Annotated in this window: 57 protein-coding genes, 1 tRNA gene and 2 pseudogenes (1 of these 60 only partly in view); 26 read left to right on the forward strand and 34 right to left on the reverse strand. The window is 63.8% G+C overall.

What is annotated here, in order from left to right:
• Positions 1-331: 331 nt before the first annotated feature.
• Both CK489_RS39665 and CK489_RS39670 read left to right on the forward strand, forming a co-directional pair.
• Positions 332-721, forward strand: a complete 390-nt coding sequence (locus tag CK489_RS39665) for a hypothetical protein (protein WP_095736119.1) — start codon at positions 332-334, stop codon at positions 719-721.
• Between the two features lie 122 nt (positions 722-843).
• Positions 844-1074 (forward strand): hypothetical protein, encoded by a 231-nt coding sequence (locus tag CK489_RS39670; RefSeq protein WP_095736120.1) that lies wholly within the window; start codon positions 844-846, stop codon positions 1072-1074.
• 1127 nt (positions 1075-2201) lie between these two features.
• On the opposite strand, the gene CK489_RS39675 is transcribed toward CK489_RS39670, so the two are convergent.
• A complete protein-coding gene (locus tag CK489_RS39675) occupies positions 2202-2987 on the reverse strand; it encodes a class I SAM-dependent methyltransferase (protein ID WP_083992241.1) in 786 nt (261 codons plus the stop codon).
• Between the two features lie 232 nt (positions 2988-3219).
• Here CK489_RS39675 and CK489_RS41635 point away from each other — a divergent pair, with 232 nt between their 5' ends.
• Positions 3220-3372 (forward strand): hypothetical protein, encoded by a 153-nt coding sequence (locus CK489_RS41635; RefSeq protein WP_157113573.1) that lies wholly within the window; start codon positions 3220-3222, stop codon positions 3370-3372.
• A 296-nt stretch (positions 3373-3668) separates the two neighbouring features.
• Here CK489_RS41635 and CK489_RS41640 read toward each other — a convergent pair whose 3' ends face one another.
• The 8 genes from CK489_RS41640 to sfnG all read right to left on the reverse strand — a co-directional run bounded on the left by CK489_RS41640 (position 3669) and on the right by sfnG (position 12861).
• Complete coding sequence (locus CK489_RS41640) at positions 3669-3905, reverse strand: hypothetical protein (RefSeq protein WP_050402912.1); 237 nt, start codon at positions 3903-3905, stop codon at positions 3669-3671.
• Between the two features lie 1558 nt (positions 3906-5463).
• Positions 5464-6660: an acyl-CoA dehydrogenase family protein gene (locus CK489_RS39690; RefSeq protein ID WP_050402911.1), complete on the reverse strand. Its 1197-nt coding sequence runs from the start codon at positions 6658-6660 to the stop codon at positions 5464-5466.
• A 22-nt stretch (positions 6661-6682) separates the two neighbouring features.
• A complete protein-coding gene (locus tag CK489_RS39695; protein ID WP_095736213.1) occupies positions 6683-7471 on the reverse strand; it encodes an ABC transporter ATP-binding protein in 789 nt (262 codons plus the stop codon).
• Positions 7472-7530: 59 nt separating this feature from the next.
• Positions 7531-8862 carry an ABC transporter substrate-binding protein gene (locus CK489_RS39700; RefSeq protein ID WP_095736122.1) on the reverse strand — a complete coding sequence of 444 codons (1332 nt, stop codon included), beginning with the start codon at positions 8860-8862 and terminating at the stop codon, positions 7531-7533.
• A gap of 27 nt (positions 8863-8889) precedes the next feature.
• Positions 8890-9933: a branched-chain amino acid ABC transporter permease gene (locus tag CK489_RS39705; protein ID WP_095736123.1), complete on the reverse strand. Its 1044-nt coding sequence runs from the start codon at positions 9931-9933 to the stop codon at positions 8890-8892.
• 3 nt (positions 9934-9936) lie between these two features.
• Positions 9937-10827 carry a branched-chain amino acid ABC transporter permease gene (locus CK489_RS39710; protein ID WP_095736124.1) on the reverse strand — a complete coding sequence of 297 codons (891 nt, stop codon included), beginning with the start codon at positions 10825-10827 and terminating at the stop codon, positions 9937-9939.
• Entirely contained in the window at positions 10827-11735 is a 909-nt protein-coding gene (locus CK489_RS39715; RefSeq protein WP_095736214.1) for an ABC transporter ATP-binding protein, read from the reverse strand. The genes CK489_RS39710 and CK489_RS39715 overlap by 1 nt, the downstream gene beginning before the upstream one ends.
• A gap of 25 nt (positions 11736-11760) precedes the next feature.
• A complete protein-coding gene (gene sfnG / locus CK489_RS39720; protein ID WP_095736125.1) occupies positions 11761-12861 on the reverse strand; it encodes a dimethylsulfone monooxygenase SfnG in 1101 nt (366 codons plus the stop codon).
• Between the two features lie 821 nt (positions 12862-13682).
• Between sfnG and hisN the strand changes: the two genes are divergently transcribed.
• Complete coding sequence (gene hisN / locus CK489_RS39725; protein ID WP_095736126.1) at positions 13683-14474, forward strand: histidinol-phosphatase; 792 nt, start codon at positions 13683-13685, stop codon at positions 14472-14474.
• Positions 14475-14646: 172 nt separating this feature from the next.
• Positions 14647-14988: a DeoR family transcriptional regulator gene (locus CK489_RS43000; RefSeq protein WP_430648787.1), complete on the forward strand. Its 342-nt coding sequence runs from the start codon at positions 14647-14649 to the stop codon at positions 14986-14988.
• Between the two features lie 553 nt (positions 14989-15541).
• Here the strand turns inward: CK489_RS43000 and CK489_RS42535 are convergent.
• From CK489_RS42535 to CK489_RS39775, 9 genes and pseudogenes are all read right to left on the reverse strand, one after another.
• A pseudogene (locus CK489_RS42535) lies at positions 15542-15793 on the reverse strand (IS5/IS1182 family transposase); the annotation flags it as partial.
• A gap of 185 nt (positions 15794-15978) precedes the next feature.
• A complete protein-coding gene (locus tag CK489_RS39740) occupies positions 15979-16866 on the reverse strand; it encodes a terpene synthase family protein (RefSeq protein WP_095736127.1) in 888 nt (295 codons plus the stop codon).
• Complete coding sequence (locus CK489_RS39745; protein ID WP_095736128.1) at positions 16863-18413, reverse strand: hypothetical protein; 1551 nt, start codon at positions 18411-18413, stop codon at positions 16863-16865. The genes CK489_RS39740 and CK489_RS39745 overlap by 4 nt, the downstream gene beginning before the upstream one ends.
• A 266-nt stretch (positions 18414-18679) precedes the next feature.
• The gene (locus CK489_RS39750; protein WP_095736129.1) at positions 18680-19687 is read right to left on the reverse strand and encodes a polyprenyl synthetase family protein; all 1008 of its coding nucleotides are present in this window, start codon (positions 19685-19687) and stop codon (positions 18680-18682) included.
• 142 nt (positions 19688-19829) lie between these two features.
• Positions 19830-21173 carry a cytochrome P450 gene (locus tag CK489_RS39755; RefSeq protein WP_050627304.1) on the reverse strand — a complete coding sequence of 448 codons (1344 nt, stop codon included), beginning with the start codon at positions 21171-21173 and terminating at the stop codon, positions 19830-19832.
• On the reverse strand, positions 21173-22018 hold the full coding sequence (locus CK489_RS39760; protein ID WP_050402901.1) for an SDR family oxidoreductase: 846 nt from the start codon (positions 22016-22018) through the stop codon (positions 21173-21175). The genes CK489_RS39755 and CK489_RS39760 overlap by 1 nt, the downstream gene beginning before the upstream one ends.
• Positions 22005-22313, reverse strand: a complete 309-nt coding sequence (locus CK489_RS39765; protein WP_095736130.1) for a ferredoxin — start codon at positions 22311-22313, stop codon at positions 22005-22007. The genes CK489_RS39760 and CK489_RS39765 overlap by 14 nt, the downstream gene beginning before the upstream one ends.
• A 1-nt stretch (position 22314) precedes the next feature.
• Positions 22315-23604, reverse strand: a complete 1290-nt coding sequence (locus tag CK489_RS39770; protein ID WP_095736131.1) for a cytochrome P450 — start codon at positions 23602-23604, stop codon at positions 22315-22317.
• Between the two features lie 88 nt (positions 23605-23692).
• Positions 23693-24895, reverse strand: coding sequence for a cytochrome P450 (locus CK489_RS39775; RefSeq protein ID WP_050627307.1), 1203 nt, complete (start codon positions 24893-24895; stop codon positions 23693-23695).
• Between the two features lie 735 nt (positions 24896-25630).
• Here CK489_RS39775 and CK489_RS43005 point away from each other — a divergent pair.
• The 3 genes and pseudogenes from CK489_RS43005 to CK489_RS42820 form a co-directional block, all read left to right on the forward strand.
• Complete coding sequence (locus tag CK489_RS43005) at positions 25631-25930, forward strand: phospholipase effector Tle1 domain-containing protein (RefSeq protein ID WP_095736132.1); 300 nt, start codon at positions 25631-25633, stop codon at positions 25928-25930.
• 305 nt (positions 25931-26235) lie between these two features.
• Positions 26236-26517 (forward strand): hypothetical protein, encoded by a 282-nt coding sequence (locus CK489_RS41170; RefSeq protein ID WP_143278327.1) that lies wholly within the window; start codon positions 26236-26238, stop codon positions 26515-26517.
• A pseudogene (locus CK489_RS42820) lies at positions 26456-27454 on the forward strand (recombinase family protein); the annotation flags it as partial. The gene CK489_RS41170 and the pseudogene CK489_RS42820, both read left to right, overlap by 62 nt.
• Positions 27455-27622: 168 nt before the next feature.
• On the opposite strand, the gene CK489_RS42825 reads toward CK489_RS42820, so the two are convergent.
• The 5 genes from CK489_RS42825 to mnmA form a co-directional block, all read right to left on the reverse strand.
• Complete coding sequence (locus CK489_RS42825) at positions 27623-27802, reverse strand: hypothetical protein (protein ID WP_050627309.1); 180 nt, start codon at positions 27800-27802, stop codon at positions 27623-27625.
• Between the two features lie 241 nt (positions 27803-28043).
• A tRNA-Met gene (locus CK489_RS39795) sits at positions 28044-28120 on the reverse strand.
• A gap of 116 nt (positions 28121-28236) precedes the next feature.
• Positions 28237-28602 carry a hypothetical protein gene (locus CK489_RS39800; protein WP_198961136.1) on the reverse strand — a complete coding sequence of 122 codons (366 nt, stop codon included), beginning with the start codon at positions 28600-28602 and terminating at the stop codon, positions 28237-28239.
• A 53-nt stretch (positions 28603-28655) separates the two neighbouring features.
• Positions 28656-29294 carry a class I SAM-dependent methyltransferase gene (locus CK489_RS39805; protein WP_095736133.1) on the reverse strand — a complete coding sequence of 213 codons (639 nt, stop codon included), beginning with the start codon at positions 29292-29294 and terminating at the stop codon, positions 28656-28658.
• 24 nt (positions 29295-29318) lie between these two features.
• Positions 29319-30515 carry a tRNA 2-thiouridine(34) synthase MnmA gene (gene mnmA / locus CK489_RS39810; RefSeq protein WP_095736134.1) on the reverse strand — a complete coding sequence of 399 codons (1197 nt, stop codon included), beginning with the start codon at positions 30513-30515 and terminating at the stop codon, positions 29319-29321.
• 371 nt (positions 30516-30886) lie between these two features.
• Between mnmA and CK489_RS39815 the strand changes: the two genes are divergently transcribed.
• From CK489_RS39815 to CK489_RS41180, 4 genes are all read left to right on the forward strand, one after another.
• Complete coding sequence (locus CK489_RS39815; RefSeq protein ID WP_095736135.1) at positions 30887-32467, forward strand: flagellar hook-length control protein FliK; 1581 nt, start codon at positions 30887-30889, stop codon at positions 32465-32467.
• A 10-nt stretch (positions 32468-32477) separates the two neighbouring features.
• Positions 32478-33200 (forward strand): flagellar hook assembly protein FlgD, encoded by a 723-nt coding sequence (locus CK489_RS39820; RefSeq protein WP_095736136.1) that lies wholly within the window; start codon positions 32478-32480, stop codon positions 33198-33200.
• A 338-nt stretch (positions 33201-33538) separates the two neighbouring features.
• The gene (locus tag CK489_RS41175) at positions 33539-33721 is read left to right on the forward strand and encodes a hypothetical protein (RefSeq protein ID WP_128089498.1); all 183 of its coding nucleotides are present in this window, start codon (positions 33539-33541) and stop codon (positions 33719-33721) included.
• Between the two features lie 181 nt (positions 33722-33902).
• Positions 33903-34313 carry a hypothetical protein gene (locus CK489_RS41180; protein WP_143278328.1) on the forward strand — a complete coding sequence of 137 codons (411 nt, stop codon included), beginning with the start codon at positions 33903-33905 and terminating at the stop codon, positions 34311-34313.
• Here CK489_RS41180 and CK489_RS39825 read toward each other — a convergent pair.
• A complete protein-coding gene (locus CK489_RS39825; RefSeq protein WP_050627315.1) occupies positions 34279-34566 on the reverse strand; it encodes a hypothetical protein in 288 nt (95 codons plus the stop codon). The genes CK489_RS41180 and CK489_RS39825 overlap by 35 nt on opposite strands.
• A 585-nt stretch (positions 34567-35151) precedes the next feature.
• On the opposite strand from CK489_RS39825, the gene CK489_RS39835 reads away from it, so the two are divergent.
• Positions 35152-36819, forward strand: coding sequence for a hypothetical protein (locus CK489_RS39835; RefSeq protein WP_143278329.1), 1668 nt, complete (start codon positions 35152-35154; stop codon positions 36817-36819).
• 79 nt (positions 36820-36898) lie between these two features.
• Here CK489_RS39835 and CK489_RS39840 read toward each other — a convergent pair whose 3' ends face one another.
• Positions 36899-37678 (reverse strand): alpha/beta fold hydrolase, encoded by a 780-nt coding sequence (locus CK489_RS39840; RefSeq protein WP_095736139.1) that lies wholly within the window; start codon positions 37676-37678, stop codon positions 36899-36901.
• A gap of 558 nt (positions 37679-38236) precedes the next feature.
• On the opposite strand from CK489_RS39840, the gene sciP reads away from it, so the two are divergent.
• From sciP to flbD, 6 genes are all read left to right on the forward strand, one after another.
• Positions 38237-38512, forward strand: coding sequence for a CtrA inhibitor SciP (gene sciP, locus CK489_RS39845; protein WP_002714638.1), 276 nt, complete (start codon positions 38237-38239; stop codon positions 38510-38512).
• Between the two features lie 173 nt (positions 38513-38685).
• Positions 38686-40314 (forward strand): flagellar basal-body MS-ring/collar protein FliF, encoded by a 1629-nt coding sequence (fliF, locus tag CK489_RS39850; RefSeq protein WP_095736217.1) that lies wholly within the window; start codon positions 38686-38688, stop codon positions 40312-40314.
• A 1-nt stretch (position 40315) separates the two neighbouring features.
• Positions 40316-41401, forward strand: coding sequence for a flagellar motor switch protein FliG (gene fliG / locus CK489_RS39855; RefSeq protein WP_021077001.1), 1086 nt, complete (start codon positions 40316-40318; stop codon positions 41399-41401).
• Complete coding sequence (locus CK489_RS39860; protein ID WP_050631816.1) at positions 41401-42024, forward strand: FliH/SctL family protein; 624 nt, start codon at positions 41401-41403, stop codon at positions 42022-42024. The genes fliG and CK489_RS39860 overlap by 1 nt, the downstream gene beginning before the upstream one ends.
• Positions 42025-42044: 20 nt before the next feature.
• Positions 42045-42395, forward strand: a complete 351-nt coding sequence (gene fliN, locus CK489_RS39865) for a flagellar motor switch protein FliN (protein ID WP_050631817.1) — start codon at positions 42045-42047, stop codon at positions 42393-42395.
• A 55-nt stretch (positions 42396-42450) separates the two neighbouring features.
• Positions 42451-43836 (forward strand): sigma-54-dependent transcriptional regulator FlbD, encoded by a 1386-nt coding sequence (gene flbD, locus CK489_RS39870; protein WP_095736140.1) that lies wholly within the window; start codon positions 42451-42453, stop codon positions 43834-43836.
• A 39-nt stretch (positions 43837-43875) separates the two neighbouring features.
• On the opposite strand, the gene CK489_RS42010 is transcribed toward flbD, so the two are convergent.
• The gene (locus tag CK489_RS42010; protein ID WP_167350195.1) at positions 43876-44031 is read right to left on the reverse strand and encodes a hypothetical protein; all 156 of its coding nucleotides are present in this window, start codon (positions 44029-44031) and stop codon (positions 43876-43878) included.
• Positions 44032-44200: 169 nt separating this feature from the next.
• Here CK489_RS42010 and CK489_RS39875 point away from each other — a divergent pair, with 169 nt between their 5' ends.
• On the forward strand, positions 44201-44581 hold the full coding sequence (locus CK489_RS39875; protein ID WP_050631818.1) for a hypothetical protein: 381 nt from the start codon (positions 44201-44203) through the stop codon (positions 44579-44581).
• A gap of 109 nt (positions 44582-44690) precedes the next feature.
• On the opposite strand, the gene CK489_RS39880 is transcribed toward CK489_RS39875, so the two are convergent.
• The 7 genes from CK489_RS39880 to CK489_RS39910 all read right to left on the reverse strand — a co-directional run bounded on the left by CK489_RS39880 (position 44691) and on the right by CK489_RS39910 (position 51481).
• Positions 44691-45290: a flavin reductase family protein gene (locus tag CK489_RS39880; protein WP_095736141.1), complete on the reverse strand. Its 600-nt coding sequence runs from the start codon at positions 45288-45290 to the stop codon at positions 44691-44693.
• A 7-nt stretch (positions 45291-45297) separates the two neighbouring features.
• Positions 45298-46137 (reverse strand): ATP-binding cassette domain-containing protein, encoded by an 840-nt coding sequence (locus CK489_RS39885; protein ID WP_050631833.1) that lies wholly within the window; start codon positions 46135-46137, stop codon positions 45298-45300.
• Between the two features lie 8 nt (positions 46138-46145).
• A complete protein-coding gene (locus CK489_RS39890; protein ID WP_095736142.1) occupies positions 46146-46952 on the reverse strand; it encodes an ABC transporter permease subunit in 807 nt (268 codons plus the stop codon).
• A complete protein-coding gene (gene ssuD, locus CK489_RS39895) occupies positions 46949-48130 on the reverse strand; it encodes an FMNH2-dependent alkanesulfonate monooxygenase (protein WP_095736143.1) in 1182 nt (393 codons plus the stop codon). Before ssuD ends, CK489_RS39890 begins: the two co-directional genes overlap by 4 nt.
• Positions 48112-49065, reverse strand: a complete 954-nt coding sequence (locus CK489_RS39900; protein ID WP_095736144.1) for a sulfonate ABC transporter substrate-binding protein — start codon at positions 49063-49065, stop codon at positions 48112-48114. The genes ssuD and CK489_RS39900 overlap by 19 nt, the downstream gene beginning before the upstream one ends.
• A gap of 40 nt (positions 49066-49105) precedes the next feature.
• Positions 49106-50059: a sulfonate ABC transporter substrate-binding protein gene (locus CK489_RS39905; protein WP_095736145.1), complete on the reverse strand. Its 954-nt coding sequence runs from the start codon at positions 50057-50059 to the stop codon at positions 49106-49108.
• Positions 50060-50275: 216 nt separating this feature from the next.
• Entirely contained in the window at positions 50276-51481 is a 1206-nt protein-coding gene (locus tag CK489_RS39910) for an LLM class flavin-dependent oxidoreductase (RefSeq protein WP_095736146.1), read from the reverse strand.
• A gap of 222 nt (positions 51482-51703) precedes the next feature.
• Here CK489_RS39910 and CK489_RS39915 point away from each other — a divergent pair, with 222 nt between their 5' ends.
• The 6 genes from CK489_RS39915 (at position 51704) to CK489_RS39940 (ending at position 55730) form a co-directional block, all read left to right on the forward strand.
• The gene (locus CK489_RS39915) at positions 51704-52813 is read left to right on the forward strand and encodes an ATP-dependent DNA helicase (RefSeq protein ID WP_050631825.1); all 1110 of its coding nucleotides are present in this window, start codon (positions 51704-51706) and stop codon (positions 52811-52813) included.
• A 373-nt stretch (positions 52814-53186) separates the two neighbouring features.
• On the forward strand, positions 53187-53903 hold the full coding sequence (gene msrA, locus CK489_RS39920; protein ID WP_050631826.1) for a peptide-methionine (S)-S-oxide reductase MsrA: 717 nt from the start codon (positions 53187-53189) through the stop codon (positions 53901-53903).
• 21 nt (positions 53904-53924) lie between these two features.
• The gene (gene msrB, locus CK489_RS39925) at positions 53925-54338 is read left to right on the forward strand and encodes a peptide-methionine (R)-S-oxide reductase MsrB (protein ID WP_050631827.1); all 414 of its coding nucleotides are present in this window, start codon (positions 53925-53927) and stop codon (positions 54336-54338) included.
• 206 nt (positions 54339-54544) lie between these two features.
• Positions 54545-54850: a hypothetical protein gene (locus CK489_RS39930; protein WP_095736218.1), complete on the forward strand. Its 306-nt coding sequence runs from the start codon at positions 54545-54547 to the stop codon at positions 54848-54850.
• 200 nt (positions 54851-55050) lie between these two features.
• On the forward strand, positions 55051-55215 hold the full coding sequence (locus CK489_RS39935) for a DUF3309 family protein (RefSeq protein WP_074131060.1): 165 nt from the start codon (positions 55051-55053) through the stop codon (positions 55213-55215).
• A gap of 224 nt (positions 55216-55439) precedes the next feature.
• Positions 55440-55730 carry a hypothetical protein gene (locus tag CK489_RS39940; protein WP_016844322.1) on the forward strand — a complete coding sequence of 97 codons (291 nt, stop codon included), beginning with the start codon at positions 55440-55442 and terminating at the stop codon, positions 55728-55730.
• Between the two features lie 121 nt (positions 55731-55851).
• Here CK489_RS39940 and CK489_RS39945 read toward each other — a convergent pair whose 3' ends face one another.
• Positions 55852-56299, reverse strand: partial view of a DUF4112 domain-containing protein gene (locus CK489_RS39945; protein WP_095736147.1) — the 3' portion only. 89 nt of this gene lie beyond the right edge of the window; the window shows 448 of its 537 coding nt (coding positions 90-537); its start codon lies beyond the right edge, outside the window; its stop codon occupies positions 55852-55854.

Consider the following 56299-nt stretch of genomic DNA (forward strand, 5'->3'; position numbering starts at 1 on the left):
ATGCTAAAACTGGCGCTTATACACAGGGGCCATGTTTTTGTTTCGCTAAGCCGCTCAGTGGCCTAGCAGAGCTTAGCCACAGAAAAGCCAGGAAGCGCGGATTGACGAAAACCGTAAATCACTTAGACATGCCCATAGGGCACCGGACAAAAGCACCGGGCACGGAGGGATAGGCAAGAAGGCGAAGCACTCTTCTAAAGGGAAAGCCTCGTCATGTCCGACCATCAACTGCACTTCAAAGGTCCCTTCTTCGAGTTCAACGGGAAGGGTCTTGGCATCCTCGCCGCTATCGTGCTCGTCGCCCTGCTGCTATTTCATTGGCACTGATCTCATGCCGAAGAAGTTCAAGCCTATTCCGGCCGTCCCTTTCGACGTGCTCATAAAAGGCCACGAGGCCATAAACGAAGACCGCGAGGAGCTAGGTCCCGGAGACCCGTCCATATCGCTGATACGGGCTCTGCACAAAGAGCAGACGCCGGACGTAATCATCGCCATTGACTATCGTCTCCGCGCGCTAGCCAAGTTCATCAGCGCGGGACAAGGCAAGCCTTGGACGTACGCAATCACCGAAGAAAACGGCCACATGGTCAACGAGGCTCTGTTCAAAGCAGCCGCACGAGCCCCGCTGTTCACGGCGAAGACAGTCGGGGACGTTGCATTCAATCCCGATGAGTTCATTAAGATCGCCCTTGAGGAAAGCGAAGCAGACGGACAAGCCTAGCGCGTTGTCCCGACTCGCAGCCGCAGCCGCCTGTGCGTCAAATCCTTGGGCGACGACAACTTGTACCCAGTAGCCTAACGGCTCTCCACGGCCTTCTCTGGCGGTCCTGACCGGAGGTACTTATGTTGCAGAAGTTCGTAGCCGAAGCGCGATTGAGCTTCATCACGCATCCGCTGACGTGGTGCTTGTTCGCCCTTTTCCTGTTCGTTGAATACAGCAACTACCAGAAGGGCGTTACGATCACACGGCTATGCGAGCTGACGGGCAACCACGAGGCAGGGTGGGCACACCCTGTAACCGACAAACAAGAACTGGATACGATCTGCGTTGACCACCGAGGGACCGACGACTGAAATACGGATCGACATAGCACCATACTTCCGTGAGCACGGCCGGAAGGCAGCCGGTCGCGGCTACTGTTCATCCCAGATTGTCTCGCCGCATGGTCAAGACCACATACGCGCGCCGCAGGAAAATATGCCATTCAAGGCGTCCTGTGAGCGAGCCATGAGGATAAGTCTGCTACGGGCGGCAGGCCAGCACGATAAACAATGATCTACAAGGTCTACGCACTACACTGAACCGGGACCATCCTACGGACCGTTGACACAGACGAGGAAGCCGTAAGCTGAGCCCGGGAACTGATGGGAGATAACCTGGTCGAGGTCTGGCTAGGGCCGCGCAGGATCGCCCGGCTGACACTCCGAACTTCACTCCGCGATGGGCGCTACGGCTTCATGTGAGCTAGTTTGCCAGTCATGTTGTCAATGAGGGTTCTGTTCAGCTAGTGGTGAGACACGAAGGTGGGACATTCCGTCTCGCTTCCTGCCCGACGCAATCGAAAATCAAGGCTTTATGAGCGATGGTGGATGCTCCTGCCGGGCCCACCAATTTCGTTAATAATAATATGTGAGGACACTTTTTACGACGGCCGAATTTCCGCTCGTTTTTTTGCCGATTTTTGAGCTTGAGAAAACCGAGGGTGGTGCCTTCAGGAAATCTGCCTCATGAAACCTGCTGGTCGACGTGGCACCACAACCGGCGATCCGGACCAGGCGACGGCTCGCTCGGAGGGTAGAGGTTACTCCCAAATTGGGAGCGTGCAGCAAACGCTCCTCCGTCCAGGACTTACGCCACCCGATTTAGTTGTTCCACAGCTGCCCGGCTTCTCCTCCGCATGGGCGCGCGCCGGCAATATGTCCGCTCGCGCCGAGAACGAAATGAACGACTCCACGGAATAGCCAGTAATCTGGTAAGCAGAGCGTTCCAACACCCCTCTACTTGAGGGCTTTCCCACAGACGATACAATGGCCATAGACGAGTGTAAAAGCATGCCGCTGCTGCTCCCTGCACCAGCCTTATGGCGACAAGCAATATCAATGAGTGAAATTGTCGATTGCCAAATTCAATCCATCGAGATTGAAGGAGAATGTAACGAACTCCGCACCGACCACGCATTTCTGCGGCCCGACTGTAGGCACTATGCACCCGTCGTCAGTACACAAGCGGCCTGTTGCCCCGAATACGATATCCAATTAACACCATAGTTGGTCTCACGGATGAATTCGTCGAAAGCTAGTCTTTCATGCTTCTCGAACCCTACGTAGTTGAAGTATTCGTCAAACACGATAACGCATCCTGGACGAATCTGAGACTTGAGCCCCGTAAAGATACTTTTTGTGCTTGAATATATGTCGCAATCGACGTGGATGAACGCAACGGGCAGCTTGCGCTGAGCAAACAACGGAATCGTCTCATCAAACAGACCAACAATAAGCTCTACGTTCTCCGGAACGTCAGGCGCCTTGCCTCCACGATCGAAGTCCACTGGAAGATATCCATTCCAGCGCTCCGGCAGGCCATTAAAGCTATCGAAGCCATAAAACTTCCGCTCCGGAAATCGCTCGGCCATGGTGCTGATGGTGTAACCGGTATAGACACCGAACTCGAGAGCAACACCCGCATCCGCTTTTGACAAGGCATCAAACCTGAACTCATCATGATCGGCAAAAAAGACAGCATCAGGCATTTCTGTACGGATTATCTCAATCGCTCGTTCTTGTGCAATCACAGACAAAGTACGAAACAAGCTATGATTTGTTCTGGGTAGCCCGTACATTTCCGCAGCGGTTACAAGTTTGCGCAGGTGTTCATTTGCAATGTCCTGCTTGCTCAGCATTGTCGACAAAGCTTTGGCTACCTCGCTGGAAGATTTCGCTAACCGATCAATTGCTGCCAATAGGCGATTATCAACCGTTTCTTTCATCGCGTCATTCCCTTTGACTACACAAATTCAATTGCTCTCGCCGAGCCCGACGAATTTATCTCAACGATCCTCTGAAAAAAGCGGTTGTTTCGAAGAAGAATTTCATGAGACAGGTAAGAGCGACTCGATTTCGGACCATAAGAACAACTGATTTGCTGCTGCTGCGACTACCAAATTCAGCAAAGTCCAAGGTTGACGCGGCAAAGATCCCGACGCAGGAGCAATTCGAAGAATGGGCGCCGAATTTCGCATGGCCGGCAGGCCGCTGGCGCCGGTATCAGGCGGGGGTGAGCCAACTCTTCTGCTCGTGCTGCTGCTGGGTCACGACCGACACTCGACGATGCCGATGATCGGTATGTCGATGATCATTACCAACATGAGGTGATGCCGTCGAACAGCATGCTCATAGTGCAGATGATCAGTTGATCATCGGGTATCTGGCACTTTGGCCTCGGCCCGATTGGCGTTCAATTCAGTCAGGTCTCAGCCGCACTACGTCGCGATCCGGCTGGTAGGCCGATCCGAGAGAATCCTGTCGTCGAACGACGATCGAAAGCCTCGTTTTCGATCACCAGAAGCGCGATATCTGCTTCACCGTACCATTTTGCGCTTCGGTCACTGGTAACTAACGCTCGCGGTCTGACAACGGGACACGCCGACGTACTTCTGAGAGTTAGATTTCTACTCAACAGACTTGTAATCCTCGTTCGCTTGAATTCGAGATTGCGCCTGACGGGCCCGTTCGTCGATCGCGCGTCTGGCCGCGGGACGCGCGTCCAATTCTGCGGCAGCGACGCTGTTGGCGAACGCCAAGCCGTTTCTCCGTATCAGGAAGCCTCGCTTTTTGAGGAAGCGGCCCTCGTAGTCCGCCCTGAGCCTGCAAACCTGCCGGATGTCGCCGACGATGCGGAAGGCCAAACCGCAAGGAATCTGCGGCGATCATTTCCTCCAGCTCAACTAGACCAAAACGAAATGCAACCCGGTATCATAGATGGCGGTCGACCAGTTCCGATAGATCCTAAGAACCTTCCGGTTGAACATCGCGCACAGTCTTGATGCTTCTCGACCACCCTCGGATCCCACTCTTCAGCCCCGCGGAGGCATCACCTGCCTCACCAACGTCATAAGCCCTCCATCCATAGTTCTCACATCGGCGCCGTATCCATGCCGCTGGTGACTCGTTCTGCCCTCCAGAAGCTTAAGCTGGAACGCCGCCTGCGATTCTGATGGAATGCTCGTTCGTGTCTTCCTCAACGAATCCTTGGGAAATCGCCAGAGCCGAGGTCTCGAAGGCAACGGATTCTTTCCCATTAAATGAACCGGCCCCGCCCTTCACCGGAACGTTTCAAATTATAGCGATCGTTCGCGGCACTCGTTCACCGCCGCCGGCCAATCCTCGCACACGCGGGAGCTTCTCCCGCGCACGAAGAAACTTTGCCGCAGGCGACGTGCCTGGCCGGCGCAAAAATGGATGTGCGACGTGTCCTCGGCCCCCTCAAGCATCTGCAGGCGGAAACTGCCTTATCGGGACTGCCACGTAATCGTCTCAGGACCGGAAGATCCGGCGGGCCCGGGTACCCTCACCTGTATCGACGTCGAGACCGGCACGTTCGTCGGTAACGCTCGGATCGCCGATCGGTACTGTCGTCCGATCGGGGACGAGGAAGTCACGCGGATGGTCGGGGGAGCGTACCGATTGGCCTCGATCGCGGTGGATTTGGAGACGGATCTCCTGTCTCGCCGCAGCAGGCGCATTTCGGATATCCTGCGGACCCGCCGACGTCTCTGGCGTCGCCGCTGCCACGCCCGACTGCACGCTCTCGGCTGATTTTTCGCGCCTCCCGCGTCTTGCAGGGCCGAACCATTAAAATCTTGAGCACGAATGTAGCGCGATCACGGCCACTTCGGACCGGCCGGGAAATCATCCGGATCAGGCTCGTCGGCATCGACCTCATCTTCCTGACGGCCGGTCAGCCGAGCGCAGGTATCGTCGAGGAGCCGCTGGCCGACCTGCTGCCAGACCGACTCGGGACCGTACAGTCGTAGCGCTAGCGCCGGCGCCCGCCGGTCCTTTGTTCGAATGCTGGATGTCCCGATGGCGCCATTACATATCTGCCCCTCTCCTCGTCCTCTCTCGGGAGGCCCTCAATAGCGAGTTCGGGAAGGCAGGCGATGATGAATATCCTTATCAACCTCAATATCGAAGCAAATGGCGGATCCAATTATCGCCAACAGGATCGCTCTTGATCTCGGACGCGCCCTACCTGCCATTCGACAGATAAGGCTCCGTTCAAGGCGCCCTGAGAAGACCGCGAGAGTCTTGCTGTGGACATGGAAGCCACTGGTCTGATCGAGACCGTTGACCTCCCGACAGCACACGTCCCGGTCGCTCTAGCATCCCCACCGGCAATGGAGAGCTATTCCACGAGAGAGACATCTCATGTGCGCCAAGGTTGGGGATGTCCCCCTATTCGACTTACTCTCCCCCCTCGTAGAAGAGCTCCAGCGGCAGACCGACCATTGCCTTTCCGATCCAGTCGCGCGCGATGACATTGGAGGGCCCCATCGCGATCGCTGCACGGGCGTCGCGATAGGCGCGCTCGATCGGACCGCGATGATAACCGTAGCCGCCCGTCACCGTCAGCGCGGTCGCGGCGACCTTGTTGGCGACCTCGGCGGCGTGCACCTTGAACTCGGTCAGCGGAATCAGGATCTCGCTTTGCGGCTTGCCGGCACGCCAGAGCGCGTCGAGCTTGCCCGCGAGCTCGTTGCGCCACGGTCGCAGCGTCTCGACCAGCACCTTGGCGGCACCGAGTTCCTGGCGGATCGCCTGATAATCCGACAGGCTCTTGTTCCTGTCCTTGTGCACGAAGCTCGTGGTGTGGGCGATCGCCGCGTTCAACGCGCCGCGCGCCACGCCTTCCCAAACCGCGCCGAGCCCGATCAGATAGACCGGCGAGACGCCGTCATAGATGATCTCCTTGCCCTGCCCTTCGGCGCCGAGCCGGTCGCGTTGCGGCACATGCACATTGCTGTAGCGGATCGCCCCGGAATGGTTGGCCCGCACGCCGAGCGCATCCCAGGGCCGGGACTCGATGCCCTCGGCCTTGCCGTCGACGATGAAGAAGATGATGTCGGCCTGATCCTTGGCATCAGGCGTGCGCGTCTGCACCACGTAATAATCGGCCTGGCCCGAACTCGTGGTGAACGACTTCTCGGCGTTGACGCGATAGTCGTCGCCGTCGCGCGAGGCTTCGGACAGATTGTACCACCAGTGCCCGCCGGTGGCGCGTTCGCTGGTCGAATAGGTGCCGAGCAGGCCGCCATTATTCGCCTTCAGCCAGCGCTCCTTCTGATCGGTGTTGCCGAACAGATTGATGGTCTGAGCCGCGCCGACATGCATGACGTAGATGAGCCCGGTGGAGGCATCGGCCTGCCCGATCCGGTAGGCGGCTTCCGCGAAGTCCAGATGGCCGAGGCCGAGCCCGCCGAACTGCGGCTCGTTCAGCACGCCGGTCCAGCCGGCCTCCGCCAGCGCGCGAAGATTTTCGCGCGGAAAGCGGCTCTCGCGGTCGTTGCGGTCGGCATGCACCTTCACCGTCGCGTCGATGGCGGCATCGAGCCTGGCATAAACGTCGTCGTCGATCCTGCGTGCGAGATTGTCGTTGGCCATGGTCAGTCTCTCCGGGTTGCAATCATGCGACAGCCTCGCGCGGCTGCCTTGGGCGCGGGTCGGCCTGCGACGATCCGCCGAGATAGTGGGTCTTGATGTCGGCGCGCTGGCGCAGTTCGGCCGCGCGGCCGGCCAGCACGCTGCGCCCGTTCTCGAGCACAACCGCATGGTCGGCAAAGCGCAGCGCCACGGTCGAGTTCTGTTCGGCGACCAGGATCGACAGCCCCTGCTCGCTGTTGAGCTGCTTGAGCGCGCGAAAGATGGCCTCGACGACCAGCGGCGCGAGACCCATCGACGGTTCGTCGAGCACGAGCAGCCGCGGACGCGACATCAGGGCTCGGCCGATCGCCGTCATCTGCTGCTCGCCGCCGGAGGTCAGTCCGGCGAGCGAGCGGCGATGCTGCTTCAGGCGCGGAAACAGCTGATAGACGCGGTCGAGGTCTGCGGCGATCTCCACCCGGCGCGCATCACGCCCCATCGCGCCGGTGATGAGGTTCTCCTCGACCGTCAGCGAGGCAAAGCAATGCCGCCCCTCGAGCACCGGCACGAGCCCCGCGCGTACCAGCGCCGCCGCCGAGGTGCCCGCGAGATCGCGGCCGTCAAACACGATCTGCCCGGCGGTGATCTGCCCGCGACGCGCCGAGAGCAGCGCCGAGACGGCCTGCAACGTGGTCGACTTGCCGGCGCCGTTGGCGCCGAGCACGGCGACGATCTCGCCGCGCCGCACGGCAAGCGAGACGTCGCTGACGGCCGCTATCGCGTGGTTGTAAGTCGCGGCCAGACCTTCGACCGAGAGCAGGGTTTCGCTCATCTGTTGATCCAACATCTTGAGGCACGCGGGAGCCGATCAGCTCCCGCGTCCCTGCGGCGTCAGTTGCTGACGGGATCGTCGCCTGAGGTCCGTACCTTGATGCCGTGCTCCTTGGCATAGACGGCTGCCGACTTCTCGATGATCGGACGCAGGAAGGCCCAGTCCGGCGCGATCCAGCCGGAGACGACCTTCCACTTGCCGCCGTCCCACTGCTGGAAGGTGACGCGGCCGTCGCCCTCGTGATTGTCCCAGGTGACGTTGATCGAGTGGAACAGATCCTTGGCGCCGAGCGCTTCGACCCGCGCCGGATCGAGTTGCAGGTGTTCGAAGCCCCAACGCACCTCGTCGCCGGTCAAGGTGCGCTTGCCGAACTTCGCCTGTGCGACGCGGATCGCCTCGACATTGAGGATGCCGTTCACGATGCCGAGATTGTGGTAGACGCTGCCGATCCGTTTCTTGTCGTCGAGATTGCCCTTGCCGGCGCCATAGACCGTCTTGATCACCTCCTGCAACACCGGATACTGCTCGCCCGAGGCCTGCGTCGTGATCGCGATGTAGCCCTTGGCGGCGTCGCCGGCCGGGATCACGTCTTCCTCGGAATTGGACCAGACGTTGCCGATGATGTGGTCGACCGGGAAGCCGACCTTCTGCGCGGTCTTCAACGCCACCGGGTTCATCACGCCCCAGCCGCGCAGCACCACGTAATCGGGCTTCGCGCGCCGGATCGACAGCCATTGCGATTGCTGCTCGTTACCGGGATGCGGCACCTCGATCTGCTCCAGGCTGAACTGGTACTTGTCGGCCAAGAGCTTGTAGATCGGGATGGTCTCCTTGCCATAGGGCGAGCCGTGATAGAGCACGACGATCTTCTTGTCCTTCAGCCTGTCGACCCCGCCCTCGCGGCTCGCGATGTAGTTCACGATTCCGGAGGTCTCGCTGTAGGGATTGAGCAGCAGTGGAAACACGTAGGGGAACACGCGGCCGTCGGTCGAATCGGTGCGGCCGTGATTGATGGTGATGAGCGGCACCTTGTCCTTGGTAATGCGGTCGATCATGGCATAGGCGATGCCGACCGACAGCGGATTCCAGGCGGCAACGCCGGGGCGCCCCTTCAGCCGTTCATAGACCTCGACGCCGCGCTCGACCTCGTACTGGGTCTCGCCCTCGTCCCAGGTCAGCTTGACGCCGTTGACGCCGCCGTCGCGGATGTTGATCAAATTGAGATAGTCGATGAAGCCGCCGAAGAAGCCGGTGCCGCCGGCCGCATAGGGACCGACCCGGTAGCTCTGCAGCGGGAAGAACTGCTCGTCGGCCCGCGCCGCCGATGCTGTGGCCAGCACGGAGGCCACCGCGGCGGCGAAGGCAATTCTCAGATATCTCGATCTAATCATCTTTGGTCTCTCCAGTGGTGCGAAATGTCAGGTGTTGCGGATGGCAGGCGGCCGCGCGATCGCTCGCCAAAGGCGGTCCCACAGCGCGATCAGGCCGCGCGGTTCGGCGATCAGGAACGCGATGATGAGCACGCCGACGACGATGCGCTGGCTCATCTCCAGCACGCCGGAATCGAACACGCCGCCGAGCAGGGCCGCGCCGGCGCGCGACAGGAGCAGCGGAAACACCACGATGAAGGCGGCGCCGAGAAACGCGCCGCGCAGCGAGGCCAGTCCGCCGATGATGATGATGAACAGGATCTGGAACGAGCGATCGAGGTTGAAGCCGGTCGGCTCGACCGTGCGCAGATAGGCGAAGGCCCACAGCGCGCCGGCAATGCCGATCAGGAACGAGGAGACGCCGAAAGCGAGCAGCTTGGTGCGCAGCAACGGCACGCCGATCACCCTGGCGGCGAGTTCATGGTCGCGCACCGCAACGAAATTGCGGCCGCTCTGCGCGCGCAGGAGCCCCTGCGTCAGGACCGTCGCGACCACCACGACGCTCAGCGAGAAAACGTAACGCTCCGCCGGGCTGGTGAAGGTGAAGCCGGCCGCGCTGAGCACCGGGGCATCGATCACGCCGGACGGATTGTCGTTGGAGAACCAGCCGAACTTGGTGAGCGCCCATTGCACGAAGAACTGCGCGGCGAGCGTCGAGACCGCGAGGTAGAAGCCGCGCAGCCGCAGGCTCGGCAATCCGAACACGATGCCGATCGCAGCCGCGATGAGGCCGGCGAGCACCAGATCGACCAACAGCGACAGCTGCGGCAGCCGGAGGTGAAGGTTGTAGGTGGCATAGGCACCGACCGCGAGGAACGCGGCGGAGCCCAGCGACACCTGCCCGGCGTAGCCGGTGAGCAGGTTGAGCCCGACCGCGGCCAGCGCGAGCGCGAGGAACGGCGTCAGCACCGCGTCCATGAGATAGTCGGAACCGAGGAGCGGAACCGCGCCGAAGGCGACCGCGGCCCCGAGAGCAATCGCAAAGGCTCTGCCGCCGGGCAAGAGCTGTGCCGTCGATGGTGCTGCGCTCATGGCCTAGACCCTTTCGACCAGCTTCTGCCCGAACAGCCCCGACGGCCGCACCAGCAGCAGCACCAGCGCCACGACATAGGCCGCCCAGGCCTCGATGCCGCCGCCGAACAGCCGCCCGACATAGACTTCGGAGAGCTTCTCGATGGCGCCGATCAGAAGTCCGCCGATGATCGCACCGGCGATCGAATCGAAGCCGCCGAGCACCAGCACCGGCAGCGCCTTCAACACCACCAGCGACAGCGAGAACTGCACACCGAGCCGCGCGCCCCACAGCAGGCCCGCCACCAGCGCGACAATACCGGAGGCTGTCCATACACTGGCCCAGACCCGCGGCAGCCGCAGGCCGACGGCCAGCGCCGCGAACGGATCATCGGCGACCGCGCGGAACGACAGCCCGGTGCGGGTGTAGCGGAAGAACAGCGCGAACAGCGCCACCAGGCTGCCCGCGACCGCCGCGGCGAACAGGTCGAACCGGCTGATGAAGACCCCGGCGATGTCGAGCGGCACGTCGCTGATCCCGATGTCGAGGCCGTGGACCTGGGTGCCCCACAGCAGCTGCGCCGCACCCTCGATCACATAGGACAGCCCGAGCGTCGCCATGAACAGCGTGGTCGGCGGCTGGTTGACCAGCGGCCGCAGCACCGCGCGCTCAACGCTGACGCCGAGCACGACCATGATCGCGAGCGTGATGACGAACGCGACCGGAAACGAGCTGCTGCGCTCGACCAGGCTGACGAAGGTCAGCGCCGCAAACAGCAGCATCGCGCCCTGCGCGAAATTGAGCACGCCCGAGGTCTTGTAGATCAGCACGAAGCCGATCGCGACCAGCGAGTACATCACCCCCGACAGCAGGCCGCCGACCAAAACCTCGATCAGAAACTGATAATCGAACATCAGACCGCGAGCTCCGTGACGTCCTGATGCGTGACGCCGAGATAGGCGTCGATCACCGCCTGGTCGGCCCTCACCTCGTCGGGCGTGCCGTCGGCGATCTTGCTGCCGTTGTCGAGCACCGCGATCCGATCGGAGAGGCCCATCACCACGCCGATGTCGTGCTCGATCAGAACGATGGTGGCGCCATAACTGTCGCGCGCGTTGCGGACGTGCTGCGACAGCTCGAGCTTCTCGCTCGACGTGACGCCGGCGAACGGCTCGTCCAGCAGCAGCAGCGTCGGCCGCGCCACCAGCGCCCTGGCCAGTTCGACCCGCTTCTGCAAGCCATAAGGCAAGCTCCCGGCAGCGCGCTCGCGGACGTCGCCGAGATGCAGGAACCCGATGACGTCTTCGGCGGCAGCGCGATTCTCCGCCTCGATCCGGCGCGCCAGCGGCGAGCCGATGATCTGGCGCAGAAAGCCGGCGCGGACACGATGCGCGAGCCCCATCAGGACATTGTCGAACACCGACAGCCCCTTGAAGATCGCGAGGTTCTGGAATGTGCGCGCCACGCCGTGCGCCGCCAATCGCGCCGTCGGCACCTGGGCGAAGGCGCGTTCGCCGAGCCAGACCCGGCCGCGGTCGGGCCGGTAGAGCCCGCTGATGACGTTGAGCAGCGAGCTCTTGCCGGCGCCATTGGGCCCGATGACGGCCCGGATTTCACCCGGTGCGACCGCAAGGTCGATGTCGCGCAGCGCGGCGACACCGCCGAATGTCAGCGCGATATCGCTCAAGGCCAGCACCGGCCGTGCCGCGCGATCTGCGGTCTGCGCAAGCCGCCGATCGGGAGTATCGGTCGTCGCCGCTGCAAGCGCCCTGCCTTGCGCCGGAGCCGCCTCCAGCGCAAGAACGCCGGCATCTGTCGCTATCGCCGTCACGCCGCGCGACTCCCCGTCACTCGGCCGCCTGGGCGTGCACGGCGGTCTTCGCCTCCAGCGCACGGACCAACGGAATGACGCGGCGGCCAAAATACTCGACCTCCTCCTGGAAGTGCAGGAAGCCGAGCAGCACGAGATCGACCCCGACCTCCTTCAGTGCGACGATGCGCTCGGCGATCTGTTCCGGCGAGCCGATCAGATTGGTCTTGAAGCCGTCATTGTACTGGACGAGATCCTCGAAGCTGGATTGCGCCCAATTGCCCTGACCTTCCGGCGAGGCCTTGCCGGCATTCTTCACCTCATGCCCGAACGCGTTGACCGCCTCCGGATCGGCCTTGACGATGATCTCGTCAAGCACGGCGCGCGCCTCGGCCTCGGTGTCGCGCGCGATCGCGAAGGCGTTGACGCCGATCTTGACCGAATGATTGTTGGCGCGCGCCTTCGCCCTGATGTCGTCGACCTGCTTCTTGATCTCCGCCACCGAATTGCCGTTGGTGAAGTACCAGTCCGACACCCGCGCGGCCATGTCGCGCGCGGCACGCGAGCTGCCGCCCTGGAAGATCTCGGGCAATGGATGCGCCGGCTTCGGCTTCAGCGTGTAGTCGGAGAACCGGTAGAAATCGCCGCGGAAGGTGAAATTGTCCTGGGTCCAGATTCCGCGCAGCGCGCGGATGAACTCTTCGGAGCGGCGATAGCGCTCGTCGTGATCGAGCCAGGGCTCGCCGATCGCGGTGAACTCGCCGCGAAACCAGCCGCTGACGATGTTGACGGCGACGCGGCCTTCGGTGAGCTGGCTGATGGTGGCGATCTGCTTGGCCGCGACCGCCGGATTCCACGGTCCGGGCAGCAGCGCTGCGATCACCTTCAGCTTCGTGGTCGCGGCGAGCAAAGCATGGCTGAAGGCGACCGGCTCATGCTGGAACTCGGCGCCATAACCGGCGGTGAAGCGGATCTGGCTCAGCGCATAATCGAAGCCAGACTGCTCCGCGATCTGCGCCAGGCGGCGGTTATAGTCGATGTCCCATCCGGTTCGCTGTTCGATCTTGCTGATTACAAGGCCACCGGAAACATTTGGAACCCAGTAGGCGAATTTGACCTGATCATGGCTGGTAGTCATTGGAATTGCCTCAAACGTTGGACGTGACGGGGTGAGGAAGGCAGCACGAAGCGTTCGCGCGGGCGCCCATCCAGTGGGTTACAGCGCGGCTCATGCGAGCTGCCGGCAGATTTGAACTAGGGGAAGGGTGGCCGATCAGTATCCGTGATACGCGCCGGCACACGTTCGCTGCGTCAACAACACACCGTTCGACACGATGTCAGCGGCGCGGCGCGACTTCGAGATCGGTCAAACGGGCCATTGCAAGTCATCCGCATTCCCCTCGCAGGCAGCATCGGCGAACGATCAATAGTCTCAGAGAAAGCAGAGACGAGCGAGTCCAAGGCAATCTCTTTTTCAGCCAGTCCGGGAAAGCGGTATTCTTTTGTTGATGCAAAATGCATCGTTTGATGCTGAGCGGTCGATTTTCTTCGGATTGAACGTGCCGCTAAGCACCGAGCGACGCTTATAACGCGCTGGTATTACGTCTAGCCCCGAGCCTTGCTGCTCCATTCGGTAAGGCGCGCATGCATGCGCGAAGAGATGCGGAGCTGACTATCGGACCAATGTGGGTTTTGGCGCCTCCAGGAGGTGTCGGCACATTCTTCCAGCGGTTGGTAATTGCCCGATGAAGCCAAAAGCATTTCTCTGTCGAAGCCAATATCAATTACCGCATGATAGGCCGGAGTGGCCGTCCGGTTAGAGATGCGAGCAATAATCGGGATAGTTTTTTTTTATTTTTGGGTTGCTGCGTGGCAACCGAAGCCACGGTTCAAAAGCGATATGGCAATATGTGTTTTTGTGCCTTAAGCTGGATCTGCAATGCTCAGGAGGTTGCCAGCATGGATGGTGCAGACTCGATGTCTGATTTGGTCGATTTCGCGTTCGAGATCGCTGGCAGCGCAGGTTCTCACGCCACCGAATGGTTTCGACGGCCGATAGACATCAACACGAAGGATGACGAGAGCCCCGTTACGGAGGCAGATCGGCGTGTCGAGGAAGCCATCAGAAAGGCGATTTCCGCTCGATTTCCAGAGCATGCGATTTTCGGTGAAGAATACGGGATCGAGGGTGATCTCGATTCGCCTACGTGGGTGGTCGATCCCATAGATGGCACGCGCAGCTTCATTTCCGGGTCTCCGCTTTGGGGAACGCTGGTCGCGCTCGCTATCCAAGGGCGTTCACAGATTGGCGTCGTCGAGATGCCCGCATTGCGGGAACGCTGGACGGGCGCAACCGGCCTGGGTAGCTGGTTTGTCAACTCGAGCGGCCTTCGCACAAAATGCCAAGTTCGCGACTGCCGACGCCTCGCCGACGCGAACTTCTACACCACGTCGCCCCTCTATTTTGCAGAATCAGAACGCGATCAAATCCTGGGCATCAGCCAAACTGCCCGGATGTGTCGCTTCGGCGGCGATTGCTATAATTATGGATTGCTTGCATCGGGACACATCGACCTCGTCATCGAGACGCGGATGGAGCCTTACGATTTCATGGCGCTGGTGCCGGTGATCGAAGAAGCCGGCGGCATTGTCACCGACTGGGAGGGCAAGCCGCTCACGATCACCTCCGGCAAGCGGGTCATCGCTGCAAGCACGGCAGAACTTCACGCCGAAGTTCTGCCCTTGCTCTAGAAACGATAGAAGCGCGGCTGAGTCGGTCAGTTACGTGGAAGGATGGGCGCCAGCATCATGTCGGTTGGACGCATCGAGCCTATTGTCGTGTCGCGCTATGGCCCGAAGCCGACGATAGAAACTGCTAAGATACTGGGGAGCATCTATGTGACAAGAGGAACGACGGCGTCACATTCGATCGATGTTGGCAACGTTCGGCACGCTAAGCGTTGATCGGCTGACGGAAGATTTTGGAGTGTCGCTCGAAACGATACGCCGCGACCTCATGGAAACGAAAGAAAGCGGAGAACTCCGCCGGGTCCGCGGCGGAGTCGTTCCGGTTGCCAAGGACAAGGAGGCTCCCTGCCAATTGCGCACTGCCGTACGTAGTCGCGAGAAAAGAGCGATTGCCAGGGCAGCGGCAGCAATGGTCGAGGCCGGTCAGACGATCCTTTCGACGCGGGAAGCACGACAACTACCCTGGCCCAACGCTCAGCTCAGATGGAAGGGCTTATTGTCGTCACCAACTCTCTGAATGCCGCCAAGTGCTTGACTTCCGCGGGCGATTGCACGCAGCGCGGAAACAGGGGTTGATCCTGGGTGGGACAGACGATCCGCCCGCAACGCTCGGGGCGAATACCGTCAATGAGATAGCTCGCTACCGAGCGGATTTCGCGATGGTCCCTCCGTTCGGTTTTCGATGCGACCGCTGGTGCGATGAGCTACATCCCGACGAAATAGAGACAGCGTGAGCGACGTTTGATCATGCGCGCAAGCGCATTATTCTCGCCGACTATTCCAAAGTGGGTGTCGTTAGCCGGGTTCATATTGCGCGCTGGTAGACGCAGACTGCGTGATCGTCGACGTCAGGGCCCGTCAGAACGCCATGTTTCCGCAACTGTGCTCAGTCAATTCGAACGTAGTTGTCGCTTGGGGACTGCGGCGCATCGAGAGGCACGTGCGGCATTTTCTCCATCCCCCACATAACTAGATTCCAAATTTGTAAAAACTAAGCGACCGCTTGCGGCTCGCGCCATCGTGCCGCCATCGAATTGCTCAGAAGTGAGCGGAGCGCGTGTCCGATGCTGCCTGCGATACAGCCGCGCATCCGGATCGCTCGTGGACACGTGCGCGCGGTTGCTGCGCGATTGTCCGCGGAAGTCGCTGCCGCCCTCGTCATCGCCGTCCTTCTTGAAACTCTTGCCCGGCCCAAGCCTAGATCAACGTGCGATCCACACTGAAATGTTCGCCGACAACCAGCCCCGGTCAGTGGCGATCTCCACCACTTTGTTGAACAGCGCGATCACCGCATCGTGTTCGATCAGTCGCTCGCAGTTCTTGCAACCGTGGCCGGCGCCGTTTGCTGACCCAGCACGAGGTCCAGATGGCCGTCCTTACGCCGGCTCAGGGCGCCGTGTCGCTCATGTTCGCTCCGTCGGTCGCATCGGGCGACGGCGTTGCGCCGGATCGGACCGACGGCAGTGCGTGCACGCCATCGCCGCCCGCGCGTTCAAGCCGGCGCACGCTAGCCTCCTCCCGCGGCGTCGCTGCGGTAGCGGCTGGTCGAGGTCTGGTAGTACTGGGCGTGGATGGCCGCCATGGCCTCGATCAACGCTCCCCACGGCGCGGGAAAGCGTTCTTCCGCCATCAGCCGATACAACATGCGCGTATGGCCGGCCAGCTCGTCGTTAAGGAACTCCACGGCAGGCATAGCCGGATAGCGCTGCAGCAGCAGGATCGCCGCGTTGCCGGCCTCGCCGGCCAACCTGTCCTTGTTCCGTCCATGCAGATCATTCTGCAGGCGCCCTATCGCGGAGATGAGCCGCAGGACCTGGCGAAACGCCGGACGCGCGCGCAAGGTCGCCATGTCCAGCCCCCACAGCAACGACAGGCAACAGAACACGTTCGTGTAGGCGATCGAATCGATGCCGTTGTGCAGGTACTCGGCATAGGACCAGCGTTCCGCGTCTGCCGTCCGCGCCTGTCCGGCGCGCAGCGCCGCGCAGTAGCGCCGGGTATCGTCGAGAAGCTGAGCATAGTCGCGACGATCGTAGGCAAGCGCAGCCAGCGAAGCGCGCAGCACAGCGCAGCCCTCGAATCCGGGGAGCGCGCACGGCTCGCCCTGTCCCAGCGCCTGCTCCACCGCGGCGAGTTGGTCCGGCGCGATCAGGCCAAGGTCGTTGCAATCGTCGAGCCAGAACAGCAGCGCCAATTCGCGATAGAACGCCACGATCAGCGTTTCGTCCTGCAGATCGCGGCCGGTTCGGGCGCTGATTTCGCGCAGGCTCGGGTGGATGCGCTGCAGGATGTACTGGCCGCCCCTGACGGCTTCCATGGCATGCTCGTCGGCGAACCCGGTCAGGGAACGCCCCCACTGCAGCACCCGCTGCAGCGCGCGTTCGGGCTGGATCATGGCGCCGCTCCTGCTCCCTCGGCCAGGACCCGCCGCTCCCAACGAAGCGCCAGCCACAACCCGGCGAGTTCGGCCACACGCACGACCCGGGTGGGGCAATACAGTTCCTTGCCGATCCACAGCGGCGTTTGCGGCAATGCATGCGGCGCATGGCGGGCGAGCATCCAGTCCAGCGCACGTGCGACCGCCTGCGCGATGCGCCAGCGCCCTGTCGGCTCTTCGCTCCCGTCCATCACGCGCAACGCGAACAGCGCATAGGCGGTTTCCTCGAATGTGGACGCGCGACCGGCGCCCCAGCCGCCGTCCTCGCGCTGCGCCTGTAGTAGCGCCGCCAGCGTGCGCTCGTCGCGCCACTGCGGTTTGCCTTGCGCCAGCGCAGCGAGCGCATGCGCAGTGGGATACAGCCACGAAACGTGCCATTTTTCGTTGTCCCATAGACCTTGCGGGTTGCGATTGGCCTCGACGTAGGCGCTGGTGCCGGCGGCGGGCTTTCCCAACAGCCGCAAGGCATGCAGGGCATGGATGTTGGTCGACACCGAGGCGTTGCGCTCGCCGGGGAAGGTGGCGAACAGCTCGCCGATTTCGAAATGGCGCAACGCATCGACCGCCGGGTCACGGCCAGCAAGGCGCAGGACGCACAACGCAACCGCGGTGTCGTCCGCATCCGCCGCGAAGTGCAAGGCCGGGCCCAGACCGCGCCCGCTCAGACGCGCGTCAAGCTGCGCTACGATCACGCGCACAACCTCGGCGAGCGCGGGATGCGCGAACAGCCCGGCCAGATGCAGGGTGTACAGCGACCAGCATGGCTCGAACACATTGATCGGCCAGACGTTGGGAACGACCCCTTCGATGCCGCTGCGCGTCGCCCGCGATGCCGTCTGCAAATACGCGTCGGCGCGCCCGACCTGCGGCGTGCTCCTCTGTGTCACGGCGTGCGCGCGCCACGCGGCGGTGGCCGCCGGACTGATGCCGATGCTGCCGTCCTCATCCGGGAGTGCGGTGGTCGGCGACGTCCCCCAGGCTTCCCAGGAGTGCAGCAACGGATGGCCGCTCGGCAACGTCGTCACCGCCGCCAGCTTGACCAGGCGCGCTTGCCGCAACGGCAACAGCGCCGGGTGGCGCGGAAACGCCATGCCGCCTAGCAAGGATACGGCCTCGCCGCAACACTGCGGCAGGATCAGCTCCGCGGCGATCGGCGCGTCTTCCGGGACCGCATGCGCGTAGGGATCGGGCTGGCGCTGGAGGAACCGGGTTGCAGCTTGGACTGCGTCGGCAGCGCCGGCAAGAGGATAGGCCCGCTGCAATGCCAGCAATGCCGCCCACGTAGGCGCATGGCGGAACAGCGGGAAGTCCGCGCTTCCCCATCCGCCATCGGCCTGTTGCTGCGCCATGAGCCACGCGTATGCATCCTGCCGACCGGTGACGTTGCCATGGAACCGCAGAGCTCGCGCCGTGTCGTAGACGGACGGACCGACGCTGCCGCCATCGCTCATCTCGCTCAGCAGGCGACGCAATTCGGAGAGGATCTGTTCGGAGAGCGCGTTCACGCGGGATGCTCCTTCTGCAGACGGATGGGCAGACGTCGATCATGTCGCCGCAAGCTGTCGTATGGGCAGTGCCGGACGACCGCCCTGCTCTGGCGCGCCGACCGCCCCGATGCTGGCGCGGGCCCGCCGCATAGGCTTGCGCACAGCGCGCAGCGGCAACCTCTGCGATCGGCGCCGGGCACTTCGCACATTAGTGCAGCATGCACGCACCGCGGCCGCCGACCGATCGCAGCGGCAAAGGAGCGTCTCCAAGCGGACGGGCACGCTCATGCGCATGGCGCGTGCTTGAACAGATACGCGTTGGCCCGCTGCAGGATGTGCGCCAACCGTTCTGCGGCCGGCCCCAGCGGCGCGATGGCTTCCCCCGCATCGCGCAACAGATCCAGCGCGAACTGGCGCGCCGCCTGCAGCCCCATGATCGACGCGCAGGTCGGCTTCTGCGCCGCCGCGTCCTTGCCGGCGGTCTTGCCCAGCGTCGCGGTATCTGCTGTCACGTCGAGAATGTCGTCGATCACCTGCAACGCCAGGCCGAAACAGACGCTGTAGCGATCGAGCGCACAGTACAGCGCAGCGTGCGCGGCATCGTCCGCGATGGCGCATATCGCGCCCATGCGAACGGATGCGCGCACTAGCGCTCCGCTCTTCATCCGGTACATCGCCACGATCCTGTCCAGCTCCACGTGCTTTCCAACCAGCGACAGATCGATGGCCTGCCCGCCTGCGGCACCCTCTGCGGACACCGCCAGCGCCAGTTCGCGCACCAGCGCTATACGGTAGTCGCCTGGCGCATCCAGGCTCGCCAGGGTCAGAAAGGCGTGCGCCTGCAGCGCGTCGCCGACCAGGATCGCAATAGCTTCGCCGTACTTGACGTGCACGGTCGGAAGGCCGCGGCGAAGCACATCGTCATCCATCGCAGGCAGATCGTCGTGGACCAGGGTACAAGCATGCATCATCTCGATGGCAGCGCCGACGTCGTCGAGCATGTGCGCCGGCGTATCGGACAGTGCGCCGGCAGCCAAACAGAGCAAGGCACGGGTACGCTTCCCGCCATACAAGGTGGCGTAGCGCATCGCCGCCATCAGCTCGGTCTCACCGTCATGTTCGACGAAGAGAAGGCGCTCCAGCACCTTTTCGACCCGCTTTGCGCCCTCCTGCATCCAGATCTCGGGCAGCAGCCCGCCGGATGCGCCGCGCGCCTGTCCGCCCAATCCGCCGAGCGAAGAAGCACCGGTCCTGTCGTCCTGTGGCGTAGTATCGGCCTGCAAGTTGTTCATATGCTCGTACCTGACAGGAGGCCACCACGGCGAGCGGCGGGGCGCCGCGGTGTTGTCGGCGTCGCACCGTGAGCGCGCCGAGTGCAGCATTGCCGCGCATCGCCGGCGTCGCTGCCGCGCCACATGCGCATGCGATGCCAGCTCATGAGAATCCGATGCGGATAGTCATGGACGGATGCGCGGTCGGGTAATAGCGCCGGCCTTTTTCGGCGTCGCTCAGCAACCGCGGCCGCACCCCGGCCTCGTGCATGGTCAGCGCCAAGGCGATGCAGAACTGCACCAGTTCCAGCCATGCCAGGTGGTAGCCCATACAGACGTGTGGACCGGTACCGAATTGAAGCATGTCCATCGACCCGATCGGCTCGGTGCGTTGCAGCCACCGCGCCAGCCGAAACTGATCAGGCGCCTCGTGCAGCAGCGCCGAGGTCGAGAAATGCAGCAGCGGGACGCACAGATCGGTGCCCGCGGGAATGCGCCGTTGGCCGAGTTGCAAGTCACGCACTGCACGACGCACCAGGAGCGGCGTCGCCGGATGCACGCGCAGCGTCTCGCGGAACAGCGCCTCGGCAACCGGACACTGCGCCAGATCCGCGTGCCGGGTCGGCACCGCGCCCACGCGTTGCGCCTCCTCGACCAGGGCGTCCCACAGCCCAGGCTGCCGAGCCAGCTCGATCACCATCCAGGCCATCGTCGAGGCGGTGGTTTCGTGCCCACCAAGCAGCAGCAAGCGGATATTGGCGACCAGGACGTCATCGGAAAGCGCATCGTCGCTGCGATCGAAGGCGCTCACCATGTCGTTGATCAAGCCGGTGCGCGAGGCATGTTCACGCGCGGCGCGGACGAACTCGCGCAACCGCGCATCGATCCAGTCGCGGGCGGCGCGACCGCGCCGCAATGGCAGTCCGGGCAGGTCGACCGGGGGCGCGACGATCAGCTGCAGCAGTTGCCGGTACTTGCGACGCCATCCCGGCAGGTCCTGCGCGGGGATTCCCATGAGACTGAAGATGAGCTTGAGCATCAGATCGCCGGTTTCGCGCAGGATGGTTACGTCGCCGTGGTCGCGCCACCTCTGCACGCGCGCCCGGATGACGGGCGCGAACAGCTCGCCGATGCCGGCCTGGGTCAGCCCCTTGGGCAGAAGCGACACCTGGATCGCATCGCGCGCCTGCCGGTGCGCGATGCCGTCCTGGGCAACCAACGTTCCGCCAAACAATTCGGGCGCGATGTCTTCGATCAGCGCCGAGGACACGTCCTTGTGCCGGAGCAGTGCGAGAGCGTCCGGATCCAGACTGGTCATCAGATGTCCGGCAGGGCCGAAATCCAGCCAGAAGTGGCTGCCCAGAGTCCGTTCCGCGCGCCGCAGCAGGCACGGCAGGTCGCAGACGACGGCGGGAAGATGTCCGACCAAGGGGAAAGCACCCGGCACGACGGGGATGTCGTGCCGCAGCCGATGCCGACGGTTCAGCGGGTTGAGCAGCATGTCCATCAGCAGCCCCGCGACGCGTCCGCTTCGGCGGTCTTGCCGGAAGGACGCGCGGCGCGGCTGTTGCCACCATCGGCGTACGTCGGCACATGCGCCATCATGCCGCCGTCGATGCACACGACCTGGCCAGTAATGAACGCAGCATCGTCGGAGAGCAGGAACGCCACCAGCGAGGCCACGTCTTCGGGGCGGCCGACGCGCGGCAGGAGCTGGTGCCGGCGCAGATGCCATTGCGTGCACTCGTCCAGCTTGGCGAGCAGACGATCGGTCATGATGAGACCCGGCGCAACCGCGTTGCAGCGGATCTGCGCATGACCGTACTGGGTGGCGAGCGAGGCGGACAGCATGTTCATCGCCGCCTTCGACGCGGCGTAGGACGTCTGTGCGGTGTCACCGCTGAGCCCCTGGCACGACGACATGTTAACGATCGCGCCACCACCGCGGGCGATCATCCGTGGGATGGCCTGCCGGCAGCAGAGCAACGTACCGCGCAGATTGGTCGCCATTGTCTGGTCCCAGACCGCCAGGTCCAGGTCGAGGATCGCGCGATCGCGCGGAGTCAGATGCATGGCGCTCGCGTTGTTCACCAGCAGGTCGACCCCACCGAAGTGCCGCTCCGCCGTTTCGAATAGCGCAGCCACCGCCTGCGCATCGGCGATGTCTGTGGCCGAGGCCAGCGCGCGGTCTGCCTCGGATGCAATTTGCGCGGTGCTGGCGATAGCCGCCGAGCCATCAATGTCGGCGACCACCACCCTGCCTCCCTCGCGCGCTATAGCGAGGGCGCATGCCTTGCCGATGCCGGCTCCGGCACCGGTCACCACGGCCACCTTGTCTTCAAACCGTCCCATCGTACCCTCCTGGGTGGCGTTGGTCTCTTGCGGCATGCCGCTCGGCCTCCAGTGTAGCAGGCGGAGGGCCGGCGCTTCCGCGCTCGTCATCGCCAGCGTCGCTTTCGATGACCCGAATGGCGGCGACTGGGCACTGGCTCGCCGCCAGCCTCACGGCAGCGTGCAGCGCCTGCGGGACCGTCGCCACGCAAACTTCGGCCACGCCGTCCGATTCGCGCTGGCGAAAGGTGCTCGGCAGCGTCAGCACGCACTGCCCGCTGGTTCCGCACAGATCCTGGTCGACCACGACGCGCATCTCAGCTCCCTAGCGCATGCAGCCGAACCGGTAGCGCGCGGAACGTCCGAAGGAATGCGGAGGGCTCCCGGGTCGGCTGCCCGGCCAATGCCAGCGTGGGGAAGCGGGCCAGGATCCGCGGCAGGCTCTCGGCCAACTGCACCCGGGCCAGTTGCGCACCAAGGCAGAAATGAATGCCATGGCCGAAGCTCAGCATGATCTTCCCGTCGATCGACATGCCTGGACTGGTGCCGTAGAACCGCGCCGGGTCGAAGCGATCGGGATCGGCGAAGGCGTCCGGGTCGCGATTGCCGGACGCGATCAGCACGCGCACGTCCGAGTTTTTCGGGATCACCACGCCGCCCAGTTCGATGTCGCGCTGTGCGATACGCGGAATGGAGCTGAACATCGCGGGCGCGTCGCAGCGCAGGACTTCTTCGACGAATGCCTTCACCCCCGCGGCGTCTCGCTGCAGCCAGTGCCGCTGTTGGGGATGCGCCAGCATCGCCAGGACTGCGTGGTCGATGGTCGCAGCAGTGGTGGTGAAGCCGCCCAACAGCATACCCCACAACATGCTGATCAACTCCGCATCCGATAGCGTGTCGGCATCATCGTCGTGTGCGCCGACCAGCATCGACACGATGTCGAAGCGGGGATTGGTGCGCTTGCGCTGTATGAGACCGCCGAAATAGGCCTTCACTCTGGCACTGGCCGCGTCCGCCGCGGCGAGCTGGGGATCGCTGGCGTGTGGGCTGAGGCCTTCCAGAATGGCGCCGATGCCGGCGGCGAGCCCGAACATGTCGTCCTGGGGCATGCCAAACAGTTCGGCGAAGACCAGCATGGGCAAGGCCAGCGCGAATTCCCGATGCAGGTCCACGGCCTCCCCGCGCTCCAGTGCGGGCGCCATGCCGTCGAGGCGCGCAGCGACGATGCGCGCGATGGTCGGCCGCAGGTCGTCAATCTGGCGCATGGTGAAATCGCGCGAGATCAGCCGGCGCAGACGCGTGTGCGCCGGTGGGTTCTTCATCGCTAGCGTGGACGCCAGTAGATTGAGCGACAGGCTGGCGGCTGCACGCGGAAAATAGCGCGCCAGTTCGCCCGGCGCTGGTCCCCGAAACGCATCGCCCGTGGCCGTGAGCGCCCAGAGGATGTCGGCGTGGCGGCTCAACAGAAAGAGGCCCGCCGCTGGGCGATGCACCGGATCGTGCTCGCGCAACCACCGCATGAACGGATACGGGTCGTGAAGGCACGCTGGCGACGCCAGTTCGGCGAAGGCGTCCCGACATACTGCCGTGGCTGCTTGCACGTCCATTTTGGTTACCTATTGGCTGGCTGGTCTGACGGGAGCGCGCGCCGATAAATTGCAGAGAAGATCGCGATAGCCGGCGGCGTCCCGCGCATCACCAGAGCACCGGAAACGCCTCGAACCCACCAGTGATGATGTCCTTGCGCAACTTCAGTTCTTCGGGCGCCACGGCCAGGCGCAACGCAGGAAACCGCTGGAAGATCGAACCGAACACCACCTTGAGTTCGAGTCTCGCCAGCGCTGCGCCGATGCAGTGGTGCGGTCCGTAAGAAAACGCCAGGTGAGGATTTTCGTCGCGTCCGATGTCGAAGGTTTCCGGGGCGTCGAAATGGCGTGCGTCAAACGACGTCGCCGGCAGCCCGACCAGCACCTTGCTCTCTGCGGGAATATTTATGCCCGCGATGGTCACATCGGTTTTCGGATAGCGCATGATTCCGTCCCAGCCGGCGCCCGGCGGGTACATGCGCAGGATTTCCTCCACCGCCTTGTCCACCAGGGATGGATCGCCGACCAGGCGTTTGCGCTGTTGCGGATGGCGGAACATGGCCAGCAGGCCGAATTCGATCTGCGCGACGGTGCTCTCGTGCCCCGCCACCAGCATACCCGCCGCAAGGCCGACCGCCTCTTCCTCGGTCGCCTTGCCCTGGTCGACCGCCGCGAGCAGATCCGTCAGCAGGTTGTCGCCCGGAGCCTGGCGCTTGTCGCGCATCTTGCCGCGCATGTAGAGGCGCAGTTCTTCCCAGGCCTCGCGCGACGCGCTGCGCGGTCCGCTTTCATGCTGGTGCGTCATCACTTCGTTGGACAGTTCGGCGAAAAAGGCGTGATCCTCGTAGAGCACGCCCATCAGCGCGCTGATGACCATGGTCGGAAGCGGAAAGGACAGATGGCGCCGCAGGTCGGCGGGCTGGGACTGGGCCGCCAGCGTCTCGAACAGCCGCGCGGCGATCGCCTCAACCTGCTGCCCAAGCAGCTTCACCCTGCCGTCACTGAAGGCCGGCGCCACGATTGTGCGTAACCGGGCATGCTCGCCTCCCTCGTGCGAGACCAGCCACCCCTGCGAACCGAGAATCACCGAATCCGGGGTGAATGCCGCCGGCGGCATTCCCGCGGGCCGGAACGCCGCGTCCGACAGCGCCGCCTTTGCCTCGTCGTAACCTGTCACCCACCAGCCTTCGTGTCCGGACGGGAAGCGCACGCGGTGGATCGGACCGTTGGCGCGTAGCGCCAACATCTCCGGCGAAGGCTCGATGTGATCGACTCGCCACATCGGCAGCGTCGGCAAGGATTGTTCGGACATGGTGGCAAATCACTCTCTAAGCGATGAAAGGACGGAAGGTGACCGATAGGAGCTGCAGGCAGCGAATGCATTAGACGGCAGGTAGACGACAGCCTCCGCGGCGTTGGTCCGTACCCGATCTCCCATCCGCACGAGTAGCGCGAAGAAGGCTCATCGCAATTCCAGGCACCCAGCGCACGCTCAGGCGGAAAAGCGGCCCCTAGCCGAACGGCAGGTGCGGGCTGTGCCGCCGCATGACATCGAACCTGCCGGCATCGCCAAAGATCGACTGACCGTAGGGATTGGTGAAGGAGGCTCGAAGCACCCGTCACCAACTTGCACGCCAATATAGCCTCCGGACCAGTCGCACTTTTCCGGTGGCAGTTTCGCTGGCTCCCAAAAGAAGAACTCTAGATCGCATCCAATCCTTCCCTGCATTTTCTCGGTCCACTACCGAGCGCCAAGTCATGCCACAGCAAGCCGTCGGAACGGACCAAACGCGAACAGCGACGCGCGCCGTGTCCGTCCCGAAGATCATCGCACCGCGATTGGTGATGATGCCGTGAACAGAGCAAATCGCGTGCCGAGATGAGTTCGCAGGCTCAGCAGGCACTTCGTAGCGCGCGTATGTCAGGTTTCTGGCATTGGGTCTCAATGCCGACAACGGCGCAGCAAGTGCCCCGACAAAGGCCTGCTCTCGCGCTGAATGTGTGGGGCGCCCTTGCGCGGATTTCAAGCAACCGGATTGGCTGTGGAATGTGGTTCGCAGGAAATCACTCCGATGTCGGCGGTAGTTATCCCGAAAGTGAAACCCGCCTCTCCGACATCTCGCTGGGTTGGATGGCGCATGCTTTCCAGACCTTTCCCGACCGCAAGGAGCCCGACGGATTCGCAGGTTCGGAACGATTCGAACTGTGCGTAGAGTTCTTCCAGTGGCATTTCAGCGTAAAAAACCAATGGCGGCCGACGGCACGACCGACTTCTAGATCCTGCAGAACGAGCTCAAGGGCAAATCGAAGAGCATCATCCTCGCAGCGTTCGATAACGTCAGCCTGAAGGAGAACCAGCCACTCGGCTGGTGCGCGCGTGCGCAACGGCTACGGTTTCAACAAATGACCACGGACCGCACAAGAAAAGACTCGGCCAAAATGCAAGAATGCGATCGGACTCAAAAGACAAAGCAGCGGAATCAACGAAGCTACTCGTTCCGCGCTGCTCATGACGGCGTGCTGCGGGAATTGCCGAGCCTGTCATCTGCGAGAGCAGAACGACTGCTCAGATCTCTACGCTCCCGAGAATCTATCGATTTTTCTTTCGATCATATCCAATTCTGCGATCGATGTCTAAGAAACCTACCCTTCTTGAACCGCTTGCAGCATCGTGGCGTTATGAAGCGTGCGAAAGCAAAGGAACATGCGCCACCGTGGGTAAACTCACCTGGAATAGATCGTGCCTTAGTCAAATTCGTTGAAGCTCTTGCAATCGCCGATGCGAGGCGCGATCATGTCTTCGAGAATGAGCGGCTGATAAAAACTCATATTGACGCCGCCAGCGAGAAACGCATCAGCGGTGGTGTTCAAGATGAAGTCCGCAGCAGTTTATGCTCGGTTCTCGACCGAGCTTCAAAACGAAAAATCGACTGAAGATCAGATTGCTCTGTGTAGGGCCTATGCGGCCCGTAATCAGCTCGACGTCGTTGCGATCTTCGAGGACAAAGCTCGTTCTGGAGCCTCTGTATTCGGTCGCGATGGCTTGATGCAGCTTATGGATGCGGCTCGCCAACAACGTTTTTCCGTCGTCATTGTGGAGGCGTTGGATCGGCTTTCTCGTGATATGGAAGACTTGGCCGGCATCCACAAAAGGCTATCTTTCCAGGGCATCCAAATCCAAGCCGTTCATGATGGCACCGCGGATTCGATCTTGATTGGAATTCGCGGCCTCGTTGGACAGATGCAGCGCGAAGACGGAGCGAAGAAGGTCCGTCGCGGTATGGCCGGTGTGATACGCGACGGTCGACACGCCGGCGGACGCGCCTACGGATATCGAGCTATTCCCGGCAAAGCCGGCGAACTCGAAATCGTCGAAGACGAAGCTGCGATCGTCCGACGAATTTTCACGGCCTATGCCGGGGGACGAACGCCGCGGGACATCGCACACGATCTCAACCGAGAAAACGTTCGTCCGCCGCGAGGCCGGCTATGGAACGCGTCGACGATCAATGGGAACGCCGAACGTGGTGCTGGGCTCATCTTGAACGAACTCTACGTCGGGCGGATCGTTTGGAACAAAGTCCGGATGGTCAAGGATCCAGACACCGGCAAGCGGCTGTCTCGCCCGAACCCTCGCGATGAGTGGCAGAGCATCGAGGCGCCTCAGCTTCGGATCGTCGAACAGTCCGTTTGGGAGCAGGCTCACGCTCTGAAAACCGAGAAGAGCCACTTGGCCAGCCACGTGAAGCGCCGGCCACCGCACCTCCTCTCCGGTCTCCTTCGCTGCGGTTGTTGCGGATCGGGGATGTCGGTCCATGACCGTGACAAGACTGGAAAGACCAGGATTCGCTGCTCGGCGGTTCGCGAGAGCGGGAGTTGTTCGAATCGAAAGATCATCTACCTGCGCGACATCGAAAGACTTGTGCTCAGCGGCATGACGGAAGAACTGAAAGACCCGCAGCTCATCGAGACTTATGTCCGCAACTACAACAGTGAACGAGAGCGGCTTGCTGGGCACGCGGTCGCAGTTCGCGCGCGACTAGAAGCAAAACGTGATCGGATCGAAGGCGAGCGCCAGCGCAACATTGATCTCGTGATCAATTACGTAATTTCCGAGAAGGACGCCAAGCAACGGATCGCGGAACTGAAGGAAGAACGATTGCGCGTCGAGTCCGAACTGGCCGCACTCGAAGAAGCTCCAGTCCCCGTCGCGCTCCATCCGGTGACCCTGGACCGCTACATCAGCACGGTCAACGCACTTGCGGAGATAATGGCCAGCCACACCGAGGCGAAGGACGACCGCGGTTCCCTAATAAACGACTTTCGCGCGCTTGTGCACAGCGTCACAGTCCACCCGAAGGGACCACGGGAAGGGTTTGAGATCGAGGTGAAAGGCAAGCTCGCCGCGCTAATCGGCGGGAACGCTTTTCCCCAGGCCCACCGCGATAGTGGGTTATACATGGTAGCGGGAGAGGGACTTGAACCCCCGACCCCAGGATTATGATTCCCGTGCTCTAACCAGCTGAGCTACCCCGCCATGGGTCCGCGATCGGCGGCATGTAAGCCACTGCTGCGAACGCGGCGCATATAAAGAGTGGCACACGCACCTGTCAAGCAAAGGCGGGCGGGGCCGCAAACTATTGCAGCCAGAGGCTATTTCGGCCTGACCGAGGGGTCGGCGCCAGGGCTGCCGGGCGGTGGAATCACCGGCGTGTTGCCGCCTTGCGGGGTCGGCGCACGCATGTCGGGATCGACGCCGGCCGGCGGACACAGCACGCCATCGGATTTGGCGAGCTTGTCGCCCAGCGATGAGGTCCCCTGCCCGGTCGTGGTTCCCTCCGGCGCCGCAACACCGGGATGCGAAGGCTGCTGCGGCGCGCAATTCGCGGCGGCGCGCTGTGGCGCCGGCGGCGCGGTCTGTGCCGGCGGCGTGGCTGATGTCGGCGGCGCCTGCGCCGCGGCAACAACGGGCGCCAACATCAGGGCACAGGACAAAGCGAGCGTTCGATTGATCCTCATGATGAGAAAACCAGCACGACGCGCCGATGTTCCCGGTCAAAACGGCCGCAACCTCACGATTTGCGGAAGCGGATCAGCGAGAAATGCCCCATCGGCGGCATCGGCCGGCGTTCCGCGAGACTGACGCCGCCATGCTTCGCCGCCCAATTGGTCAGCCGCTCCCATGGAAATTCCGGACGCCAGCCGAGCCGCCGGGCCAGCGGCGCGAAGGCGAGCTCGAAGATGCGACGCGGACCGCTCTCGGCACCGATATGGTTGACCAGGATCAGTTCACCGCCCGGCTTCAGTACGCGGATGAAATCGTCGAGCGTCGCCTCGGGATCCGGCACCGCGGTGATGACATATTGCGCGACCACCGCGTCGAAGAACGAATCCGGGAATGCGAGGTTCTTGGCGTCCATCACCGCCAGCGTCTCGACATTGGAAAGGCCCAGCACACGCACGCGCTTCAGCGCCCGTCGCAGCATCGGTTCGGAAATATCGACGCCGTACAGTCTCGTCGTGCGCGCATATTCCGACAGTGACAATCCGGTGCCGACGCCGACGTCGAGCACGCGTCCGCCAATCCGGTCGGCCTCCGCGATGGTCGACTGACGGCCCTGATCGAACACCTTGCCGAACACGAGATCGTAGATCGGTGCCCAGCGGCCATACGCCTTTTCGACCCCCTCGCGGTCGATGTCCCCAGCCATTCCCCTGCCCCGACGCCTCTATCTCTATCCGCGAACTGCTTCCGCGAGCGGCACCACTGTATCGCGCAACACGCCTCGCGCCGCGCGGCTTGCGGTCGCGCTCCTGATGAAGCCGCCGCCGAGCACACGCGCCTGCCCGGACGGCGCATCGTAGAACACGCAGGCCTGGCCGGGCGAGACGCCTTCCTCGCCGGCGACCAGTTCGACCTCGTATCCGCCATCGACGGCGCGCAACCACGCCGGCTGCGGCGCGCGCGTCGAACGCACGCGCACATAGATCTCGATACCCTCGCCGATCACTCGATCGAGCGCGCCATCGCCGATCCAGTTGACGTCGCGTAGCGCAATGCGATCCATCCGCAGCGCCTCACGCGCACCGACCACGACACGGCGCGTCGCCGCATCGAGCTTGACCACATAGAGCGGATGACCGGAGGCGATGCCGAGGCCCTTGCGCTGGCCGACGGTGAAATGAACGATGCCCTGGTGCTGGCCGACGACGTTGCCGGCGAGATCGACGATGTCGCCCGGCGCGATCGCGTTCGGCTTCAGCCGTCCGATGATGTCGGTGTAGCGGCCGGTCGGCACGAAGCAGATGTCCTGGCTGTCCTGCTTGTCGGCGACCTCGAGCTCGAAGCGCCGCGCCAGCTCGCGGGTCTGCGGCTTGGTCATGTCGCCAAGCGGGAAGCGCAGGAAGTCGAGCTGCTCGCGCGTGGTCGCAAACAGGAAATAGCTCTGGTCGCGATCGGCATCTGCCGCGCAGACCAGCGAGCGCGATCCGTCGGCCAAGCGGCGCGAGGCGACATAATGTCCGGTGGCCAGCGCCTGCGCGCCGAGCTCGCGCGCGGTCGCGAGCAGATCGCGGAACTTGACCGAACGATTGCACTCGATGCACGGCACCGGCGTCTCGCCGAGCGCGTAGCTGTCGGCGAAATTGTCGATCACCGATTGCTTGAAGCGGCTTTCATAGTCGAGCACGTAATGCGGGATGCCGATCCGCTCGGCGACGTTGCGCGCGTCGTGGATGTCGCGGCCGGCACAGCAGGCGCCCTTGCGATGGGTTGCCGCGCCATGGTCGTAGAGCTGCAGCGTGATCCCGACCACGTCGTAGCCCTGCGACTTCAACAGCGCAGCCGTCACCGACGAGTCGACGCCGCCGGACATGGCAACGACGATCCGTGTGTCTTCAGGGCGGCCTTCAAGATCCAGACTGTTGAGCATCTCTAAGCGGTCATTGGTCACTGTCGCGGCGAGCCTATACGCTCGGCGACGAAATTGGAAAAAGCCTTTGTCCAGAAAGCCTTAGAACGCGTCCAAGGCCGGTCGATCGGTTCGGGACGCGTCGGAGGCCACCTTTTAATATAGGCCGTATTCCGGCGAAGCAATCCGGCGCAAGCGAAGCCTTGCCGCGCGCGGACGGCAAATCTTGCCGCCGGGCAAAAAGGAGACTCGCCGGGAACCGGTTCCAGCCCACCAGCATCACCTATAACCAACTGAAATAACTCGGTATTTATTACACCCATCCTTTGGCCCGCTCCTTGCTGACAAAACCCCGGAAGTCTCATTTGCGAGGGTTGGCAGTGGTCAGCGTCATGTCGGAAGCATTGGCAGGTCGGTCTTTTCAGGGCGCGACGCGGTCGTCGCGGCCCGATCCCGCCTCGCAGACGGGGAACGACGGCTTTGCCGCGCTGGTCGACAGCAGCACTGCGTCCACAAGCGACAACAGCCGCTCCGACTCCCAGCCGGCGCCCGCGCGCCGGTCCGACGATTCGTCCTCGACGACCGACGCGCGCTCCCGCGACAACAGCACCGCGCCCGACCGGACGTCGCGAGATGCCGGCAGTTCGCGCGACGACAACAAGGTCGATAACGACAGCGATAGCGACGCGCCGCGCAAGACCAAGTCGAAATCGAAATCGGACGACTCGAAATCGAGCACCGATACGCAAGCCACCGGCGACAAGACGGCGTCGGCCCAGACCACTCCGCAGCCGGATCAATCCGGCGCAGCAACGGTCAACGCCGTGATCGCGACCGCGGCCGCAGTACCTGCGACTGCCCCGACCGCGACAGCCACCGCGCCATCCGACCAACCCGCCGCGCCGCTGGCGATCGCGGCGGCGGCCATCGCAGCAAGCTCGGCCATCGTCGGTACCGGCACCACTGCCGGCACCGGAGCGCCGGCTGGCGCCGACGCTGCTACCGCGGCCACCACAGCGGCGAATACCGACAAGGTCGCCAAGGCGGCCGGCGTCAAGAGCGAAGGACAGGTCACTGCCACCGATACGGCGACGGCTGCGGGCGCAGCGGCCGCGACCGGCGATGCAACGCTCGCCGCCACCGTCGCCGCGGGAACGCCTGCGACCAAGACGACGCCGCAAGCCAAGGTGCAGCTGACCCCGAAGGACGCGGTTGCGACGGCACCTGCCGGCCAGGACGGCGCAGCCCAGGGCAGCAACGCCACGGCGCAGGCCGCGCCGACCAACATCGTTCCCGCCGTTGCGCAGCCCGCCGCGGTTGCCGGCAAGGCGAAGGCCGCCGCCGACGGCGCGGCCGATACGATCAAGGCCGATGCGAGCGGCGACGGCAAGGCCGCGCCGACGGCCGGCGGCCAAGCCGCCGCGCAGACCCAGGTTACCGCGCCCGATCCCAGCGCACAGGCCGCGAATGCACTCCAGCCACAACCCACCGCCCAGACCACGCCACCGGCGAACGCGCAGTTGACCGTGACCAACGCCGCGCAAGCCGCCGCCGTGCCGCTCAGCGGGCTAGCGATGCAGATCGCCGCCTCCGCCAAAAGCGGCAAGAGCCGCTTCGAGATCCGCCTCGACCCGGCCGAGCTCGGCCGCATCGATGTCCGCATCGATGTCGATCGCAATGGCCAGGTAACCTCGCATCTCACCGTCGAACGCCCGGAGACGCTGTCGATGCTGCGCCAGGACGCCAACCAGCTGCAGCGCGCGCTCGACAATGCCGGCCTGTCGACCGGCAATGGCGGATTGCAGTTCAGCCTGCGCGATCAGTCGCAGTCGGGCCAGAACAACAACGGCCAGTCCAATCCGAACGCACACCATTTGATCGTCGCCGAAGAAGACAGCGTTCCCGCCGCGGTGGCAGGCCGCTCCTACGGCCGCGCAGGCAGCGCCCTCGGCGGCGTCGATATCAGAGTGTAAGGAGTTCACCATGGCAGTCGATGCAACCATGCCAACACCGGTCGTCTCGGCACCGGGCACCAGCAACGGAACGAACTCCGGAAGCAGCAGCACGGGCAGCGGCCTGACGACCTCGTCGCAGGGCATCGCTGACAATTTCCAGACCTTCCTGACGCTGCTGACGACGCAGTTGCAGAACCAGAACCCGCTCGATCCGCTCGACACCAACCAGTTCACCCAGCAGCTCGTGCAGTTCGCCGGTGTCGAGCAGCAGCTGAAGTCCAACGATCAGCTCAAGCAGCTGATCGCGATCGAGAAGAGCGCACAGTCGACGCAGGCGCTGGTCTATGTCGGCAACACGGTCGCGGTCGATGGCAGCAAGACCCAGTTCGACAAATCCGCGACCTGGAATCTGGTGTCCCCGCAAGCCACCAGCGCCACGATCACGATCACGAGCTCGACCGGCCAGACCGCCTATTCCGGCAATTTCAACCTGAAGCAGGGCAACGCCAGCTTCGTCTGGGACGGCAAAGGCAATGACGGCACGCAATGGCCGGCCGGCACCTACACGCTGACCGCCACCGGCAAGGATTCCAAGGGCAACGACCTCGCCATCTTGACCGAGATCCAGGGCGTGGTCGACTCCGTCGACCTGACCGCTTCCCCGCCGCTGCTCTCGATCGGCGGCCAAACCTACACCACCGACAAGATCAAACGCGTGGTGCGCGGCACAAACGGCGGCAGCAGTAGTTAAGCTAGGCTCCCGGCTGCGCAGATCGCTTTCCCCACGCGTATCGCCAAGCACTCCGCGTCATCAGCCGCCTAGGCGGTGATCGAGTATTCCAGAGGCAGCGGCGCTGGAATCGAGAGGCCGTGGCTCCCGGCGTCGTCGGGCAAATCAGTGCCAGGGCCAGTCACCCGCGGCACCTGCCCCGGGGCGGACCAGACATAATCAGCAATAAAGTCGTTCCATGTAAGCTGCCTGTAAGCTAGCGGGCGCTATCTTCATCTTGCGCGCTTGAGCGCCGATTCTGCCCTGAAACTTCGCAGCAGCACAGGCTGGTCGCTTCGACCACCGGCAAGAGTTAGCTCGTGAACACGACACGCCCTACATCGTCAGAACTCGCCCAGAACGCCCGACAGCATGCGGCAGCGGCACACCCTCAGCTCGCCGAGACGATGGCCGAGAATGCCCGCCTCAAGACGATCGCCATTACCGTCATGCTCGAGATCGCAGCGCTTCGGGAGCGGCTGCCGCCGCCGGCCGGCGAGTAAGCGCGCAGGCGCGATATCAGACCTGAGGCAGCCGGCCGATGGCTTTCGCGGCAAGCGGTTGGGTCAAGCGCATCCGGACAATTTGCCGCAATCGGTAATCTGTTTGCACATTCATCTCGTTTAGGTAGAGCGCGGGCCCTGATCGCTACCCAAGAAGAATTTGCATCCGAGGGAGCCTCACTTGAAAGAATTGAAGTTGCTCGGCGCTTTGATCGGCGGCGCCGTGCTCGGCGTCGGCGTCTCGTTTCCGCTCATGATGGCGTACGTCTTCATCTATGGGGGCGTCTATAGCGTCTTGCCCTGGTTGGCGCCCGATCCGTCCGCGAAGGGGATACTGCCGTTCCTGCTCGTCCTTTATGCGATCTGGTTCGCCATCCTTATGCTGTTCGTGAGAAAGGCCGGCGAGTTTTGGGCGATCCACTTGTTCTGGGTCGTGCTGCCATGGCCCTCCATCGTGATCCTGCACATGTGGTCGTCGTCGAGCGTCATCCGACTCTGCCGGATTCACCGGGTGCCGGCCGCGCGACGGGCGCGGCCGGCTTCATGCCCTTGCCGCCTCAATAGATGCGGACGTGGTTGGCTTCGAACGTGACCGGAAAATTGTTGCTGTTCTTCAGGGTCAGGATCAGCACGACGCCGACGCCGCCGCGGTGATCCCAGTACACGGCCCGGTCCGTTTCGTGCAGAGGCTCCATCGAGGCATGCTTCGTGTCGAGATGCGGCGCGATCGAGACGTCGAAGAATTCGTTCGGCGCCTTCGAGTCCCGTCCCCACCAGAACGTGAAAGGCTGGCTCGAATTGGCAGCAATCGTATAGGTTCCTTGCTTGTGGTCGATGTTGGCCATGATGTTGGGGTCCTTCGTTTTCCATTCGCCGCTCCGATGCGACGCCCCGACAATGATGCGTTACGCACACACGCGCCGTGAGATACGTCACTCTACGATGCAACCGACGAAGCTGCTCGTGCTCTTCAAGGAAGTCTTGCAGAGATTGTCCTGTCTGAGCGACACTCCGCATTTAAAATGATTGCCGACCTCAACATCCCACGCGCGATGAGTTTATCGAATGAAGCCAGCTCCGAGCGATCGACGACCGATTCATCATTCGCCGATCTTCTGGGTCGGCATCGCACTATGCCTGGCAGCGATCGCAATCTACCTTTGGTCCGACGACCTTTCGTGGCGGCCGACACCAAGCCCGCGATGAAGTGCCAGCGGGAGTTGCGTCGGTCTCTCTACCGCCTACGCGCGCTGCCACTTTCAGCTTTTGATCGATAAGTGACTTCACCAACACATCGCCCTTGATGAAAATTTGAATCGCGGCGCACATCGGCCATTTGCCATGTTCAGGCGCGCACGCGTTCGCGACGCAACCATTCTGCTCAAGCTTCGGTTTTTGCTCCGGTTAGACGCGACACGGAGGCAAACCACATGAGCGACCCGAATGCGTATGCTGATCAGTATATGGCCATGGGAGAGGGCGCTGCTCCCGGGAGCACCTCGTCCGGATCAAGCAGCTCCGGATCATCAGGACAATCGGCGGGTGGTGGCGGCGCGGATGCCGGCAGCGGCGGCTCCTCGTCGGGCGGCATGACGGGATCGGGTTCCGGCGCACAGGGTAGCGGCTCCGGCAGTTCAGGCTCCGGCAGCTCTGCGGGTGGTACGGGTGCCGGCGCTTCGGGAGGCGGTAGCTCGGGAGGCGGCACATCCGCCGGCGGTGGATCGGATGGCGGCACCGGACAGCAGGCGGGAAGCGGCGGCGGCTCGTCGGGCAGCGGCACCTCAGGTGGCGGCGGTGGCACCTCTTCAGGCGGCGGCACGTCCACCGGCGGAGGCTCCGGAAGCGGCGGATCGCCGGGCCTCGGCAATGGCCTTGTGCTCGCCGGACAGGACGGGTTGCTCCAGCCCGTGCTGAATCCCGTCAATGCGGCCGCGACCAACACCGGCGGCCTTCTCACTGCGATCGGGCAGCAGGCCGGACTGGACAGCACGGTCCATGACGTCACCGGCCTCACCGGCACAGTCGGGCTCGGGCAGCTCGGCGCCGCGCCCGCTGCGGACGGGCACTCCAATCTCCTGACCGACGTGCTCAACACGCCCGGCGAAGTCGTGGCCGGTCACACATCCGACGCAGTGAGCAATCTCGGCACGGATCTGACCGACACCGTAAATGCGGTCGGCGTTATTCCGTCCGGTCTCGGCCAGAACAGCGGCCTCACGCTCGCCGGTCAGGGCGGGCTGCTGCAACCGGTGCTGAACGCAGTCAACGGCGCCGCGTCCGACGCGAGCGGTCTTCTCACCACGATCGGGCATGAGGCGGGCCTCGACCATGTGGTTCACGATGTCACCAATCTTGCCGGCACGATCGGACTCGGACAGCTCGGCGCAACGCCCGCGGCCGACGGGCACGCCAATCTCCTGACCGACCTGCTCAACACGCCCGGCGAGGTCCTGGCAGGACACACGTCCGACGCCGTGGCGCATCTCGGCGCCGATCTCACCGATACCGCGCACGCGCTCGATGCCGTGCCGACGGATCTGTTGACCGGTGTGGTCAACGGAAAGGACGATCCAACCAATCCGGTCGACAATTTGATCCACGATCTCGGCCATGACCTGCAAGGCCTGCCACTGGTGACCGCCAACGGCGGGAACAATGCCGGCGATGGCGGACTGCTGGGCGGCATCGTCGGCAGCCTCAGCAACCCGAACAGCGGCCATCTTGTCACGCTCGACGTCGGCCCGACGCAGCCGAACGGACAAGCGATCGACATCCTGGCCGCACCGACCTCGGGCGATCATCACACGGTCGAGGTCAACGCCGTCGATGTCGGCCAGAACGGGCCGCATCTGCTCGATCTCGGCGCGCTGACCGGCAACAATGGCCCGCTCAGCATTCCATCGCTCGGCGGCACCGGAGCCGATGGGCTGGTCGGCGATCTGCTCGGTGGCCTCAATCTCAGCCACGCACTGGCCGGCAACATTGCCTCAGGCAATACGGCGAGCGCGCCTGTTGATGTCGATGCCGTCGTCCACGACCTGATCCCGCTCACAGGCGATCACGGCATTCTCAACAGCCACGGTGCGCACATCATCTGAGAGTACGCGCAATGCGGCCCCGGAAACGCCTCAGCGTTCTCGGGGCCGTTTCGTTATCGATGCATGGAGTAGCCGACGTTCACTCCGGCCGTCCCGCGGCGTTGAGGATCAGCCGCGCGATCGGGTCGGGCTGCGAGATCAGCGCGAGGTGACTGGCCTTCAGCTCGATCGTGGTGGCGCCCATCCGCTTCGCCATGAAGCGTTCGAGATCCGGATTGATGGTGCGGTCCTCGGTCGAGACCGCATAATAGCTCGGCTTGCTGCGCCAGGCCGCGTGGCTGGTCTTGCCAGTAAGCAGCTGTTTGTGAAACGGCTGCTGCACGGCATAGAGCACCTTGGCCTTTGCCTCCGGCAGGTCACCAGCGAAATCGCGCAGGAACGCGGCTTCGCTCAACCGGCCCTCGTCGCCGTCGAACACGATGCCGGCGCTCGCCGGCGGCGTCGGATAGGTTTTTGCCAATGCGGTGTAGTCCTCGTCCGCATCGGGAGCGCGCGCGGCGACATAGACCAGCGCCGAAACGTTCGGATGCACGCCGGCTTCGGTGACGATCATGCCGGAGAAGGAATGGCCGACCAGCACGGTCGGGCCATCCTGGCGCTCAAGCACGCGCTGCGCCGAGGCGACCGCGTCCGGCAGCGTTGTCAGCGGATTCTGCACCGACGTCACATTGAGGCCGGCGGCCTGCAGGCGCGGAATGACCTCGGACCAGCAGGAGCCGTCGGCGAACAGGCCGTGCACCAGCACGACGTTGCGCGCCTGCACCGGGGGTGTGGGTGCGGCCATGCCGCGCGAGGACACCAATGAAGCTGCCGCGCCGGCAAGCAGGGCGGTCGAGAAAGTACGTCTGTTCATCATCATGACAAGGGCTCGGATGGAAGGATTGGAAGCGTGCCCACCTGCAGTGAGCGGACAACCTCTCCTACGCACGCTACGGCACGTGGTTACGCGCGGCGTCGCTCCAAATGCGGAGATCAAGGATAGTTGAAGAGGCGGAAAGCGCGACGATCGTTCACGTTCGGTGGGGTGCGTCGAGATTGTGGAAGCAAGCTTCCGATCGAGCATCTCGCCCGGGGCCACCCCTCTCCCCCAACCCTCCCCCGGCAAGGGGGGAGGGAGCCGGTGTGCTCTCCTCACCGGATCACTCTTTTTCGCGTCAGAAATGTGAGGGATGCACCGGCGGCTGGGTTCCCTCCCCCCTTGCGGGGGAGGGTTAGGGAGAGGGGTGCCGCTTGCTCGGCAGCCCGACGAATTCCTGTGAAGCGGTCTCTGCAGCGGTCAATCCGTCCCCTCGCCGCCCCCCTGTTCCCGGCCGTTCCAACGAGATTCGTATTGAACGCTTGGGCTTAGGCAAATTTTAAACCGGGAGGCGTAGGTTACCAATCGCGAGTTCAGTGGTTGAGAGTTTGTGAGTACGCCATGACAGAACCCCATCGCCCGAGGGTGAAATACGTCATCGGGCCTGACGGCAGCCCGTTAACGATTGCGGATTTGCCGGCCCCCGGTACCAAACGGTGGGTCATCCGCCGCAAGGCCGAAGTCGTCGCTGCGGTCCGCGGCGGCCTGCTCTCCCTCGAGGAGGCCTGCAGCCGCTACACGTTGACCGTCGATGAATTCCTTTCCTGGCAGTTCTCGATCGACCAGCATGGTCTGGCCGGACTGCGCACCACACGTATCCAGCAATACCGGCAGTAAGCCTGCCAATACCCGTGGCATTTGACGAAAACCGGCTCCGCTCTGCGAAGCCGGTTTTTTTCATGTCCGCGATTTTGCCGCGGTCCTTAACCTTCGTTAACCATATGGAAACCATACCCTAGGCAATATTTGCCCAGTCGGACCCGCGTGGGCCGAATCCCTGGGGGCCGTTGGTGCAAAGTCTGGTTGCTTTCTTGAGAGGTCTTGGTGCGGCCCGCCTCGCGGCCATGGTTGCGGTCACCGCGGCCCTGATCGGCTTCTTCGCGTTCGTCATCATGCGCGTCACGACGCCGCAGATGACCACCCTGTTCACCGACCTGTCGACCGAAGATTCCTCGGCCATTATCAAGGAGCTGGAGCGCCAGGCGATCCCGTTCGAGCTGCGCAATGACGGCGCCGCGATCATGGTGCCGAAGGATAAGGTGACGCGGCTGCGGATGAAGCTCGCCGAGGGCGGCATGCCCAAGGGCGGCGGCGTCGGCTACGAGATCTTCGACAAGTCGGACGCGCTGGGAACCACGAGCTTCGTCCAGAACATCAATCATCTGCGCGCGTTGGAGGGCGAGCTCGCCCGCACCATCCGCGCCATCGACCGCGTCCAGGCCGCGCGCGTCCACCTCGTGCTGCCGGAAAAGCCGCTGTTCTCGCGCGAGACACCGGAGCCGTCGGCCTCGATCGTGCTCAGGGTGCGCGGTTCACTGGAGCCGCAGCAGATCCGCGCGATCCGCCACGTCGTCGCCTCCGCGGTCAACGGGCTGAAGCCGCAGCGGGTCTCGATCGTCGACGAGGCCGGCCAGCTGCTCGCCGACGGCGCCCAATCCGACGCCGATGCTGCGGTCGGCGACGAGCGCCGCGCCGCCTTCGAGAAGCGGATGCGCAAGCAGGTCGAGGACATCGTCTCCTCGGTGGTCGGCGCCGGGCGCGCCCGCGTCCAGCTCTCCGCCGACTTCGACTACAACAAGATCACCCAGACCTCGGACAAGTTCGACCCCGAGGGCCGCGTGCTGCGCTCGACGCAGACCCGCGAAGAATCGAGCCTGACCGCCGACAATTCCGGCCAGGTCACCGTCGCCAACGAGTTGCCGGGCAGCCAGAACCAGGACAACGCCGCCCGCGCCCGCGACCAGAGCAAGAAGAGCGAGGAGACCAACAATTACGAGATCTCCCGCACCACCAAGACCGAGGTGACCGAGGCCGGCCGCGTCAACCGCATCTCGGTCGCGGTGCTGGTCGACGGCGCCTACTCCAAGAACGAAAAAGGCGAGATGGTCTACCAGGACCGCACCAAGGAGCAGCTCGACCGTATCGCCGCCCTGGTCCGTTCCGCGATCGGCTTCGACCAGAAGCGCGGCGACCAGGTCGAGGTCGTCAACCTGCGCTTCGCCGAACCGCCCGTCTCGCAGCCGATCAGCGAGCCGACCGGCCTGCTCGGCATGCTGCAATTCACCAAGGATGACGTGATGTACGTCATCGAGCTCGGCGTCATGATGATGCTCGGCTTGGTCGTGCTGTTCATGGTGGTCCGCCCGCTGGTCAAGCGCATCGTCGCCGCCGACGTCATTCCGTCGCTGGCCGGCGCCGGCGTGCCGGCGCTCGCCGAAGCTCATGCCGAGAGCACCGGGGCGACCGGCCAGGCGCTGATTCCGGCGGGCAGCGGCGCGGCGCAATTGATCGACGTCGCCCAGATCCAGGGGCAGGTCCATGCCCAGGCCGTGCACCGGGTCGGCGAACTCGCCGAGCGCAATCCGAACGAAACCGTCTCCATCGTCCGTCAATGGCTGAGCGAGCCGGTAGAGAACTGACATGGCCGCCGTACCCCAGACCACCAACGCCAACGACATCGCCACCGTCCTCTCGACGCTGGCGAACCGGCAGAGCGCTCGCCCCAAGGGCAAGCCGCTGCCCGGCCCGAAGCGCGCCGCGATCCTGATGCTTGCGCTCGGCGAGCAATATGGCGGCAAGATCTGGTCGATGCTCGACGACGAGGAGGTCCGCGAGCTGTCGGTGCACATGTCGACGCTCGGCACCGTCGAGGCCGACGTGGTCGAGGATTTGATGCTGGAATTCGTGTCGCGGATGTCGGCCTCCGGCGCGCTGATGGGCAATTTCGACGCTACCGAACGGCTGCTGCAGCAATATCTGCCGGCCGAGCGCGTCACCGGCATTATGGACGAAATCCGCGGCCCTGCCGGCCGCAACATGTGGGAGAAGCTCTCCAACGTGCAGGAAGAGGTGCTCGCCAACTACCTCAAGAACGAGTACCCGCAGACCATCGCCGTGGTGCTGTCGAAACTGAAGCCGGAGCACGCCGCGCGTGTGCTCGCAATCCTGCCCGAGGACATCGCGCTCGACGTGGTCGGTCGCATGCTGCGGATGGAGGCGGTGCAGAAGGAAGTCATCGAGCGCGTCGAGCAGACGCTGCGTACCGAGTTCATGTCGAACCTGTCGCAAACCCGCCGCCGCGACGCCCATGAGGTGATGGCCGAGATCTTCAACAATTTCGACCGCCAGACCGAGACCCGCTTCATCACCTCGCTGGAGGAAGAGAACCGCGAATCTGCCGAGCGCATCAAGGCGCTGATGTTCACCTTCGACGATCTGATCAAGCTCGATTCCGCCTCGGCCCAGACCTTGATGCGCAACATCGACAAGGACAAGCTCGGCGTCGCGCTGAAGAGCGCCAATGAAGAGGTGCGCAGCTTCTTCCTCGGCAACATGTCCTCGCGCGCCGGCAAGATGCTGATGGACGACATGGCCGCGATGGGCCCGGTGCGGCTGCGCGACGTCGACGAGGCGCAGGCGCTGCTGGTCAATCTCGCCAAGGACCTCGCCGCCCGCGGCGAGATCACCCTGACCAAAAACCGCGCCGACGACGAGCTGGTGTACTGATGGCCGCACCCGCGAAATTCCTGTTCGACACCGACTTCTCGGCTCCGGACCGCTCGCGCGAGCGCGCGCCGACGCCGGCCGAGGTGGCGCAGAAGGTCGCCGACGCCGAGGCGCGCGCCTACCGCGCCGGCTATGAGGCCGCGCTGCGCGAGGCCAAGGTCGAGAGCGATCGCCGCGCGGCGCAGGCGCTGGAGGAGATTGGCGCCGCAATCAAGGGCATCGCCGCCCGCTTTGCTGGCATCGAGACGCGGATGGAGACCGAGGCGGTCGACGTCGCGGTCGCGGTCGCCCGCAAGCTCTGCAACGAACTGGTGGCGCGCGAGCCGCTCGGCGAGATCACCGCGCTGGTCTCCGATTGCTTCTCGCACCTGGTGGCAACGCCGCATCTCGTGGTCCGGATCAACGACGCGCTCTATGAGGCGGCGCATCAAAGCATCGAGCAGATGGCGGCGCATTCCGGCTTCCAGGGCCGGCTGGTGATCCTGGCCGAACCGACCATTGCGACTGGCGACTGCCGGATCGAATGGGCCGATGGCGGCGTGGTGCTGGAGCGTGCCGCGATCGAAGGCAAGATCAACGAACTCGTCGGGCGCTATCTGGCGTCCCGCGGCCAGGCCGGCTGAAGGCGATTGAGGGCTGAACCATGAGCGACACCGACACCCAAGTCCCGCTTCCCGATCTCAACGCCGCCGACGCGCCGGGGATCGACGACATCGGCTACAACGAGGACGAAAACGCCGCGCGCATCGCCGCCGACCTCGAGGCCGTGTTCGACGTGCCGGTGCAGGTCTCGGCGGTGCTCGGCCGCTCCAAGATGGACGTCGGCGACCTCCTGAAGCTCGGACCGGGCACCGTGCTCGAGCTCGACCGCCGGGTCGGCGAGGCGATCGACATCTACGTCAACAACCGCCTGGTGGCGCGTGGCGAAGTGGTGCTGGTGGAAGACAAGCTCGGCGTGACCATGACCGAAATCATCAAGGCAGAACGCTCTTAAACGAATGCAACGGTAGCGCGCGGAACCTGCGCGACCAGACGAACAGGAGATCATCATGCGGCTTCTCATCGTTGGCACCCTGAAGGGCCAGCTCACGACCGCGACCAAGATCGCGATGGACAACGGCGCCTCGGTGACCCACGCCGAGGCCGCCGAGCAGGCGATGAATGTGCTGCGCGGCGGCAAGGGCGCCGACCTCCTGCTGGTCGATGTCGGTCTCGACATCCGCGACCTCGTGATGCGGCTCGAGGCCGAACACATCCACGTCCCGATCGTCGCCTGCGGCATCTCCAACGACGCCCGCGCCGCGGTCGCCGCGATCCATGCCGGCGCCAAGGAATACATCCCGCTACCGCCCGACCCCGAGCTGATCGCAGCGGTGCTGGCTGCGGTCGCCAACGACGCGCGCGATTTGATCTGGCGCGACGAGGCGATGGGCCGGGTGATCAAGCTGGCACAGCAGATCGCCGGCTCCGACGCCTCCGTGATGATCACCGGCGAGTCCGGAACCGGCAAGGAAGTGCTGGCGCGCTATGTCCACTCCCGCTCGGCCCGCGCCAAGCGGCCGTTCATCTCGATCAACTGCGCGGCGATCCCGGAACACCTCCTGGAATCCGAGCTGTTCGGCCACGAGAAGGGCGCCTTCACCGGTGCGGTGGCGCGCCGCATCGGCAAGTTCGAGGAAGCGACCGGCGGCACGCTGCTGCTCGACGAAATCTCCGAGATGGACGTCCGCCTGCAATCAAAGCTGCTGCGCGCGATCCAGGAGCGGGTGATCGATCGCGTCGGCGGTACCAAGCCGGTTCCGGTCGATATCCGCATCATCGCGACCTCGAACCGCAATCTGTCGGAAGCGGTGCGCGAGGGCAGCTTCCGCGAGGACCTGCTGTTCCGCCTCAACGTCGTCAATCTGAAGATCCCGCCGCTGCGCGATCGTCCGGCCGACATCCTCGAGCTGGCACAGCATTTCGCCAAGAAATATGCCGAGGCCAACGGCCTGCCGGTGCGGCCGATCTCGACGGACGCCCGCCGCGTCCTGACCGCGAACCGCTGGCAGGGCAACGTCCGCGAGCTCGAGAACACCATCCACCGCTCGGTACTGATGGCGCAGGGCGACGAGATCGGCCCCGACGCGATCCTCACCCCCGACGGCGACCGTCTCGACCTCGCCAAGACCGCGCCCGCGGTGGCGCACGCCACCCTCGCAGCCGAGCAGGTCACCCGCGCGCTGGTCGGCCGCACCGTCGCCGACGTCGAACGCGACCTGATCCTGGAAACGCTGAAGCACTGCCTCGGCAACCGCACCCATGCCGCCAACATCCTCGGCATCTCGATCCGGACGCTGCGCAACAAGCTGAACGAATATGCCGACGGCGGCATCCCGATCACCCCGGCCGGCAACGGCACGCCCGACTATCAGCGCATGGCGAACGCCGGCTGAGAAAGCAAGCGGCGGGGAATTCCCGCCGCGTCCCTTACGTCACGAATAATTCGGCGCGTCGGGCTTGCGGAAGATCCGGATCGGATCGCCCGGCGTGATGTCGCGGCCGGTGAACGTCACATAGGCATAGAGCGCGAGATAGGCGACGGCGATCGCACCGACGAGATAGAACAGCCAGACTCCCACGCGCTTCATCGAACCGTCACGTCTGCGAAACATCCTGGGCTTTTAGTGCGCTTGCCGGGAAAGCGCCACGGCCAACATGCCGCGCCGGCCACGGTGCCGTTGATCCCTTGAATCCTGCGGCCAGTTGCCGTATTCAATCTCCTATTGTGCTTTGATATTTCGACAACTGGAGAGTGATATGGCCCTTTACGTGCAGACCACCGGCACCCTGTCCACCAACTCCGCGACCCTCACGCCGATGCAAGGCCTCAGCCTGACGGTCCCGGAGGGCGTCGGCACCACCGCGATCATCACCCTCAACGTTCCGAATCCCTACGCCATGGGCAACGATATTCCAGGCGGCGTGTTCGGCGTCACCGTCAATGGCACAGCCTCGCCGGTCGTCGCGAGCTTTACCTACAATGAAGGAACCCCGTCGAGCTTCGGCCGCGTCCCGACCACGCTGGTCGTCGGCATTCCGCTGGGCAATACGGCTCAGACCATCCAGGCCGTATGGGCTGGCGTTCGCGGCAGCAATGTGATCATCGACAGCCCGGCGTCCCTCAGCGCAGTCTACTAAGGGCCGATCCGGACCGGCAACGCTGCGCTAAAGCATGACCCGGAAAAGTGCGAAGCGGTCTTCCGGATCCTGCGAAAACGAGAATCCAAAGCGCGATGACCATTCAATCTCATCGCGCTTTAAGTACGCCCGGGGCGTGAACGTGACGCGACGGCAGGCTGACCTCGGCCAGCCTGGCGGCGTCTTCGTCGCGGTCGATCGCGACATATTCGCCGTGCCAATAGGCCAGCGCGGCGGTTCGCTCCGAGGCGATCACGTCGAGCACGCGCCCGATGACGATCGCGTGCGAATGCCGCTCGATGATTTCCTCGACCTCGCAATCGACAGCGGCGAGCGCGCCGACCAGCAACGGGACGCCTGAGGCACGCGTGGTCCATTCGGCGCCTTCGAACCGGTCGGCACCTTTCAGGCCACCCTTGCCGGTGAAGCGTTCGGCGATCTCGAGCTGGTCCGCGGTCAGGATGTTGACGCCGAACACCCCATGGCGCGCGATCAGCGGCCATGATGACGCTGCGCGGTTGATGCTGACGATCAGCGACGGCGGCTCGACCGAGAGCGACGACACCGAAGTCACCGTCATCCCTGAAATCTCCTTCGCCCGGCCCGCGGTGATCACGCTGACCCCGCCGGTGAGATGGCGCATCGCGCCGCGAAAGTCGGTGGCGGTCACCGCTGGTACGATCGAAACATTGCGGACGACGGTATTCATGGCGACCTCACAGGGTGTCTTCGCTGCCCTCGAGCAGGTGCTTCAGGATCTCGCCTTCCAGCGCGGCGAGCTCGGCCGAGCCGCGCCGGCGCGGCCGCGGCAGGTCGATCGTGACATCCTCGGCGATCCGGCCGTCCTCGATGACCAGCACGCGGTCGGCGAGCGCGACGGCCTCGGCGACGTCATGCGTCACCAGGATCGCGGTGAAGCCCTGGTCGCGCCAGACCCGCTCCAGCAATTGCTGCATCGAGATCCGGGTCAGCGCATCGAGCGCGCCGAGCGGCTCGTCGAACGCCAGCACCCGCGGCTGGCTGACCAGCGCGCGGGCCAGCGCCACCCGCTGCTTCTGGCCGCCCGAGAGCACCGACGGCCACTGCGCGCGCTTGTCGCCGAGGCCGACCTCGACCAGCGCACGCTCGGCGCGCGCCTGGGCATCGGCGGAGGCGCGTTCACGCCCGAGGCCGACCTCGACATTCGACAGCACCCGCGCCCAGGGCAGCAGCCGCGGCTCCTGGAACATGACGCGGACGTCCTGCGCTCGCGGCTCCTCATCGAAGGCGATGCTGCCCGCGGTCGGCGCCTCGAGGCCCGCGATCAGGCGCAGCAGCGTGCTCTTGCCGCAGCCGCTGCGGCCGACGATCGCGACGAACTGTCCCGAGGGAATGTGCAGGTCGATGCCGCGCAACACCTCATTGTCGCCGAACGCCTTGCGCAGGCCGCGGATGGTCAGCGCCAGGCCGCGGGCCACACTTTCCGTCACTCGCCGCAGATGCCGCGGCTTCACGACGATGTCGGCATGGTCGACCGGTTCGGCGTCAACCGGCTGGAAACGAAGCGCTTCTTGCATTCTCATTCTCACTTCTTCTGGAACGCGGGGTGCCACGACAAGGTCAGGCGCTCCAGCGCCCGCGAGGCGCTGTCGGCGAGCTTGCCGAGCAAGGCGTAGATCAGGATCGAGAGCACGACGATGTCAATCAGCATGAACTCGCGCGCCTGCATCGCCATGTAGCCGAGGCCCGACGACGCCGCGATGGTCTCCGCGACGATCAAGGTCAGCCACATGATGCCGAGCGCAAAGCGCAGGCCGACGAAGATCGAGGGCAGCGCGCCGGGGAAGATCACCCGCCGGAACAGCTCACCGTCGGTCATGCCGTAGATCCGGCCCATCTCGATCAGCTGCGGATCGACGGTACGGATACCGTGCAGCGTGTTGAGATAGATCGGGAAGAACACGCCGAGCGCCACGAGAAAGAGCTTTGCCGATTCGTCGATGCCGAACCACAGAATGACCAGCGGGATCAGCGCCAGATGCGGGATGTTGCGCACCATCTGCAGCGTTGTGTCGGTGAGTTTCGCCGACAGCTGCGACAGCCCGTTGGCGAGCCCGAACGCAAAGCCGATTCCGCCGCCCATCACAAACCCGATCGAGGCGCGCCAGAAGCTGACCCAGATGTTGCGGATCAGTTCGCCTGATAGCAGCAACTTCCAGCCAGCCAGCGCCACGTCGGTCGGCGCCGGCAACACCCGCGACGGCACGTAGCCGGTGACGCAGGCAAGCTGCCAGACCAGGACAATGACCAGTGGAACGATCCAGGGGATCAGCCCGTCGATTTTGGGGAGTTTGGGCGCGCCGACGCGCGGTAGTGAATCGATCAAGCTCATGATTGCGATGCCTGCTTTTGCGGACGGTAGTCGTTGCCGATGGTCTCGCCGAACGGCCCGGTGTTGACGCGGATCGGCGTCACGTTGTCGGGCAGCGCCAACGACAGCAGCGGGAACACCAGCTCGGCGAACCGATAGGCTTCCTCGAGATGCGGGTAACCCGACATGATGAAGGTATCGACGCCGACGTCCTGATACTCCTTGATCCGCGTGGCGACGGTCTGCGGATCGCCGACCAGCGCGGTGCCGGCCCCGCCGCGCACCAGGCCGACGCCGGCCCAGAGATTCGGGCTGATCTCGAGCTTGTCGCGACGGCCGCCATGCAGCTGCGCCATGCGCTGCTGGCCGACCGAGTCCATCCGCGAAAAGATCTTCTGTGCGGCCGCGATGGTGTCGTCGGTGACGTACTGGATCAGCTCGTCGGCCGCCCTCCACGCCTCGGCGTTGGTCTCGCGCACGATCACGTGCAGGCGGATGCCGAAAGAGAGCTTGCGGCCGCGCTGCGCGGCGACGGCTTTCACTCTCGCGATCTTCTCGGCGACCTGGGCCGGCGGCTCGCCCCAGGTCAGGTACTTGTCGACGGTATCGACTGCGACGTCGATGCCGGCATCCGACGAGCCTCCGAAATACAGCGGCGGCCGCGGCGACTGCACCGGATTGAACAGCAGGCGGCCGTCCTCGATCCTGATGTGCTTGCCTTCGACACTGACCGTCTTGCCCGCGAGCAGATCGCTGTAGACGTTCAGGAATTCACGCGTCACCGCGTAGCGCTCGTCGTGATCGAGGAAGATGCCGTCGCCCTTGTTCTCGATCGGATCACCGCCGGTGACGACATTGATCAGCAGGCGGCCGTTCGACAGCCGGTCCAAGGTCGCGGTCATGCGCGCGGCGACGCTTGGCGATTGCAGGCCGGGCCTGACCGCCACGAGATAGCGCAGGCGCTCGGTCCAGGGCGCGACGGCCGAGGCCACCACCCAGGAATCCTCGCAGCTCCGGCCCGTCGGCAGCAGCACGCCGTAGTAGCCGAGCTGATCGGCGGCCTGCGCGATCTGGCGCAGATAGTTGAAGTTCACCTCGCGGCCGCCGATCGACGTGCCGAGATAGCGGCTGTCGCCATGGGTCGGCAGGAACCAGAGGATGTTGGCGTTGGTTGGGGTGCTCACGTGCCCGGCCTCCATGCGACGTCGGAAATCTTGATTGGTTTGGGGATCAGGCCGAGCGCAAAGAACGTGTCGGCGACCTGTTGCTGGTCCGCGATCACGGCGTCGGTGACCGGCTTGATGCCGTAGGCCTGTCGCTTCAGCGCGACCTCGACCACCGGCACCGACAGCCCGATGCTCGGCGCCAGCTGCTCGGCGACGGCGTGGATGTCGCCCTTGGCCCAGTCATCGACCTCGCTGAGCTGCGCCAGCACGATCTCGACGATCCTCGGATCGGCCTGCAGGAATTTCTTCGAGGCGAAGTAGAACTGGTAATTGGCGACGATGCCGGTGCCATCGGCGACGGTGCGTGCGCCGGTCGCGGCCTCCGCCGCGGCCTGGAACGGATCCCAGATCACCCAGGCATCGACCGCGCCGCGCTCGAACGCCGCGCGCGCATCGGCGGGCGCCAGGAACACCGGCTCGATCTCGGAATATTTGATGCCGGCTTTCGCCAGCGCCTTCACCAGGAGATAATGGACGTTGGAGCCCTTGTTGAGCGCGACCTTCTTGCCCCTGAGATCGGTGACCGATTTGATCGGGCTGTCCTTCGGCACCAGGATCGCCTCGCCCTTCGGCGCCGGGGGCTCGTAGGCGACATACTGGATCGGCGCGCCGGCGGCCTGGGCGAAGATCGGCGGCGCCTCGCCGGTGTTGCCGAAATCGATCGCGCCGACATTGAGCGCTTCGAGCAGCGGCGGCCCGGACGGAAACTCGGTCCAGACGACCGAGTAACCGGCCGACTTCAGCTTCTGCTCGAGCGAGCCTTTGCTCTTCAGCAACACCAGCTTGCCGTATTTCTGGAAGCCGATGCGGACCACCTTGTCCTGGCCGTAGGACGCGCTGACGGTCGCCGCGACGATGCTGACCGACAGCACAGCGCGGGCAATCCAGCGTCGGAATAAACGCGTCATGGGATTATCCTCTGCATTGAAATGATCAAGCGCGTGCCGATCAGGTCTGGGTATTGCGCCAGACGATGTCGCGGATCGCGATCCGCTTCGGGATCAAGCCCAGCTTGAAGAAGCGGTCGGCAACCCCCTGCTGGGTCGCCATGACGTCGTCGGTCACGGGGCCGACCGAGAAGCCGGCCCGCCGCGCCGCGATGGTCTGGATATCGAGCGGCACGCCGGTGACGGCGGCGGCGAGCGATTTCGCGACCTCGTCGGGATGCGCCTCTGCCCACTTCGCGCTCGACGTCGTGACATCGACGATCTGCTGCAGCAGTGCGCCGTGCCGGTTCGCGAACTCGCGATTGGCGATATAGAACGCGTTGGTCTTGGTGACGTCGCGGGTGTTGATCAGGATGCGGCCGTTCTGCCTGGTCTCGGCGATCGCGAAATACGGATCCCAGATCGCCCAGGCATCGATGCCGCCATTGGCGAAGGCCGGGCCGGCGTCCGGCGGCGTCAGATAGACCGGCGTGATGTCGTCATAGGTCAGCCCGGCCTTCTCCAGGGTCTGGATCACGACGTTATGCGCGCTGGATCCCTTGGTGAAGCCGACACGTTTGCCCTTGAGGTCGGCAATGGTCTTGATCGCCGAATTATGCGGCACCAGGATGCCAGATCCATTGATGATGGGCTGGGCCGCCGCATAGACGATCGCCGCACCCGCGGCCTGCGCGAAGATCGGCGGGGAATCGCCGACGGCGCCGTAGTCGACGCTCCCGACATTCATCGCCTCCATCATCGGCGGGCCCGATGAGAACTCGACCCATTTCACGCTGACGCCCTGCGGCTTGAAATGATTTTCCAATGCCTCGCGCTGCCGCGTGAGAACCAGCACGCCGTTCTTCTGATAACCGATACGAATTTCCTTCGTGTCCGCCTGCGCTTGCGCGCCACGTGACAGCGCAGCTGATGCGGCTGTGACGAGCGACAGCTGGAGGAATTCACGACGCTTCATTCCAAGATTCTCCTGACGATCAAACGCGCCATCGGGCGCACGATCATGCGATGTCAGGATGATGGGGCGCGCGAATGAAGCTGTCGAGCACCGCACAAAAATAGCGATGCCCGCACTTCGGTGCGGGCATCGCGCGTGCTGTTTCTTTTAAAGTGCAGATCGCGTGTAGCGAATTATTTTCCTCACGAAAACGCGAGCTTGCTGCACGTCGATTTATCAGCCCGCGGCGGCGGCTTTCGGACCGACATTGACCGCAAGCTTGCCATAGCGATCCGAGAACGCCTGGGTGTCGATCTCCTCGAGCTGGATCGAGCCCTCGAGCACGCCCTTCTTCCAGGCATCGTGCTCGGGATCGTGCTGGAACTCCGGCATCACCTCCTTGCTGAACAGCTCGAGCGAATCGCAGATGTGCTCATGCGTGTTCTTGCCGGCCTGGTTGAGCAGGATCACCTGGTCGATATGCGAGGCGCGGAAACGCCGCAGCTTCTTCCGCAACGTCTCCGGCGAGCCGATCAGGCCGCCGCGCAGCGCGGCTTCCTGCGCCTCCGGATTCTCGCGCTTCCACTTGTTGTACTCGTCCCACATGTTGACGGTGCCCGGCGCAGGCCGCTGCCGGTTCTGCGACTGGCCGTAATAGCGCAGCGCGAACTGGAAGAAGGTCGCGCCATCTGCACGCTTGCGTGCCTCCTCATCCGTCTTCGCGCACATGAAGAACGAGACCAGCGCCATGTTCGGATTGATCTCGTAGTCGGCAAGCTTCTTCAGCCGCTTGGTGATCGCGTTGTAATAGGCGTGGACCCAGGCATGCGCCGCCTCCGCGCTGACGAACTGGAAGCCGAGCGCGCCAAATCCGTTCTGCCCGGCGCGCTCGATGGTCGGCAGTTGCGAGCAGGCCATCCAGAGCGGCGGATGCGGCTTCTGCACCGGCTTCGGCACGACGTTGCGCAACGGGATGTCGAAGTATTTGCCGTGATGCTCGGTGCCGATTTTGGTGAACATCGGGAAGATCGCCTGTACGGCTTCCTCGAACACCTCGCGCTTGGTCTCCATGTCGCGGCCGAACGGGGTCAGCTCGGTGATCGAGGCGCTCTCGCCCATGCCGAACTCGCAGCGGCCATTGCTCAGGAGATCGAGCACCGCGACCCGCTCGGCGACGCGCGCCGGATGATTGGTGGTGAGCTGGAAGATGCCGTGGCCGAGCCGGATATTCCTGGTGCGCTGGCTGGCTGCGGCGAGGAAGGATTCCGGCGCCGGCGAGTGCGAATATTCCTCGAGGAAATGATGCTCGACGACCCACGCATAATCGTAGTTGAGCCGGTCGGCGGTCTCCAATTGCGTCAGCGCATTCTGGTAGAGCCTGAGCTCATCGCCGTCGTTCCAGGGGCGCGGCAGTTGCAGCTCGTAAAAGATACCGAATTTCATGGCGTCATCACTCCCAAGGTCGCGTCCTCGACCACTCGTAGTGGTCCCGATCGCTTGTTGTTTTGCGTCAGTCTAGTGGCGGGGAAGGCCAAGTCCAGCCTCGGGGGCGAAACTCCAATTCCGTACAGCGGGAGGCGGCTTGCCTGGAACGCATGAATGTTTAGCTTGTGTTGGTATGAGTCGCGGCGCTATCGGTCGCGCGCTCGTTCCTCCGAAAGCCTCATGACCACCTTTACGCCGCACCAGGATTCCGCGCTGAAAGCCGTCGCCGACTGGCTGCAGGCCAAGCCGGGCAAGAACGGCACGCCGCCGGTGTTCCGCCTGTTCGGCTATGCCGGAACCGGCAAGACCACGCTCGCCCGGCACATCGCCGAGGGCGTCGACGGCGAGGTGAAGTTCGCCGCCTTCACCGGCAAGGCAGCGCTTGTGATGCGCAACAAGGGTTGCGACAGCGCATCCACGATCCATTCCCTGATTTACCGCGCCCGCGAATCCGGCGTCGAGCAGCCGAGCTTCGAACTCTGGGACGACGCGCCGGCGTCGAAAGCCAAGCTGATCGTGATCGACGAATGCTCGATGGTCGATGCGGATCTCGGCCGCGATCTGATGTCGTTCGACTGCCCGCTGCTGGTGCTCGGCGATCCCGCGCAATTGCCGCCGATCCAGGGCGGCGGCTTTTTCACCGACGCCGAGCCGGACGCGATGCTGACCGAGGTGCACCGCCAGGCGCAGGACGATCCGATCGTGCGGATGTCGATGGACATCCGCGAAGGCCGCGAGCTCGAGATCGGCCGCCATGGCGAGAGCGAAGTGGTGTCGCGCAAGGAGCTCGACCCGGACCGCGTGATGAGCGCCGACCAGGTGCTGGTCGGCCGCAACAACACCCGCCGCGCCTACAACATGCGGGTGCGGCAGCGGCTGAACATCGAGGATCCCCTCCCCGTCGCCGGCGACAAGCTGGTCTGCCTGCGCAACAACCGCAAGAAGGGCCTATTCAACGGCGGGCTGTGGCGGGTCAAGGCGCGCGCGCAGTCGAAATCCAAGATCATCACCATGCGCGTGATGCCGGACGAGGACTTTGGCTACAAGGTCACCAAGGTCTCGGTGCGCGGCGAATGCTTCGACGGCGGCGTCGAGGGCGTGCCGTGGGAGCAGCGCAAGCCCTATGACGAGTTCGACTACGGCTATGTGCTGACCGTACACAAGTCGCAGGGCTCGCAGTGGGACGACGTCGTGCTGTTCGACGAGAGTTTTGCGTTTCAGGATTCTCGCGCGAGGTGGCTGTACACCGGCATTACGCGGGCGGCGAAGCGGCTCAGCGTGGTGGTGTGATCGTCCCGCATGCGCCGACGTCATCCTGACAGCTGATGAGTGTGTGACACCAGTATTCAGCGTCGTCCTGGCGAAAGCCAGGACCCATTACCCCGGCCGCTTGTTGCTGCGGGAAGCTGGGGCCACGATCCCGCCTACAGCTACATTTGGTGGCCTGGCTTTCGCCAGGACGACGTGCGTGGAGGGGCCGCCGGCAAAAATCCATCACCGTCATCCCTGAACCTCGCTGATTTTCCTCACGAAACCGTGTGTCCGGCGCCGTAACAAAACGTCGCCTCGCCCGTATTTTGAAGCGTCGGAGCAGCCCGGCCCGATTTGCCAATGCCGGTGCCCGCTCTAGACTGGCCCCCAATTGCGATCCCACGAGGAACCCATGCCCAAGAGCTCCCTCAGTCGCCTCTCGCTGTGCGCCGCCGCGATCGGCGCGCTGGCCGTTGCCGCTTTTGCCGTTGCGCCCTCGCTTGCCGCCGAGGACGCAGTCATCATACCGCCGCCGGCGGCGGACGCACATGAGAGCGGCATCAAGACTGCCGTACTGTCGGGCGGCTGCTTCTGGGGCGTCCAGGGCGTGTTCCAGCACACCGCCGGCGTCACCAGCGCGGTGTCCGGCTACTCCGGCGGCAGCAAGGCGAACGCCGACTACGAGAAGGTGTCGACCGGCACCACCGGCCACGCCGAGTCCGTCGAAATCAAGTACGACCCGCAGAAGATCTCCTACGGCAAGATCCTGCAGATTTTCTTCTCCGTCGTGCACGACCCGACCCAGCTGAACCGCCAGGGCCCGGATTCCGGCACGCAATATCGCTCGGCGATCTTCACGACCAGCGAGGAGCAGAAGAAGGTGGCGGACGCCTATATCGCCCAGCTCAACGCCGCCAAGGTCTACAAGAAGCCGATCGTCACCAAGGTCGGAACGCTGGAGGCGTTCTATCCGGCGGAGGGCTACCACCAGGACTATCTGACGCTGCACCCGAACCAGCCCTATATTGCGTATAACGACATCCCGAAGGTCGAGAACCTGAAGAAGATCTTCGCGGAGAACTACATCGAGAAGCCGACGCTGGTGAGCAGCACCAAGGTCACCAACTGAGCAACTCGCAAAGGAGGTTGAATGTCCGATACCAAGACCGACGGCAAGGTCCGCAAGAGCGAGGCCGAGTGGCGCAAGGAATTGACGCCGATGCAGTACGCCGTGCTGCGGGAGAAGGCGACCGAGCGGCCGTTCACCGGCGAATACGAGCATGACCCGCGCAACGGCACTTATGTCTGCGCCGGCTGCGGGCAGACGCTGTTCGAGTCCGACCAGAAGTTCGATTCCGGCTGCGGTTGGCCGAGCTTCTCCAAGCCCGCGGCCGAGAGCCATGTCGACGAGGAGCGCGACATGAGCCACGGCATGATCCGCACCGAGGTGCTGTGCTCGAAATGCGATGGCCATCTCGGCCACGTCTTCAACGACGGCCCTGGCCCGACCGGCCTGCGCTATTGCATCAACTCGGCGGCGCTGAAGCTGAACGAGAAGAAGTAACGGCCTCCGGGCCTAACGGGCCGGAATAATCGACCGCCCGTCGAACGTTTGATCCGCCCCGCGCGACCAAGAACCGGTCGCGCGGGGCTTTGCATTGGCTGGCCGTCCGCGCGCTTCAACAAAAGGAAGTTTTGATGTCACGGATTCCAGTAAAGCTTTTGTTCGGTCTCGGTCTTGCCAGCATCATCTTGGGGAGCACGGTGAGCATGCCAGCATTTGCCGCCGACAAGATCTCGTTGTTCAAGGTCATCACCTCCAAGGACGAGATCGTCATCGGCCTGACGGATGCCGATCTCGCCGCGGTCGAAGGCCAGAATGCCGGTGGCATCGCCAAGATGCTGGTCGCCAAGGGCTCGATGAGCGTCTGGCAATACGCCGTGCATAAATCCGCCTCCGGCGATCTCGAACAGGCGCCGCTGCACAAGGTAGGACTGATCGCCCATGACTCGCTGCGGGTCGAGCCCTATCCGACCCCGCTGAAAGTGCTCCCGATCGACGAAGGCAAGAAGTGACGGCGAAGCCGTCATTCCGGAGCGGTCCCAACCGAACGGAAACTCCCCAATTCGCAATTGCGAATTGGGGTTCGATGCTGCGTATCGCCGCGGAGTGACACCGAAGTTAACGACTCGCGGGCCGGAATGTGCTTTGCTTGGAATCCGCGGGGCCGTCGGCGTCTCGCCGTGCGGCTGCCGCCTGTTCTGAGGAGGGCGCCATGTCGCTCGGATTGATCCTCATCATCCTCCTGCTGGTAATCCTGCTGGGCGGCTATAGCGGCCGGATCCGCGGCTATGGCTATGGTCTCGGCCACTCCGGAATGGGGCTTTTCGGGGTGATTTTGATCGTGGTCGCGATCCTGGCCTGGCTCGACAAGATTTGAGAGCCATAAGCCATTGAAATAAATGATCTTATTTGATCTAACCTGGTGCCATGCGCGGATTCAGCATGTGCCCTGCCGGGGCCGCTTCTGGGGTCGCATTTTTGTCAAAGAGGCCTATATTAGGGATCGAAATGACATGTACGGCGCGCCGCCGATTGTAGGCCGCCGTCCCCCAAAATCCCTTTCGCCACGCCAACTGACAAGAACACAAGAGGTCGTCGACCATGCGTCCCCTGCGTCCGTTCAACTACAATACGTCTGCCGAACTGTTTCCTGCCGCGATCCGCAAGAAGAAGCGGGCGGGCTTCGCGTACCGCCGTTTCGGCACCGCTGCCGAAGCCGTGCAGTTCGCGATGGAGCAGTTGCCGGCGGATTCGCTGAACGGCGCCTATCTGCAGGTCGAGGAAGCCCGTTTCGACCAGAACGGCATCCGTTCGCTCTATGAGAGCGAGGCGTTCCCGCTGCCGCGCCGTCCGCGCCCCGCCGCCAGCCAGACCGACGCCGACGCCGCATAAGCTTTCTGCTCGTCGCCTAACGAAAAGCCCTCGGACCGATCCGGGGGCTTTTGTTTTTGGGAGACTCCTCCGTGCGCATCATCCGATCGGAAAACCGCTGCACACTTTTCCGGATTATGCGCTAGAGGCGCGGCTGCTTGTCGAGCCAGCGGCGCAGCATCCGCACATTGCGGATATTGGCGCGGAACATGACGTCGAAGGCGTCGCCCGCCACCGGCACCATGCCGACCACGCCGTCGACCGCGACATTGGCGAGCATCCGCGCGGTGATGTGCCAAGGCGCGCCGAGCAGGCGGGCCTCGCGCACCAGCCACAGCGAGATCGCGGTCGTGATGAGATCACCGATCACGGGGATCAGGCCGATCAGCCCGTCGATGCCGTAGCGGACATTGGTGCCCGGCACGACGAAGGCGACGTCGAGCAGCTTTGCGATCATCTCCAGCCGTTGCAGCCGCTGCTCGCGGGTCAGATTGCCGAACGGATTGGCACTGGCGTTGCGGAAGTCGAAGTGGAAGCCCTCGAAGCCCGGATGCTGCGGGCCGTCCGGGAGTTCGCGCCCGTCCTGATCG

The organism is Bradyrhizobium sp. UFLA03-84 (assembly GCF_002289535.1).
Classification (GTDB): Bacteria; Pseudomonadota; Alphaproteobacteria; order Rhizobiales; family Xanthobacteraceae; genus Bradyrhizobium; species Bradyrhizobium viridifuturi.

Coding starts and splice junctions, on each gene's coding strand:
- CK489_RS39915 (WP_050631825.1), top strand. CDS start 51,704: ATGACCACCTTTACGCCGCACCAGGATTCCGCGCTGAAAGCCGTCGCC.
- CK489_RS39910 (WP_095736146.1), bottom strand. CDS start 51,481: ATGAAATTCGGTATCTTTTACGAGCTGCAACTGCCGCGCCCCTGGAAC.
- fliG (WP_021077001.1), top strand. CDS start 40,316: ATGGCCGCCGTACCCCAGACCACCAACGCCAACGACATCGCCACCGTC.
- ssuD (WP_095736143.1), bottom strand. CDS start 48,130: ATGGAGGCCGGGCACGTGAGCACCCCAACCAACGCCAACATCCTCTGG.
- CK489_RS39875 (WP_050631818.1), top strand. CDS start 44,201: ATGGCCCTTTACGTGCAGACCACCGGCACCCTGTCCACCAACTCCGCG.
- CK489_RS39750 (WP_095736129.1), bottom strand. CDS start 19,687: ATGAACAACTTGCAGGCCGATACTACGCCACAGGACGACAGGACCGGT.
- CK489_RS39760 (WP_050402901.1), bottom strand. CDS start 22,018: ATGGGACGGTTTGAAGACAAGGTGGCCGTGGTGACCGGTGCCGGAGCC.
- CK489_RS39940 (WP_016844322.1), top strand. CDS start 55,440: ATGCGTCCCCTGCGTCCGTTCAACTACAATACGTCTGCCGAACTGTTT.
- CK489_RS39860 (WP_050631816.1), top strand. CDS start 41,401: ATGGCCGCACCCGCGAAATTCCTGTTCGACACCGACTTCTCGGCTCCG.
- CK489_RS39700 (WP_095736122.1), bottom strand. CDS start 8,862: ATGATTAGATCGAGATATCTGAGAATTGCCTTCGCCGCCGCGGTGGCC.
- CK489_RS39665 (WP_095736119.1), top strand. CDS start 332: ATGCCGAAGAAGTTCAAGCCTATTCCGGCCGTCCCTTTCGACGTGCTC.
- sfnG (WP_095736125.1), bottom strand. CDS start 12,861: ATGACTACCAGCCATGATCAGGTCAAATTCGCCTACTGGGTTCCAAAT.
- CK489_RS39835 (WP_143278329.1), top strand. CDS start 35,152: ATGAGCGACCCGAATGCGTATGCTGATCAGTATATGGCCATGGGAGAG.
- CK489_RS39905 (WP_095736145.1), bottom strand. CDS start 50,059: ATGAAGCGTCGTGAATTCCTCCAGCTGTCGCTCGTCACAGCCGCATCA.
- CK489_RS39825 (WP_050627315.1), bottom strand. CDS start 34,566: ATGGCCAACATCGACCACAAGCAAGGAACCTATACGATTGCTGCCAAT.
- msrA (WP_050631826.1), top strand. CDS start 53,187: ATGCCCAAGAGCTCCCTCAGTCGCCTCTCGCTGTGCGCCGCCGCGATC.
- CK489_RS39755 (WP_050627304.1), bottom strand. CDS start 21,173: ATGGACATGCTGCTCAACCCGCTGAACCGTCGGCATCGGCTGCGGCAC.
- CK489_RS39840 (WP_095736139.1), bottom strand. CDS start 37,678: ATGATGATGAACAGACGTACTTTCTCGACCGCCCTGCTTGCCGGCGCG.
- CK489_RS39805 (WP_095736133.1), bottom strand. CDS start 29,294: ATGGCTGGGGACATCGACCGCGAGGGGGTCGAAAAGGCGTATGGCCGC.
- fliN (WP_050631817.1), top strand. CDS start 42,045: ATGAGCGACACCGACACCCAAGTCCCGCTTCCCGATCTCAACGCCGCC.
- CK489_RS39775 (WP_050627307.1), bottom strand. CDS start 24,895: ATGTCCGAACAATCCTTGCCGACGCTGCCGATGTGGCGAGTCGATCAC.
- CK489_RS39690 (WP_050402911.1), bottom strand. CDS start 6,660: ATGGCCAACGACAATCTCGCACGCAGGATCGACGACGACGTTTATGCC.
- CK489_RS39900 (WP_095736144.1), bottom strand. CDS start 49,065: ATGACGCGTTTATTCCGACGCTGGATTGCCCGCGCTGTGCTGTCGGTC.
- CK489_RS39800 (WP_198961136.1), bottom strand. CDS start 28,602: ATGAGGATCAATCGAACGCTCGCTTTGTCCTGTGCCCTGATGTTGGCG.
- CK489_RS39880 (WP_095736141.1), bottom strand. CDS start 45,290: ATGAATACCGTCGTCCGCAATGTTTCGATCGTACCAGCGGTGACCGCC.
- CK489_RS39765 (WP_095736130.1), bottom strand. CDS start 22,313: ATGCGCGTCGTGGTCGACCAGGATCTGTGCGGAACCAGCGGGCAGTGC.
- CK489_RS39815 (WP_095736135.1), top strand. CDS start 30,887: ATGTCGGAAGCATTGGCAGGTCGGTCTTTTCAGGGCGCGACGCGGTCG.
- CK489_RS43005 (WP_095736132.1), top strand. CDS start 25,631: ATGTGGTTCGCAGGAAATCACTCCGATGTCGGCGGTAGTTATCCCGAA.
- CK489_RS39740 (WP_095736127.1), bottom strand. CDS start 16,866: ATGATCCAGCCCGAACGCGCGCTGCAGCGGGTGCTGCAGTGGGGGCGT.
- CK489_RS39710 (WP_095736124.1), bottom strand. CDS start 10,827: ATGTTCGATTATCAGTTTCTGATCGAGGTTTTGGTCGGCGGCCTGCTG.
- CK489_RS39770 (WP_095736131.1), bottom strand. CDS start 23,604: ATGGACGTGCAAGCAGCCACGGCAGTATGTCGGGACGCCTTCGCCGAA.
- CK489_RS39695 (WP_095736213.1), bottom strand. CDS start 7,471: ATGAGCGAAACCCTGCTCTCGGTCGAAGGTCTGGCCGCGACTTACAAC.
- CK489_RS39885 (WP_050631833.1), bottom strand. CDS start 46,137: ATGCAAGAAGCGCTTCGTTTCCAGCCGGTTGACGCCGAACCGGTCGAC.
- CK489_RS39935 (WP_074131060.1), top strand. CDS start 55,051: ATGTCGCTCGGATTGATCCTCATCATCCTCCTGCTGGTAATCCTGCTG.
- CK489_RS39675 (WP_083992241.1), bottom strand. CDS start 2,987: ATGAAAGAAACGGTTGATAATCGCCTATTGGCAGCAATTGATCGGTTA.
- CK489_RS39930 (WP_095736218.1), top strand. CDS start 54,545: ATGCCAGCATTTGCCGCCGACAAGATCTCGTTGTTCAAGGTCATCACC.
- CK489_RS41635 (WP_157113573.1), top strand. CDS start 3,220: ATGGGCGCCGAATTTCGCATGGCCGGCAGGCCGCTGGCGCCGGTATCA.
- hisN (WP_095736126.1), top strand. CDS start 13,683: ATGGATGGTGCAGACTCGATGTCTGATTTGGTCGATTTCGCGTTCGAG.
- CK489_RS39670 (WP_095736120.1), top strand. CDS start 844: ATGTTGCAGAAGTTCGTAGCCGAAGCGCGATTGAGCTTCATCACGCAT.
- msrB (WP_050631827.1), top strand. CDS start 53,925: ATGTCCGATACCAAGACCGACGGCAAGGTCCGCAAGAGCGAGGCCGAG.
- sciP (WP_002714638.1), top strand. CDS start 38,237: ATGACAGAACCCCATCGCCCGAGGGTGAAATACGTCATCGGGCCTGAC.
- flbD (WP_095736140.1), top strand. CDS start 42,451: ATGCGGCTTCTCATCGTTGGCACCCTGAAGGGCCAGCTCACGACCGCG.
- mnmA (WP_095736134.1), bottom strand. CDS start 30,515: ATGCTCAACAGTCTGGATCTTGAAGGCCGCCCTGAAGACACACGGATC.
- CK489_RS42825 (WP_050627309.1), bottom strand. CDS start 27,802: ATGGAGCGCGACGGGGACTGGAGCTTCTTCGAGTGCGGCCAGTTCGGA.
- CK489_RS39820 (WP_095736136.1), top strand. CDS start 32,478: ATGGCAGTCGATGCAACCATGCCAACACCGGTCGTCTCGGCACCGGGC.
- CK489_RS39890 (WP_095736142.1), bottom strand. CDS start 46,952: ATGAGCTTGATCGATTCACTACCGCGCGTCGGCGCGCCCAAACTCCCC.
- CK489_RS42010 (WP_167350195.1), bottom strand. CDS start 44,031: ATGAAGCGCGTGGGAGTCTGGCTGTTCTATCTCGTCGGTGCGATCGCC.
- CK489_RS39705 (WP_095736123.1), bottom strand. CDS start 9,933: ATGAGCGCAGCACCATCGACGGCACAGCTCTTGCCCGGCGGCAGAGCC.